Consider the following 56576-nt stretch of genomic DNA (forward strand, 5'->3'; position numbering starts at 1 on the left):
ATGCCAACCGGGCGAATTTCTCCATCACCTCGACGCCGAATGAAGGCACACTGGTGGAAATCACCTTTCCATCGCAGCGGGTTCTTGCCAACTGAGGTCATGCGGGCGTAGCAATGCGGAAGCCGGCGGCTGAAGGACCAGCCGTGCCGGCTTTTGCAGGACAGCAGGCTCGCATGACCATGATGGTGCCCATTTCCGCGACGAGACGCGTATCGCTACTGCCGATTGCGGCCATCATTGTTTCGGCCATCGCCGCCATGCCCGTTCTGGCAATCTTCTGGCTGGCGCTGACCGGGAGCACGGAGGGGTGGCAGCATCTTCTCGCCAATGTTCTACCGCGTGCCGGGTTCCGCACCTTCATGTTGCTTGGTCTGACGGCCGCCACGACGGCATTTTTTGGGATAGTCTGCGCCTGGCTGGTCACCACCTTCGAGTTTCCGCTGCGGCGGCTCCTGTCCGCGGGTCTTGTCCTGCCGCTCGCCATTCCGTCTTATCTGGCGGCCTATGCATTCGGCGAGTTCCTCGACTTTACCGGGCCGGTACAAAGTGCCCTTCGTGCTGCCTTCGGTTACCACAGCATCCGTGACTACTGGTTTCCGGATATACGTTCACTCGGCGGCGCGGTGATCGTTTTGAGTTCGGTGCTCTATCCTTATGTCTATCTCTCGGCACGTGCCGCCTTTTCCATGCAGGGGCGGTTTGCGGCCGAAGCGGCCCGCACACTCGGCGCAAAACCGATGAGTGTGTTTTTTTCCGTGCAATTGCCCATGGCGCGGCCCGCCATCGCTATCGGGCTCTCGCTGGTGTTGATGGAGACGCTGAACGATATTGGCGCGGTGGAATATCTCGGCGTCCAGACGCTGACCTTTACCATTTACGAGACCTGGCTCAACCGCGGCAATCTCGCCAATGCAACCCAGATCGCCGCCATTATCCTCATCATCGTCGGTGCGTTGATCGTCATCGAGCGCAATGCAAGGGAGAAACAGCGCTTTGGCGCCCCAAAGGCCACAAGCATGGCCCAGCGACACCCGTTGAAGACGCTGACCGGCTGGCGGCGCTGGTGTGCCGGGCTGTTCTGTTTCCTGCCGGTGGCCAGTGGATTTTTCATTCCGGTCATCGTGCTCGGCGGTTACGCGGCAAAAAGGCTCGACGCCCTTTTTGCCCCGAAGCTTGTGAAATCCCTGGGGCACAGCCTCGAAGTGTCGCTGACCGCTGCCTTCGTGACACTAATTGCCGCCTTCGTGTTCTCTTACGCCATCCGCACGGAACGCTCCAGCATCTCGAAAGTGGCGGCGCGTTTCGGCTCCATGGGTTATGGGGTGCCCGGCACCGTTCTTGCCATCGGCGTCCTCATTCCGCTGGCAGGCCTCGATAACGGCGTCGATGGATTTTTCCGTACGCATTTCGGTTTCTCCAGCGGGCTGCTGCTCTCTGGTACGGCGTTTGCCATCATCTATGCCCATGCCGTGCGTTTCATGACCATGGCGGAAGGCACGCTCGATGCGGGTTTTCAGAAGCTTTCGCCGCATATCGATATGGCCGCGCGCACGCTCGGGCGCAACCGGGCGCAGACGCTGTTCAGGGTGCTGCTGCCGAATATGCGGCCGGCGGCGTTGACTGCCTTCCTTCTGGTGCTAATCGAATCCATGAAAGAACTACCAGCCACGATTTTGCTGCGGCCTTTCGGGTTCAACACTTTGGCCACGCTTGTTTATGAGGATGCGTCCCGTTCACGAGTGCAGGATGCCGCCGTGCCGGCGATCATCATCATTATCGCCGGGCTTATTCCGGTTCTCCTCGTTTCAAAATCGATGGATCATCCGGAAAGCCGGTGACAGCAGACATGATGTCGGCAAAAAGAAAGGCGGCCTTACGACCGCCTTGTATAAGTTGTGCTTTTCAACGAGAGAAAGGGGACAATCTCGCTCTATGGAAATTATCAATCCCGGCCATCAACACATATGACGGCCCTGCGTTGGATTTACTTTCCGCCAACCCGTATTAACAGGGGGTTAAAACCAAAATAGAGCAATTACCGACGATAATTCCTATTCCGCGACCGTAGAGCCGTAAAACTACACTGTCGGCCTTTGAGTTTCTGCATGATCCATTATCAAAGCGAAGACGCAGGACGGGTCTTTGGATCAGTTGCGCGCGGCCGCATGTTCGTCGCGCATCCGCTGCAGCTCCGTGCGCTTGGAGGCGATTGACGCGACAATAACACCGATAGTCACGAGCCCGATCAGGATGGTGCAGATGGCATTGATTTCCGGCGTCACGCCCAAGCGAACCTGCGAATAAATCTTGATCGGCAGCGTGGTTGCACCCGGTCCGGTGGCGAAGCTGGCGATCACGAGATCGTCGAGCGACAGCGTGAAGGCCAGCATCCAGCCGGCGATGACGGCGGGGAAGATCAACGGCAGTGTAATGCGGAAGAAAGTCTTGACCGGCGGGCAGCCGAGATCGAGGGCGGCTTCCTCAAGGCTTCGGTCAAAGGTCAGCAGGCGCGACTGCACGACGATCGCCACATAACACATGGTGAAGGTGGTGTGAGCGATCACGACAGTCCAGAAACCACGATCCACCCCGACAGCAACGAAGAGCAGAAGGAGCGACAGGCCGGTGATGACCTCCGGCATGACGAGTGGCGCATAGATCATGCCGGAAAACAGCACCCGGCCGGGGAAACGGGCAAAGCGGGTGAGAGAAAGCGCTGCCAGCGTTCCAAGGATTGTGCCGATGGTGGCGCTGAGGATACCCACGCGCAGCGTCACCCAGGCCGCATCCATGAGGCTTTGGTTCGACCACATGGATTTGTACCACTGCAGCGAGAAGCCGCCCCAGACTGTCACCAGCTTGGAGGCATTGAAGGAATAAATGATCAGGATGATGATCGGGATATAGAGGAAGGCAAAACCCAGGGTGAGGACGGTGATGTCGAATTTTCCGCGCTTCATGGCCTCACCCCACCTTCTTCTGCTGGTTCTGGAAGATGGCGATGGGCACCACCAGCAGGATCAGCAGGAGCACAGCGACCGCGGATGCCAAGGGCCAGTCGCGATTGCCGAAAAATTCCGTCCACAACGTCTTGCCGATCATCAGCGTCTGCGCGCCACCGAGTAGATCGGGGATGACGAATTCGCCCGTGATCGGAATGAAGCAGATCATCGAGCCGGCCACGACACCCGGCAGCGACAATGGGAAGGTAATCTTCCAGAAGGCCTTCCAAGGCGGGCAGCCCAGATCGGCCGCGGCTTCCAGCAGCGTATTGTCGAGCTTTTCCAGCGCCGAATAAAGCGGCAGCACCATGAAGGGCAGATAGGAATAAACGATGCCGATGAAGATCGCCGTTTCGGTGCGGAAGATATTGACCTGCTGGTCGGGTCCGAGAAACCCGAGCCACTGGAACAGCACTGTCAGCAGGCCCTCTGGTTTCAGAATGCCGATCCAGGCGTAGACGCGGATGAGGAATGAGGTCCAGAAGGGCAGGATGACCAGCATGACAAGCGTCGGGCGCACCGAAGATGGTGCGCGCGCCATGGCCAGCGCCATGGGATACCCAATCAGCAGCAGCAGGAAAGTGGAGATGAAGGCGATGCGCAGCGACGACAGATAGGCTTCAATGTAGAGCGGATCTTCCGTGAGGAAGAGGTAATTCTCAAAATCCAGCTGCGAGAAAAATTCGCCGAGCTTCGAAAATCCTTCGAAGACAGGCGTATAGGGCGGCATGGAAATTGCCGTATCTGACAGGGAGATTTTAAGGATGATGAAGAAGGGTGCGGCGAAAAACAGCAGCAGCCAGAAATAGGGGACCGCAACAACCAGCCAGCGCCAAGGGCTTTGCCGGTTTTCGGGAGTGGTGATTTCCATCGAAGCCTCCCTCAGCGTGTCAGGACGAGCCCTGAATCCGGTTTCCAGTTCAGCCACACCATGTCACCGAAGGTAATCGGGCGATCCACGAGACGCGATACATTGGCCTGCGCGGCGCGCATGACGCGGCCATCGGCGAGCTTGACGATGAAGACCGAGAAGTCACCGAGATAACCGATATCCCAGACTTCGCCATAGGCGGAATTGATGCTGCTATCGGCGGGCTGGTCGAGCGAGATGCGGACCTTTTCTGGGCGGATGGCGAAAGCCACCTGGCTGCCGGTGGCCGCCGCGCATTCCTGCTCCACCGACACCTTCAATCCGTCGCAATCGAGCGTCACCAGACCGGGCTTGCCGATATCGGAGGCATTGGCGACGACCTTGGCGTCGAAAATGTTGATGTCGCCAATGAAGTCGGCCACGTAGCGGCTGTTCGGTGCCTCATAGATTTCAGCCGGCGTTGCCACCTGCACGACATTGCCCTTGTCCATGACGGCGATACGGTCCGACACCGTCATCGCCTCTTCCTGATCATGGGTGACGATGAGGAAGGTGAGACCGAGATTGGTCTGGATATCCATTAGCTCGAATTGGGTTTCCTCGCGCAGCTTCTTGTCGAGCGCGCCGAGCGGTTCATCCAGAAGAAGCACCTTCGGCCGTTTGGCGAGCGACCGGGCAAGCGCCACGCGCTGGCGCTGGCCGCCGGAAAGCTGGCTTGGCTTGCGCTTGGCAAATTCCGTCAGCTTGACGAGCCGCAGCATTTCCTCGACGCGGCCGGCGATCTCCGCCTTCGGCAGCCCGTCCTGCTCAAGGCCGAAGGCCACGTTCTTTTCCACCGACATATGCGGGAAAAGCGCGTAGGACTGGAACATCATGTTGGTTGGGCGCTTGTAGGGCGGTACGCCGGAAATATCCTTGCCCTGCAGCAGGATGCGGCCCTCGGTCGGCTCCTCGAAACCGGCCAGCATGCGCATCAGCGTGGTCTTGCCGCAGCCCGAGGGACCGAGTAGCGAGAAAAACTCGCGCTCGTAGATATCGAGAGTGAGATTGTTGACGGCGACAAAATCGCCAAACCGTTTGGTGAGGTTTTCAAAGCGGATGAAGGGCACCGCGTCTGGATTATCCCAGGGGCTGAATTTGCGTTTGACCGGTCCGAGTGTCTTTGCCATGCCCGCCCCATTTCACCCAATATTTCATCGACACCTGATAGGGCAGAGAGGGTGGACGGCGCCACCCTCACCCAAGTCCGGTTAGCTGCCGGTCTTGATCTGCGTCCAGACGCGGTTCAGGACACGTTGTTCCTTTGGCCCGTAGGGCGAAATCGTGAAGAGCTTCTTCATCGTTTCCGGGCTCGGATAAACAGACGGGTTCTTGGCGACAGCCGGATCCATCAGCGCCTGCGAGGCGAGGTTGCCGTTAGCGTATTGCACGTAGTCAGAGGCCTTGGCGGCGACTTCAGGCTTCATCATGTAGTTGATGAAAGCATGGGCCTCCTCGACATTCTTGGCGTCTGCCGGAATGGCGAAGCTGTCCATCCAGATATAGGTGCCTTCCTTCGGGATGACGTAATTCACCTCGACCCCGTTCTTGGCCTCTTCGGCGCGGGTTTTGGCCTGGAGAATATCGCCGGACCAGCCGATGGAAATGCAGATGTCGCCATTGGCGAGGTCATTGATATAAGGAGAGGAATTGAAGGTTTTCGCGAAAGGACGAATCTTGGAATAGACCTCGCCGCCCGCTTCCAGGTCGGCCGTCTCCTTGCTGTCGGGGTTCTTGCCGATGTAATTCATGGCAATCGCGAAAGTCTCGTCGGAGGCATCGAGAATGTTGATGCCGCAGGCCTTCAGCTTCTCGGCATTTTCGGGTTTGAACAGCACGTCCCAGCTATCGACAGGCACATCGCCGAGCGCCGCCTTCACCTTGGCGACATTGTAGCCGATGCCTGTGGTGCCCCACATGTAATTGACGGCATATTCGTTGCCGGGGTCGTATTGCGCCAGGCGTTCCGTGATTTCCGGCCACATGTTCTTGAGGTTCGGCAGCTTGGACTTGTCCAGCTTCTGATAAACGCCGGCCTTGATCTGCCTTGCAAGGAAGGGCGAGGTGGGTGCCACGACATCATAACCCGAACTGCCGGCCAGAAGCTTGGTCTCCAGCACTTCGTTGCCGTCATAGACGTCATAAACCACCTTGATACCGGTTTCCTTGGTGAAATCCTCAAGGATGGCGGGATCAATATAATCAGACCAGTTGTAGACGTGGACGACCTTTTCCTGGGCCATTGCCGAACCTGCTGCAACAAGCACGGTGGTGAGAGCCAAGGTCAGACGGAGAGAACGGTTTTTCATGATGTCTCCTGTTAACGCATCCTTACGGTGGGAGCGTGATCCCCTTTTTTAGCGAGACTAGAAAGGAAAACAAAAGGGAGCAAGCGGGAAATGTGCAGCACAGCATTTTCAACCACATGTGTTTCACACGCGAAAAATTGCGTGGAAAAGCTTACTGGAAGTCGAAAACACTGAGGCCAGTGACCATTTCATCCAACCCGAGCGGGCGCGTAAGCGGCGCTTCCGCCCGCGACAGGCAGCCCTGCCTTTCGCACAGCCGGCATGAGGGACCAATGGCAACCGGGGCGGCCCCCGAAGCAGCCGGGCCATAGACGGTGTCCCCTGCCTGAATGAAATCGCAGCCCAAGAGCAGAGCCGTGCGCCGCACTCTTTCGCCGAAACCAGCCTGCGGGCCTTCCAGCGTGCGCGACACCGTGAGGAAGGCGTCACCATCAGGCATCTCAACCCCCTCCACCAGGACCTGCCCCGGCTGGGCGAAGGCGGCGTGAATATTGAGCCGTGGACAGAGGCCACCGAATCGCGCCCTCGGGAAACCAGTGGCGCCGGAAAGGCGGAAGCGGTTTCCGGCGTTGTCGATTTCCATCAGAAAAAACGGGATTGTGGGAGCCGACGGCCGTTGCAGGGTAACCAACCGGTTGGCCGCCTGCTCGAATGACACGTTAAAGCGCGACCGTAGAACGTCGACGTCGTATTTCGCCCGCTGCGCGGCGGCGAGGAACGAACCATAGGGCATCATCAACGCATGGGCCGCATAGCGCGCCAGTTCAAACCGAGCAATACGCCGTGCCTCCTCACCTTTCAGGCCCAGCGCCTCCAGTTCCGCGCCTATCTCTTCGCGAAGCGCCAGGAGACACGTTTCCATCGCCATTTCACGGAGCTGATCTGGCTGCGACAGACGCTCTGACAAAAACAGCCGCATGGAATGGCGGTCATAACGCCGTCTCAGGTTCGGCATGGCATGAACCGGTAAGGTCCTGACGGCGATGCCATGGTTCTTTTGAAGCCATGCCCTCAATCCAGAGGCAAGATCATCTCCCATCACCAATTGCTTATGAAGGTCTTCCGCCGCCGCATCGATGGCATGGAGATAGGCCGGGCGGTTTTCAAAGACGTGGCGCACCTCGTCGATCGGCAGGCGGGTGGAAGACAGCGCCGTCTCATGCCCTTCCCGCGCCAGAAGATCGGAGAGGTCGGACAGGCGCTGCGCCTGCTCCCGGTAAGCCCGGTAAAGCTTGAGGACGCCGCTTGCCGCATTCGGCGCAGCATCGGCCACCTCGATCAATTCTTGCGGCGATGGCACCTCGCCCGCCAGCAGCGGGTCTGCGAAGACCTCTCGCAGCTGCCCGGCGGAACCGGCGCTTTCGCCTTGCAAGTCGTCCAGATCGACCTTGTAGACTGAGGCGAGCTTCAAAAGCAGCTGCACCGTCAGCGGCCGCTGGTTGCGCTCGATGAGATTGAGATAGGACGGCGAAATCGCCAGCGCCTCGGCCATGGCCGTCTGCGTCAGCCCCAGCCCATTGCGAATGCGGCGTACCCGCGGGCCTGCAAAAATCTTGTTTTCCGACACCGCCGTTCCCCCTCCGTCCTCGTCGACTCATACAAGCTTATTACAAACTCGACAGATCACGCTATTTTACAAAATTTACATTTTTACAGCGCCACTCTGTCACGCATCCTACAGGATAACCTCTTTCAAGTCACTGTTTTTATGTTTGTTCTGGCGCTCAAATCTAGGAAAATGTAAATGTAGTCACATCAAACGGCGGCGCACGCAACTCATAGTCCTCCGTTCTCGAAACTGTATTTATCTTGGGAGAGAGAAGTATGACGGATTTTTACAAGCTTGTTCCGGGTGCACCGCAGGGGCGTTTCGATGGCATCGAGCGGACCTATACCGCCGGCGATGTGGAGCGGTTGCGCGGCTCCGTCGAAATCCGCCATTCGCTGGCCGAAATGGGCGCGAACCGGCTGTGGACACTGATCAACGAGGAGAATTTCGTCAATGCGCTGGGCGCGCTCTCGGGCAACCAGGCCATGCAGATGGTTCGTGCCGGGCTGAAGGCGATCTATCTCTCGGGCTGGCAGGTTGCAGCGGACGCCAATACGGCGTCGGCCATGTATCCGGACCAGTCACTTTATCCGGCCAATGCCGCGCCGGAGCTGGCGAAGCGCATCAACCGCACCCTGCAGCGCGCCGACCAGATCGAGACGGCAGAGGGCAAGGGCCTGTCGGTCGACACCTGGTTCGCACCAATCGTTGCCGACGCAGAAGCCGGTTTCGGCGGGCCGCTCAACGCCTTCGAGATCATGAAGGCGTTCATCGAGGCGGGTGCGGCGGGTGTTCACTATGAAGACCAGCTGGCTTCGGAAAAGAAATGCGGCCATCTCGGCGGCAAGGTTCTGATCCCGACGGCGGCGCATATTCGCAACCTGACGGCGGCGCGGCTTGCGGCTGACGTCATGGGCGTGCCGACGCTGGTCATCGCCCGCACCGATGCGGAAGCCGCCAAGCTTCTGACCTCTGACATCGACGAGCGCGACCGCCCCTTCGTGGATTACGATGCCGGCCGGACTGTCGAGGGCTTCTATCAGGTCAAAAACGGGCTCGAGCCCTGCATTGCCCGCGCGGTCGCCTATGCGCCCTATTGCGACCTGATCTGGTGCGAGACGTCGAAGCCGGATCTCGAGCAGGCGCGCAGGTTTGCCGAGGGCGTGCACAAGGTCCATCCCGGCAAGAAGCTCGCTTACAATTGCTCGCCATCGTTCAACTGGAAAAAGCACCTCGATGACGCGACGATTGCAAAGTTCCAGCGCGAACTAGGCGCGATGGGCTACAAGTTCCAGTTCATCACGCTCGCCGGCTTCCACCAGCTCAACTACGGCATGTTCGAACTGGCGCGCGGTTACAAGGATCGGCAGATGGCGGCTTATTCCGAGCTTCAGCAAGCGGAATTTGCAGCGGAAGCGAATGGTTACACCGCCACCAAGCACCAGCGCGAAGTCGGCACCGGCTATTTTGACGCCGTGTCCCTGGCGATTTCGGGCGGCACGTCGTCCACGACAGCCATGAAGGAATCCACCGAGCACGACCAGTTCCGCCCGGCGGCGGAATAAATCGAAAAAACCGCCCTTCCCAGCTTTGGGAAGGGCTTGCAAACCGGATCAAAAACCCCTGACAATAATGAGAGGAGAAATGCCATGAACGCCCACAACCCGATCAAGACCCATGTCAAGGAACGCGCCGAGGAGCAGTCCTCCGCCATGACGCAGGATCAGCAGGCCGCCATCCGCATGCTGGCCAACGACCTGCACCGCCTCAACCAGGCCGTCATGAAAGCCGTCGAGGCCGGTGTTTCCGTCGAGCTGGTCCGCTCGGCCCGCCACCATGGTGGCGGCGGCAACTGGGGCGATCTGCTGATCCCCGTCATCGTCGCGCAGGGAAGCGCTGCGGCCTGATCCGCAGAACGGTTATGCCGGGCGGCTTTTGCGCCCGGCATATAGATCGGAATGCCCCTTGATGAGACGGGTCATCCGGTCCGCCACCGTCCTGATATCGCGGCGGTGGCGATCGTCGTTGTTCATGACGATCCACTGATTGTGGCGAAGCGCCCCGAGCTCTTCGCCCTCACGCGTCAGCCGCGCATCGGCATCGCCGACGAAACAGGGAAGCACCGCAATCCCCGCCCCCGAGAGGACAAGATCGAGAAGCGCCGTTGGCCGGTTCACCGTCACCACGATCTGATTGCGACGGTTTTCGTGCGGCCACCGCAGGTAGGTCGAAATCGCATTTTCCTCGGCCACCGCCAGCCAGCGATCGGCAACAGAAACGGCAGCGTTTCGCAGTCTGTAAGGGGCGTAGGCAACCTCCCCCGTCTTGATGGCAGCGAGATTACGCTCCTGCGGCTCGAAAGCGCGGATACCGATATCGTTTTCGCGATGGGCCAGAGACGCCCTCTGCTCGGCAATGAAAAGGTCGATGCGGAAATCATCGCGATCCGTGCAGATGGCGGAGAAGTTGCCGGTCAAGAGCCAGGCATTCCAGGTGCCCACGGCAATCCGCACGATGGACGAGGCGGATGACGCCTTCTGCCATCCCTCGATATCTCGCGCCGCATTCTCCATGGCCTGAAGTCTATCGAACAGCACGCGACCGTCCATCGTGAGGGCGTATCCCGTCTGACTGCGCTGGAACAGCGCCTTGCCGATCCGCTCCTCCAATTCGACCATGCGCCGACCTATGGTCGCGGGGCTTAAACCCGTCAGGCTGGCAGCGCCCGTCAAGCCGCCACTGCGTGACACATCAAGGAAAAGCTGATAGGAATCCCAGGTGACGTTTTTCATCATTGAAAAACGTAGCGCATTTTCTTGCGCAGATAAATCAAAAAACGGCGTGCATCATGGCCCTCCGCATTAGAAGGAGAGCGACATGCACGCGATTTTTGCAGCACGGGCCATCATCGACAACCAGCGGCCGCGCACACGGCGTGAGGCCATTCTGCTGGAAGAAAAGTTTTACAGGAATATGGCCGAGGCGTCTCGGCCATGGCGGCTTTTTAGCGCGCTAATCAGCTTGATAAGAGCGAAGGGCCGCCGATCAGTAAAAGAGGGCTATCAGGGCTGCCAGAGCACCGGCGGCGATGAGGCTCAGGCGAAAGGCCAGCTGACGGCTCTCGTTGTCAGTGCGGGCGATGGCAATGGCGCGAGGGCGGCGATGTGCAGATCTGTTCATGCGCGGGTTCCTGACGAAAAACTCAATCGACCCATGCCCTGTTAAGGCCTCCAGCAGGACATCATGTGCAGCGGGATCGAGATGTGATCCGGCTTTGCTGGCATTCGGTCAGGATGACTCCGGGCCCGTTAACAGGTTGTTAAAAAGGGCGAAGAGGGACAATAAACTCAGCCAGCAAGTTTGGCGTACAGGCCTCATTATACTCCGTCACTCCGGACTAGATCCGGGGTCCAGCCGACGCACGCCTGTGCGGCGAGAGTCGTCTTTTCAGCCCAAAGACTTGGGCTGACTGGATACCGGCTCAAGGCCGGTATGACGGAGGAGAAAGTTGCGAACTAACTCCACGGCCAGAGACGATCACGCGAATTCGCCCGCCGCCTGACCAGACGCCCAGGCCCACTGGAAGTTATAACCGCCGAGCCAGCCGGTCACATCGACACATTCACCGATGAAATAGAGGCCGGGCACGGCCTTTGCCGCCATGCTGCGGGAATCGAGGCCGGTCGTGTCCACCCCGCCGAGCGTCACCTCTGCGGTGCGATAACCTTCAGACCCGGCGGGCTTGATCTGCCAGTCCTGCACGTCTGCCGCCAGCTTTATCAGCACCTTGTCGGACATGTCGGCGAGATGGCCTGTCAGGCCGGATTGTTCCACCACATGCTGCGCGAGCCTTTTCGGCAGAATGTCCGACAAAGCGGTCTGGGCGGACTGGCGGCCGTTCTTCTGTTTTGCCTGTTTTAACAGTCCGGCGATATCATGATGCGGCTCGAGCTTCAGGCGGATCACATCACCCTCACGCCAGTAGGAGGAGATTTGCAGGATCGAAGGACCGCTCAAACCGCGATGGGTAAACAGCAGCGCTTCCTCGAACGCGGTTTTGCCATGGGAAACCTCGGCCGGAACCGCGACGCCGGCAAGAGGGCTGAGCTTTTCCAACGAAGCGGGATCGAGCGTCAGAGGTACGAGGCCGGGGCGGGTTCCAATGAGCTTGAGGCCGAACTGTTCGGCGATCTGGTAGGCAAAACCGGTCGCGCCCATTTTCGGGATGGACTTGCCGCCCGTCGCGACGACAAGGCTTTCCGCCTCGATGACGCCGCCTGAGGTCGTCACGCGAAAACGGTCACCGTCATGGCTGACGGCCGAGACTGATGTTTCGAGCCGCAGTTTCGCATTCACCGCCTGCATTTCGCCGAGCAGCATGCGGATGATATCCTTGGCGCTGTCGTCGCAGAAAAGCTGGCCAAGTGTCTTTTCGTGCCAGGAAATGCGGTGTTTTTCGACAAGGGCGATGAAATCGCGCGGCGTATAACGGGCGAGCGCGGATTTGGCGAAATGCGGATTGGCAGAGAGATAATTCTTCGGCCCGGCATGGATATTGGTGAAATTGCAGCGACCACCGCCGGAGATGCGGATCTTTTCGCCCGGCGCTTTCGCATGGTCGAGAATGACGACGGAACGGCCGCGCTGGCCAGCGCGGATGGCGCACATCATGCCGGCGGCACCCGCCCCCAAAATCAGCACGTCACATTTCTCTGCAATCATTCCATTCGATCCGTTTCCTTCCTCTTTTTCCAAGTCCCGGCGCTTGTCAATGGCGCTTTCCCCCTCGCCAATTGCCAAACTACGGTTATGATGGCGCCACCAGAAACACAGACCCGGTGATACATGCCCGCCAAGAAAACCATGCTCCGCCCGAAGAAACAGGCAACCATGGCAAAGAAGTCCCCTCCCCTCGACCTTTCCTCCACCCGTGGCGTTTCCTCCTGGCGCGAAGCCGCGCAATGGCTGAGGGCGCGCGGCATCGAGGACATCGAGTGCATCACGCCCGACCTTGCCGGCGTTCCCCGTGGCAAGATGATGCCGACGGCGAAATTCACCGGCGACACTTCGCTCGCCCTCCCCTCGGCACTTTATCGCCACACGATATCTGGTGAATATCCCGATGAGACGGCGAATTTCCGCTACGAACCGCGCGACAGCGACCTGAAGCTGGTGCCTGATCTTTCCACGCTTTCCGTCGTGCCTTGGGAAACCGACCCCACCGCGCAGGTGATCTGCGACGTGGTGGATGCGGAAGGCAATTTCGTGCCCTACACGCCGCGCAACGTTTTGAAGAACGTGCTGTCGCTCTACACAGAAAAGGGCTGGAAGCCTGTCGTGGCGCCGGAGATCGAATTTTATCTCGTCGCCATGAATGACGATCCCGACTATCCGTTGCATCCGCCGAAGGGCCGGTCCGGACGCTCCATCGTTGGCGGCCAGAGCTACTCCATCGCCGGTATCAACGAATTCGACGAGTTGATCGACGACATCTATCACTTCTCCGAAAAGCAAGGTCTCGAGATCGACACACTCATCCATGAGGAAGGTCCGGCGCAGCTGGAAATCAACCTGCGCCATGGCGATCCGATCGAGCTTGCCGACCAGGTGTTCCTGTTCAAGCGCACCATTCGCGAAGCGGCGCTGAAGCATGGCATCTACGCCACCTTCATGGCCAAGCCGATGCAGGGCCAGCCGGGTTCGGCCATGCATATCCACCAGTCGGTGGTGGAGATCGATAGCGGCCGCAATATCTTCTCCAATGCGGATGGCAGCCCCTCGAAAGAGTTCTTCTCCTTCGTCGGCGGCATGCAGCGTTACGTGCCGAATGCGCTGGTCATGCTGGCGCCCTATGTCAACTCCTACCGCCGCCTGACGCCCGACATGGCCTGCCCGGTCAACAATGCCTGGGGTTATGACAACCGCACGACGGCCTTCCGCGTGCCGATTTCCGGCCCGCAGGCGCGGCGCGTCGAAAACCGGCTTCCGAGTTCTGATGCCAACCCTTATCTCGCACTTGCCGCTTCGCTCGGCTGCGGCTGGCTCGGTATCGTCAACAGCATCGAACCGACAGAACCCACCGCCGATACGGCCAATGAGGGCTCGATCGACCTGCCGCGCGGTCTGCTTGAAGCCGTGGCCCTGCTCGAGGGAGAAGCGCAGTTCGACCGGGTTTTCGGCCACGAATTCGTAGGCCTTTATGCCGGCCTGAAACGCGGGGAGTTCGAGACCTTCATGCAGGTCATCAGCCCCTGGGAGCGCGAGTTCCTGCTTCTCAACGTGTGAGGAACCACGAGCATGACATGGCAGAGCCCGATTGCGCCGGGACTATCCTGGTATCAGGCAACCCTTGGCGAGCGGCCGGACTATCCCGCCCTCGACGGGCCGAAGCAGGTCGATGTCGCGATCATCGGCGGCGGTTATACCGGCCTGCAGGCGGCGTGTAACCTTGCGGAAAACGGCGTGTCGGTCGCCCTCATCGAGGCGCACCGTTTTGGCGATGGCGCTTCCGGCCGCAATGGCGGCCAGTTCGGCACCGGTCAGCGCTCATTTCCCGACGAGATGGAACAGGAAATCGGCTTCGAGCAATCGAAGCTGCTGTTCGACATCGCCGAAGATGCCAAAAACTACGTGCGTGACTTCGCCAGCAGCCGCGGCATAGACATGGAGTATCTGCCCGGGCAGCTTTATGTGGCGCACAAGGCTGGTTACGAGGACGACTATCGCCGCAGCGTCGATGCGATGAACAATCGCTACGGCTATCCGCATATTTCCTACATGGAGCGTGGCGAAGCGCGCAAACGTGTCGGCTCCACCCATTATTTCGGCGGTACGCGCGATACCGGCACCGGCCATATACACCCGCTGAAGCTGCTCGTCGGGCTTGCAAAAGCGGCAAAGGATGCGGGCGCTCAGATTTACGAGATGACGCCGGCGAAATCGATCCGGCAGGTGGGCGGAAAGTCAATCATCGAAACGCCCTTCGGCACGATTACCGCGCCGCAGGTGCTGATTGCCACCAATGCCTATATCGGTAATCTGGAGCCGGTGACGGCGGCCCATATCATGCCGATCCGTTCCTTCATCGGTGCCACCGCACCGCTCGACGCCTATCCGGACATCATCCCCGGCAAGGAAGCGGTGGCAGACTCTCGTTTCGTGGTGCGCTATTTTCGCAAGACGGCCGATAACCGGCTGCTGTTCGGCGGACGCGAGGCCTATACGGCAGATACGCCGCGCGATATCTCAACCCATATCCGCCGGCAGATCGCGGAAATTTATCCCGAACTGAAGGCTGTCGAAATCACCCATTCCTGGGGCGGCTCCGTTGGCATCACCCTGCCGCGCACGGTGTTCGTGCGCGAGGTCATGCCCGGCGTCACCTCCATCGGCGGTTATTCCGGTCACGGCGTGATGTTGTCGAATTATTGCGGCAAGCTTTATGCCGATCTGGTGCTCGGCAAAAAGGACATGCTGGCGCCCTTCGCGCGGCTGAAAGTCCCTGCCTTCCCCGGCGGCACGTCGCTCCGTGCGCCGTTGCTCTTTCTGGCGCTGTCGTGGTTCGCGTTGCGAGACAGGTTTTGATCCTTCACAATAAACAGGGGGTTCGATGGAAAAAGCGGATGACCGGCTTGTTACTATTGCCACGGGCTACGGGCTCGCTGAGACGGCAGTGACGGCGTCTTTCCTGCGGGCATATGGAGTTCAAACCGTTGCGCTGCCGAGCCAATTCGCCTCGATCTTCTGGCATTATGCTGTTGCGCTCGGCGGATTAGAGATCCGGATTGCTGCACGGCAATTCGAAGAAGCGCAGATGTTGTTGGATAGCATCGAGCAAAGCCAGGATACCGGACGTACTTGCGCCATCCACCTGTTCTGGCGGGGTATCGCCGCAGTCATGGTATTGTTCCTGTTTTCCGTGCCGCCACCGGCAAAAGGTCTGTTCCGAAACCCAATCCATTCCACATACGGCCTAAGGCCAAACCAAAATTCATAATTTCACCTAACTGAGTCTGGCATTTTTAAATCGATTAGATTATGGATGCCCCAACCCTTGAAGATCGAGAGAATCGATATGAGCAGTCAGATCATTCCTGTTGAACCTTTTGATTGTGTCGTTTTCGGCGGCACGGGCGATCTTGCCGAGCGCAAGCTTCTGCCAGCCCTTTATCACCGGCAGATCGAAGGGCAGTTCACGGAGCCGACCCGCATCATCGGCGCGTCGCGTTCGGTCATGACCCATGAGGAATATCGCAAATTCGCGCAGGACGCGCTGAAGGAGCATCTGAAGGCCGGCGAATATGACGACGCCCAGGTTGCCGTGTTCCTGAACAGGCTATTTTACGTGCCCGTTGACGCCAAGGGCAGCAATGGCTGGGACGTGCTGAAGAAGCTGCTCGACGAGGGTAAAGAGCGCGTGCGCGCCTTTTATCTGGCCGTCGCGCCAGGCATTTTTGGCGATATCGCCGACAAGATCCGCGAACACAAGCTGATTACCCGCTCGACCCGCATCGTCGTTGAAAAGCCTATCGGCCGCGATCTGGCTTCCGCGCAGGAACTGAACGACACCATCGGCCATGTCTTCAAGGAAGAGCAGATCTTCCGCATCGACCACTATCTCGGCAAGGAGACGGTGCAGAACCTGATGGCGCTGCGTTTCGCCAACGCGCTTTACGAGCCGCTGTGGAATTCCGCCCATATCGACCACGTGCAGATCACCGTTGCCGAAGCGGTCGGTCTTGAAGGCCGCGCCGGTTATTACGACAAGGCCGGTGCGCTGCGCGACATGGTGCAGAACCATATTCTCCAGCTGCTCTGCCTTGTCGCCATGGAACCGCCTGCTTCCATGAATGCCGAAGCCGTGCGTGACGAAAAGCTGAAGGTTCTGCGCTCGCTGAAGCCGATCGACACCAGCAACGTCGAAAAGCTGACGGTTCGCGGGCAGTACCGCGCCGGCGCTTCCGCCGGTGGCCCGGTCAAAGGTTATCTGGAAGAGCTGGAAGGCGGCGTTTCAAACACCGAGACCTTCGTCGCCATCAAGGCCGAAATCGCCAACTGGCGCTGGGCCGGCGTTCCTTTCTACATCCGCACCGGCAAACGCCTCGCGACCCGCGTTTCGGAAATCGTCGTCACCTTCAAGCAGATCCCGCATTCGATCTTCGACGATGCGGCCGGCAAGATCGAGGCCAACAAGCTGGTCATTCGCCTGCAGCCGGATGAGGGCGTCAAGCAGTCGCTGCTCATCAAGGACCCCGGCCCGGGCGGCATGCGCCTGCGTCAGGTGTCGCTGGACATGAGCTTTGCCGAAGCCTTCAACGTGCGCAGCCCCGACGCCTATGAACGCCTCCTGATGGACACGATCCGCTCCAACCAGACGCTGTTCATGCGGCGCGACGAAGTTGAGGCCGCCTGGGACTGGGTCGACCCGATCCTGAAGAGCTGGGAAGAGCTGGGCCAGGGCGTGCAGGGCTACACGGCGGGCACCTGGGGTCCAAGCGGTTCCATCGCGCTGATCGAGCGTGACGGCCGCACCTGGCATGATGCCGACTGAGGGCCTTCAATGAGCGAAACAATCCACGTCTTCGACACCCCTGCAGCGCTGGCGACAGCGCTCGCGGCGGAAGTTGCCAAACGCCTTGATGAAGCAACCAAGGAACGGGGGACCGCAAGCATTGCGGTCTCTGGTGGCTCGACACCGAAGCTGTTCTTTCAGGCGCTTTCCCATCACGATCTCGACTGGCCCAATATCAGCGTGACGCTGGTAGACGAGCGTTTCGTTCCACCGGAAAGCGACCGGTCGAACCATCGGCTGGTTGCCGAGAACCTGTTGCAGGACAAGGCGAAGGCGGCTTATTTCGTGCCGCTATTCCAGCCTGCCGCTTCGCCGGAAGACGCGGCAACCCTTGCGACCGTCAAGACCGAAGCGATCTGCGATCCCTTCGATGTCGTCATTCTCGGCATGGGAACGGATGGCCATACGGCATCGTTCTTCCCCGGTGGAGACAATCTCTACGAAGCGCTTGACCTCGATGAACCGCGCGGCGTCCTGACCATGGCGGCGGAAAATGCCGGTGAGGAGCGGTTGACCTTCAACTTCTCCAGCCTGCACGATGCCGGTTTTCTGGTGCTCCACATCGAAGGTGCGGCCAAGAAGGCAACGCTGGAGAAAGCGCAGTCCGGTGAGGATGAGGATGAAATGCCTATTCGTGCCGTGCTGAACCGGGCGGAGACGCCTGTGGATATATACTGGGCGCCATAACCCACCGCGGCTGCCGCCTCTGCGGCCCGCGACAAGCGCCCCGAAGACATGAAGACTGAACCACGACAACCGGCCGCTCACCTCCCGGAACGCCGGTTGCCGACCAACGAACAGGATGAACGCCCATGTCCGCCGATTCCCGCATTCAGGCCATTACCGCCCGCATCGTCGAACGTTCCAAGCCATACCGCGAGACCTATCTCGAGCGGCTGCGGCTGCAGGTTTCCAAGGGCGTTCACCGTTCCGTGCTTTCCTGCGGCAATCTTGCCCACGGGTTTGCGGTCTGTTCCCCCGCCGACAAGGACATCCTTGCCGGCGACCGGGTCCCCAATCTCGGCATCATCACCGCCTATAACGACATGCTGTCCGCGCACCAGCCCTATGAGACCTTCCCCGCGATCATCCGCGATGCGGCGAAGGAAGCGGGCGGCATCGCGCAGGTTGCGGGCGCCGTTCCCGCCATGTGCGACGGCGTGACCCAGGGGCAGCCGGGCATGGAGCTTTCGCTGTTTTCCCGCGACGCCATCGCCATGGCTGCCGGCATCGGCCTCTCGCACAACATGTTCGACGCCGCTCTCTATCTCGGCGTCTGCGACAAGATCGTGCCCGGCCTCGTGATCGCTGCCCTTGCCTTCGGTCACCTGCCCGCGGTCTTCATTCCCGCCGGCCCGATGACATCAGGCCTGCCGAATGACGAGAAGTCGCGCATTCGCCAGCTTTATGCCGAAGGCAAGGTCGGTCGTGCGGAGCTGCTCGAAGCGGAATCCAAATCCTACCACGGCCCCGGGACCTGCACCTTCTACGGCACCGCCAATTCCAACCAGATGCTGATGGAAATCATGGGCTTTCACATGCCCGGTTCCTCCTTCATCAATCCGGGCACGCCGCTGCGTGACGCGCTGACGCGCGAGGCCACAAAGCGCGCGCTCGCCATTACCGCACAGGGCAATGAATTCACGCCGGCAGGTGAGATGATCGACGAGCGATCCGTCGTCAACGGCGTCGTCGGCCTGCATGCGACGGGCGGTTCAACCAACCACACCATGCACCTGATCGCCATGGCGCGTGCGGCGGGTATCATCCTCACCTGGCAGGACATTTCCGATCTCTCAGACATCGTGCCGCTGCTCGCCCGGGTCTATCCCAACGGTCTTGCCGATGTGAACCATTTCCACGCCGCCGGCGGCATGGGTTTCCTCATCAAGCAGCTCCTGAAGCAGGGCTTCGTGCATGACGACGTCCGTACGGTCTTCGGACAGGGGCTTGCGGCCTACACAGTGGATGCAATGCTTGACGAGAAGGGGGCCGTCACCCGCCAGCCCTCCCCGGAGCAGAGCCACGATCCGAAGGTGCTTTCCAGCATCGAAACCCCGTTCCAGCCGACCGGTGGCCTGAAGATGCTGACGGGCAATCTCGGCAAATCGGTCATCAAGATTTCCGCCGTCAAGCCGGAACGCCATATCATCGAAGCGCCGGCCATCGTTTTCCACGACCAGCAGGAGCTTCAGGACGCCTTCAAGGATGGCAAGCTCAACCGCGATTTCATCGCCGTTGTCCGCTTCCAGGGGCCGAAGGCTAACGGAATGCCGGAACTGCACCGTCTGACGCCGCCGCTTGGCGTGCTGCAGGATCGTGGTTTCAAGGTGGCGCTGGTGACCGACGGGCGCATGTCCGGTGCGTCCGGTAAGGTGCCGGCCGCCATCCATGTGACGCCGGAGGCTTCCGATTGCGGTCCGATCTCGCTCATCCGCGACGGCGATATTATCCGTCTCGACGCCATTTCCGGCTCGCTCGAGGTGCTGGTGTCCGCTGCTGAACTGTCAAAGCGCGAGCCGGCGCGGGCCGATCTCTCAGGCAATGAGTGGGGCATGGGCCGCGAACTTTTCGCCCCCTTCCGCCGCAATGCCGGCCCCGCCGATCAGGGCGCCAGCGTCCTGTTCCATTGATATTCGGGGATGGATGCTCGGATAGACAAGACGGGTCAGGGCGGGCTTTAAGAGCTTCGCCCTGATAACTCAGAACGACCTGATATCCAGCTTCCGGTCACGATGTGCCGGGTGCGTGCTGAAGACGAAGATGCGGTCCAGTTCCTTTTGCGTCAGCATGCGCAGGAAGCGGACATGGATGGTGTTGTTGGCGTTGACGCGCAGCATGACGCAGCCGATCTTGCTGATGCGGGCGTCGGGAATATCGAGATAGAACTGGTGCGGCAGGTTATATTTCGTTATCAGCGCCAGCACTGCCTCGGTCTGCGAAATGCGGATGACATCGCAGCGGCGCGCCGCCATGTGCATCACAGCCTTTTCAGTATATTCGATGCGTGCGGCATTCATTGTATCTTCCATGCGGAACCGGCTTTCGCGGTCATACATGAAAGATTCTTCCTTGCTCAGGTAATGGTTCCTGATCACACCGGTACCGCTTTGCACGCCCAGACTCCATGCTCGATCAATGGAGCAAGACTAGGCCATAGTCTTTAACAATTCATATCAGCGCCGTCTTAAACAGACCGGAAGTGGGACATTCGCGGCGTTTTTCCACAGGCGAAAAACCTGAGAAAACCCCGAAACGAGAGGCGTTCCGGGGCTTCAGCCTAAAGCGTCAGACGCGGTAGGTCTTGCCTTCGGCGTTGAAGAGGTGGAGTTTTTCCTGCGGCGCGGCGAAACGCAGGGTCTGGCCCTTCGCAGCCGAAACGATGCCTGGTGCCTTGACGATGATCGGCTCCTGGCCTTTCGGTGCTTCAAGATAAAGCAGGGTAACTTCGCCAAGCGCCTCGACAATCGATACTTTCCCTTCGAAGAGATAGTCGTCGCCAGTGACGATGCTCAGATCTTCCGGCCGCACACCGAAGCTTGCGGCCTTGCCCTGTTCGCTCCCCGGCGTGGAAACGTTGACGACGAGCGTCTTGCCGCCGGCAAGCTCGATCGATGTCCGCTCTCCCGTCCCGACGATCTTGCCAGCGATGATGTTCATGGCTGGCGAGCCGATGAATTTCGCAACGAAGAGATTTGCCGGGTTCTCATAAAGTTCGAGCGGCGCGCCGACCTGCTCCACGCGCCCGGCATTCAGAACGACGATGCGGTCGGCGAGCGTCATCGCCTCCACCTGATCGTGGGTGACGTAAATCATCGTCGTATCGGCCATCTGCTCGTTGAGCTTGGCGATTTCGATGCGGGTGGCGACACGCAGCGCCGCATCGAGGTTGGACAATGGCTCGTCGAACAGGAAGACCTTCGGGTTGCGGCAGATCGCGCGGCCGATGGCAACACGCTGGCGCTGGCCGCCCGAGAGAGCCTTGGGCAGCCGCTCCAGATATTGCGTAAGCTGCAGGATTTCGGCAGCGGCGCGGACGCGGCGGTCGATTTCCTGCTTGTTTTCCTTGGCGATCTTCATGCCGAAGGCCATGTTGTCATAGACCGTCATATGCGGATAAAGCGCGTAGGACTGGAACACCATGGCAATGCCCCGGCGCGAAGGTGGGATCTCGTTGACGAGCTGTCCGTCAATATACATCTCGCCGCCGGTGATCTCCTCCAGACCCGCGATCATGCGCAGCAGCGTCGACTTTCCGCAGCCGGAGGGGCCGACGAAGACGATGAATTCGCCCTGTTCGATCGAAAGATCGATGCCGTGCAGCACCTTCACCTGTCCGTAGGATTTGCGGATATCCTTGAGAACGAGACTTGTCATGGGTGGTCCTCCCTGTTCTGTCAGGCGTAACGGGCGAAGAACGCGCCCCACGCCGGAAGTTCTACGTTTCTGCCTTCGAGCGCGGCTGTAAAGCCGTGGCCCTCCAGAACCTCCCAGTTCCCATCAGGCAGCGATGCCTTTGCCGGCGTCGCCGACAGATTGAAGAGGCAGAGAATGGTTTCGTTTCCGAGCGTCCTTGTGTAGCTCGACACCTCGCCCTGAACGGGCTGGAACTCGATGCCACCTTTCGCGAAAGCCGGGTGCTGCCTGCGGAAAGTGAGGAAGCGACGGTAATGTTCCAGCACCGATGCCTCATTGCCCTGCTGGGCGCTGACGGCACGCTGCTTGTGCTCCGCCGGAATCGGCAACCACGTTTTGTCGGCTGTCGAAAAACCCGCCTGCGCATGGCCGGCATCCCACACCATCGGCGTGCGGCAACCATCGCGGCCCTTGAATTCCGGCCAGAACTGGATGCCGTAGGGGTCCTGCAAATCCTCGAACGCGATGTCGGCTTCGGTGAGGCCGAGTTCTTCGCCCTCATAGATGCAGACGGACCCGCGCTGTGTCATCAGCAGTGCCGAAAGGACCTTGGCGAAAGCGTCCTTGTCCTCGACATGCTCGCCCCAGCGGCTGACATGACGCACGACATCATGGTTGGAGAATGCCCAGCAGGCCCAGCCTTCCGGCGCAGCTCTCGCAAAATCCGCCTGCACATCGGCGACGCGCTGCGGGGTCAGCGCGTCGGGCGCCAAGAATTCGAAGGCGTAGCACATCTGCATCTTGTCATCGCCCGACGTATACTCACCGACGATCTCCAGACCGCGTTGGCTGTCGCCCACTTCACCGACGGCGGCGATATCCGGAAACTCGTCCAGCACCGCGCGGAAGCGCTTCAGGAAGGCAATGTTTTCCGGGCGGTTCTTGTCGTAGAGATGTTCCTGGAAGTTATAGGGATTGACCGCAGGCGCGGTGGAAGCATTGCGGCGCTCCGGGGCCAGCGCCGGGTTGTCGCGCAGCTCGAGGTCATGGAAATAGAAATTGATGGTGTCGAGGCGGAAACCATCGACACCGCGCTTCAGCCAGAAGCGGGTGATGTTCAGCAGCTCTTCCTGCACTTCCGGGTTATGTAGATTGAGGTCCGGCTGCGAGGTCAGGAAGTTGTGCATGTAATATTGCATGCGGGTCGGATCCCACTGCCAGCCCGAACCGCCGAAGATCGACAGCCAGTTGTTGGGCGGCGTGCCATCCGGTTTGGCTTCCGACCACACGTACCAGTCCGCTTTCGGATTGTTGCGGCTGGCGCGGCTTTCCACGAACCAGGGATGCTGGTCCGATGTATGCGACAAAACAAGGTCGATCATGACGCGGATGCCGAGGCGATGGGCCTCCGCAATCAACCCGTCGAAATCGGCCAGCGTACCGAACATCGGATCGACATCGACATAATTCGAGACGTCGTAACCGAAATCCTTCATCGGCGAGGTGAAGAAGGGCGAAATCCAGATTGCATCGGCACCCAGATTGGCGATGTGATGGAGGCGATCGGTTATGCCCTTGAGGTCACCGATTCCGTCGCCATTGGAGTCCTGATAGGAGCGCGGATAGATCTGATAGATAACAGCGCCGCGCCACCAGTCCTTGTTGGGCGTCAAAGCGGAAGTCACCGAAGCGGTCATTGATTTGTCCTGTCTGGTATGGGCGTCCATGGTCTGTCAGCCTCCCTTGACGGAGCCGGCAAGCAAGCCACGCACGAGATAACGTTGAAGCGCGAAAAAAACGCCAAGCGGCACGACGATGGTGACGAAGGCCGAGGCGGTGAGGATTTCCCAGTTGCCGCCGCGCGAACCGAGCAGCGCGTTGAGCGCACCCGTCAGCACGAGTTCGTTCTTCTGTGTTCCGAGAAAGACCATGGCGACGAGCAGGTCATTCCAGGTCCAGAGAAACTGGAAGATGGCGAAGGAAGCGAGCGCCGGGAAAGAGAGCGGCAGGATGATCTTGACGAAAATTTCGAAATCGCTTGCACCATCGACACGGGCGCTTTCAATAATTTCCTTGGGCAGCCCGGAAATATAGTTGCGCAGCAGATAGATGGCGAGCGGCAGTCCAAAGGCGGTGTGCGCCAGCCAGATGCCGGCATAGCCTTTGGAAGAGACCCCGAAAATATTGCCGATTTCCGTGTACATGCGAAGCAGGGGAATGAGCGACATTTGCAGCGGCACGACAATCAGCCCCACCACCATCGCTATCAGCAGATTGCGGCCGGAAAAGCTCATCCACGACAGGGCATAGGCTGCAAAGGCGGCAATCAGGATCGGGATGATCGTTGCAGGCACAGCAACCGTCAGCGAATTGACGAAGGACTGGCCGATGCCCTCAGAGGTCAGGACCGTGCGGTAATTGTCGAGCGTGAAGACAGGCGGGGTGGCGACGGAAATATAGACGCGCTTGGCGCGCGAACCCTCGAAACTTGAGGCTTTGCTATATTCGTAAGCGCCGTCTTCCTTGACGAGCAACGTCTCGCCATCGCCAATGTCAGCGGCTTCGCCTGCCTTGAAGGCTGTCGGCTCCTGCACGCGCACGCCGAAGGCCGCGACCTTGCCGCCCTGCCCGTTTTCAAAGACATTGCCGGATATGACATAACGGCTGCCGTCCTGCTTCTGCACGGAAGCATCAGCGAGGCGAACCGCCGAGGTCTGTTCGGAACTGGAAAATGCCGTCCACCAGCCGGAAACGGTAATCTGGTCCTTGTCGCGCAGCGAACTCACGAGAATGCCGAGCGTGGGCAGGAGCCAGAGCAGCACGACGATCAGAACGCTGGCATGGACGACGAGGCGCGGCAGGCCGACGCGGCGGAGACGTTTGACGATATCCATCTCAGCGGCCCTCCATCTCACGATTTGCCTGGCGGATGTTCCAGATCATGATCGGTGTGACGGCTGCCATGATCACCAGCGCGATGACAGCGCTTCTGCCGCTATCGCCGCCGCCTCGGAACATCCAGTCGAACATGAGGTTCGCGAGAACCATGGTGTTCCATTGGCCGTTGGTCATGGTCAGCACGATATCGAAGACCTTGAGCACGAGAATGGTGATCGTCGTCCAGACGACGGCGATGGTGCCCCAGATCTGCGGAACCATGATCTTCCAGAAGATTTGCCAGCCATTGGCACCATCGATGACGGCCGCCTCGATGGTTTCTTCCGGTATGCCGCGCAGCGCTGCGGACAGGATGACCATGGCAAAGCCGGTCTGGATCCAGATGAGGATGATCATCAGGAAGAAATTGTTCCAGAAAGGCATGGAAATCCACACCTGCGGATTACCGCCGAAAAACTCGACGACAGCATTGAGAAGACCGATCTGCACCTGGCCCTCGGCCCGATATTCATAAATGAACTTCCAGATGACGGAGGCGCCGACGAAGGAGATCGCCATCGGCATGAAGACGATGGATTTGGCGATGTTGCCCCACCAGATGCGGTCGGTCATGACGGCGATCACAAGGCCGAAGAAGGTACAAGCAGCCGGCACGACGGCGAGCCAGAGGATATTGTTGAAGATCGACTGGCGGAATCCGGCATCGAAGAATGCCCAGCGATAGTTGGCGAGGCCGACGAACTCATTGCCGGACCGGTCGTAAAACGACAGGATCAGCGTGGCGATGACGGGATAGACAAGATAGACGAGGAGCAGGATCAGCGCCGGGCCGATAAACAGCCAGGGGCGGACGGCGGCGCGGCGGTTGAGATTCCGGGATGCATGAATGACGTCTCCCGAGCGCACCGGGAAGATCACCTGGAGCACCTTGTCCGATAACCAGTAATAGGCGGCACAGGCGAAAACGCCAGCCACCATGACGCCGATGGCAGACACGAGTTGTTGAGCCATGGTCCCTCCCTTGATCCTCTCCGCGCCGCGCTGCTTATCCAGTCGGGCCGCTCATGCGGAAGAAGCCCGGCGGCGAACCACCGGGCCTCGTCTTCTCAGGTGTTATTTCAGGCCGTCCCAGGCCTTCTGGATATCGGCCGCGACCTGATCGGCGGATTTGCCGCCGACGAAATCGATCATGCCGGTCCAGAATGCACCGGCGCCGATCTTGCCCGGCATCAGGTCGGACCCGTCGAAACCGAAGGTCGTCGCCGTGGTCAGGATTTCACCCTGGCGCTTCATCTGCTCATTGGCATAGGTTTCGACATTCACGCCCTTGTACGGGGTGAGAAAGCTGGACTGTGCCATCCAGACCTCATGGGCGATCGGTGTCTGCAGGAAGTTGACGAACGCCTTTGCGGCGGGCGATTCCTTGGTGATGGTGACAAGCGTGCCCGCGCCCAGAACCGGCTTGCCGAGCTCAGGCTTGGAGGCGTAGGTCGGCATGTAGAAGAAATCAACGTCCGTCCCCACCTTGGTACCCGCCGGGAAGAAAGAGGGAACGAAGGACGCCTGATGGTGCAGATAGCACTTCGGCGGAATGTCGAAGAGGCCCTTGGGGCTGTCACGAAAATCCGTGGAGGCAACGGCTGCAACGCCGCCGCTCACATATTTCTCGTTCTTGGCAATCTTGCCGAATTCATTGATCGCCGCCACAACCGCCGGGTCGGTGAACTTCACCTCATTCGTCGTCCATTTCTGGTAGACGTCGAGTGGCTGCGTGCGCAGCATCAGGTCTTCCACCCAGTCGGTGGCCGGCCAGCCGGTCGCGCCGCCGGAACCGAGGCCAATGCACCAGGGTGTGCCGCCATCGGCGACGATCTGGTCGGTCAGCTTGAACAGGTCTTCCATGCTTTCGGGCACTTTATAGCCCGCTTCTTCGAAATTCTCAGGCACGTACCAGACGAGCGACTTCACATCCGCCTTGAAGGGGAACGCGAAATAGGCCTTGTTGCCGTCCTTGCCCTTGTAGCTGCCGAGATCGACCCAGGATTTGCCCGCGCCATAATTCTCCTCGACCCATTTGGCCGTGTCGTCGCCGAGCGGCACGAGGAAGCCTTTGGCAGCCAGATCGGCCAGGAGACCCGGTTGCGGGAGAATGGCGATATTGGGTGGCGAACCAGCCTGCGTATCGATGACGATCTGCTGCTCGTAGTTTTCCGACGAGGAGTATCGAACGTTAACGCCGGTCGCATCGGCGAAATAGGCAAGCACGGTCTGGAAAAGGGCCTCGTCCTCACCGCGCCAGGGTCCGAAAATCGTCAATGTCTGGCCCTTCAGGTCGGCATGGGCCGTCTTGAAGTCCTCATAGCTTTTCCAGTTGAATTTGGTGTCCTGGCCCGGCGCGAATTTCAGATCGGCAGCAAAGGCCGAACCCGACAGCAGCATGATCGAAGCAGCCGTCGCCAATAGAGTCTTCCGCATGTGATTTACCTCCCATCACATAAAAGGCTCAAAGCGCAGCTCTTCCAATCAAAGCGCTTTGGCTGCCTATTCATCTCATTGTCGCCGAGACGGAGTCAAGAGGGAGTTTGCGTAGAAGCCGCGCATATCCTTATCAATAGTCATATTAATTCAGAAAGATCGACGTCATTTTCGATTGAGAAAAGCGGAAGGGACTGTTAAAAATCTAAAGCGCTTTGGGAATGTGAGGAGTGGCTTTTGGCTGATTCCCTGAGCGCGCATGGAGGAATTCGCAGACATGAACCTTAAACAGTTGTCGCAACTGCTGGGTATTTCGCAGACGACCATCAGCCGCGCGCTCAATGGCTACCCTGAGGTGAGTGCGGAGACCCGGCGCCGCGTCATGGAGGCAGCCGAAAAGACCGGCTACCGGCCGAATGCGGCAGCGCAGCGGCTGGCAACGGGCAAGGTGGGCTCCATCGGCCTTGTCATGCCGATTGGCGAATATCACCGCTCAGACGTGCATTTCGGCGAGTTTCTGAGCGGGCTGGGTGAGGAGGCATCGCGCAGCGGCTTCCATCTCGTCATCATGCCGACAGAACCCGAAAAAGAGCGGGACGCCCTTCGAGGGCTTGCCGCCAGCGGCAGTGTCGATGGCATCTATCTCGCTTACATGAAGAATAACGACCCGCGCATCGCCATGATGCAGTCGCTCTCCCTGCCCTTCCTCGTGCACGGTCGTTCGGTTGGCGTTGAGGAGACCTATCCCTATCTCGACGTTGACAACGAGGGCGCCTTTCGCGATGCGACTCAGCTTCTGCTACAGCTTGGTCACCAGCGGATCGGGCTGCTGAATGGCCCCGAGGGTTATGACTTCACCTTCAGGCGCTGTCTCGGCGTGGAAAAGGCGCTGGCAGCCAATGGTCTTTCGCTCGATCCCGCCAACACGCGTCATAGCAGCATGACGGATGAAGAAGGGTTTCTCGGCATGGAGGCATTGCTGTCACGCCCGCAAAAGCCGACCGCCATTCTCTGCGCCAGTACTGCGCTGGCGCTTGGCGCGATCCGCTCGCTCAATCAGCGGGGCCTGAAACCAGGCAAGGATATTTCGCTCATCGCTCATGACGACGTGCTGCCGCTTCTCAAGCCCGATAATTTTTCCGTTCCGCTGACCACCACGCGCTCGTCGCTGCGGGCGGCGGGGGTGCGGGTGGGTCAGCGTTTGATCAATCACATCAAGAACGACCAGAAAGACCCACATCAGGAACTCTGGAAGGCGGAACTGGTGGTACGCGCTTCGACAGGGCCGGCACCGAAAGCGTAAGGTCTGGCCTCCATCCCCCCGGCCGTCATACCGGTCTTGAGCCGGTATCCAGCCAGCCCAAGTCCTTGGGCTGAAAAGAGTCGCCTCGCCGCGCAGACGCGCGTCGGCTGGATTCCGGCTCAAGGCCGGTATGACGGAAGTGAGTGGCAGCGCACAAAAATTCCTGTGCCGTATCGTTCGATTGAACGCGACAGGCTTAAAACTTTGGCGCGGTCAGACCCAGCGCGCGATAGGCAGCGATAACCGTATTCGCCATCAACATGGCAATCGTCATCGGACCGACACCGCCGGGGACAGGCGTGATCGCGGCGGCGACGGCGCTCGCCTCGTCAAAGGCGACATCGCCCACGAGCTTGGATTTGCCTTCGCCCTTTTCCGGGGCCGGTATGCGGTTGATGCCGACATCGATGACGGTCGCGCCCGGTTTCACCCAGTCTCCCTTCACCATTGCCGCACGTCCGACAGCGGCGACCAGAATATCCGCCGTTTTGCAGATGCTGGCGAGGTCCTTGGTGCGCGAATGCGCCATGGTCACGGTGGCGTTGGCGTTCAGAAGCAGCTGGCCCATCGGCTTGCCGAACAGGTTGGAGCGGCCGATGACAACGGCGTTGAGACCGGAAAGATCGTCGCCATGAATGGCGCGCACCAGAAGCATGGCGCCAGCCGGCGTGCAGGAGATGAGGCCGGTGGCGAGATCGCCGGTCGCGAGCTTGCCGGCATTCAAGACGCTCAGACCATCGACGTCTTTCTCCGGCAGGATCGACTGGATGATCTCATCCGAATTGAAATGTTTCGGCAGCGGCAGCTGCACGAGAATGCCGTGGATGGAGGTATCGGCGTTCAGTTCGCCGACCAGCTTAAGTAGCTCACCTTGCGTCGTTTCTTCCGGCAGCGTGTGCTGGATGGAGTTGAAACCGCATTGCTTGGCCATCTTGCTCTTGGAGTTCACGTAGGCATGGCTTGCCGGATCATTCCCGACGATGACAACCGCGAGACCGGGCTTCACGCCCATTTCCGTCTCAAGCGCTTCTGCCGATTTGCGGACCGCCTCCGTTACCGAAGCCGCCTTCGCCTTCCCGTCAATCACAACTGCCATGCGTCCTGCTCCTGCTGGGTTACATAGGCTCCGTATGGTGCCCCCGTCGCAGGAATGCAAGCTAAAATGCGGCGTTTTCAGGCTGTTTTGCGGTAGCCGTCACGGCGGTCGGCGTAATCGGTAAGGCACTCCTTCAGGAACGCCAATTCCCGTCGCAATTCCATCAGCTCCTCGGCTTCGGCCTGAGCATGATCGAAGTCCCCGGAGAGGGCTTCTGCCAGAAGCGGCGGCAACCCTGGTGATGCGGGATCCGCCGTTCTGACGGTTCGGTTGCCCATCAGTACCTGACGCACGCGTTCGTCCAGCGGCATATCGTCCGCGTCGTTTGCGGCCTCGCCGTAATAATCGGCAAAACTTTCCTCGTCAGCGTTCGCATCCGCGTCTGCGGGAAGAGGCTGCAGGTCGTCGAATACGGCGGGCTCGATTGGCTCGAAGTCTGAAAATTGCGGCGCGGCAACGAAGGAAACTGGCTGCTCACCGGTTTCGGCGGTCGGAAGAACATCTTCTTCCTCGTCATGGCGTCGATAGCTGAGGAGATAAAGGCTGCCCAGCAGGCCGATCAAGGCCCCGCCCCCCGCGAGCATCGCAGCCTGCGTGAGGTCCCGGGACAATTCTCCCGGACCAGCTTTTGTCGTCAGGCGCGTTTCGATGGCGGGCGTTGCGGAAGCCGTCAGGTCCCGGCGTTCGCTTGCTTCCAGATAGGTATTGCGCGCCGCTTCCAGCTCATTCTGCAACCTGGAGAATTCACCGGGCGCGACACCCAGCGCATTCAGACGATCAAGATATGTCTTCTGCCCGGCCGTATCGGTGGCGATCTCCTGGCTGATGCGCTTCTCGTCCGCCCGCAGCCCGTCGAGCACTTGCCGCAATGCCGGAGCCGCAAGCGCCTGCACGGCATCCACCGCGTTCTGGGCGGCGATGCGGCGGGGATGTTTCGGACCATAGTCGACAGAAACGGTGGCAAGCGCCATGCTGGCGCTCGCGTGCTTTTGCCTGATATCCTCAAGTGCAGAAAAAGCCGCACCGGCGGGCAAGGGTTTGGAAAACACATCATTCGGCTTCAGAGCGGCAACTGCCGTGAGATCGGTCTTAACCAGCTGCTGCTCGCGACCGGACCGCGCCAGCCCCTCATTCTTGTCACGCAACTGCTGCTCGAGTTGCTGCACTTCCGTCAGCACCGCATCGCCATGGCGCATCTGAAAACCGTTGACGGCAGCTTCCGCCTCATCCAGTTTTTTACGTGCGTTTTCCATTGTCCGCATGGCGGGCGTCATCGTGCCGGCTTTGCCATCCGCCATCACGCGCATGGAGAGATAATCCGTCAGCCGCATGGCGGTCTCAGGCGTGGCGGCCTTGGCGGTCACGATAAGCGTGTTTTCATCCGGGGTGAGCTCCAGGCGGATGGCCTCGCCCACGGCGCCGTTCAATGCCTCTCGCGGAGACACCACCCGGCCCTGGCCGCCGGTCAAAAGGTCGAAAAGCAGGCCGAGCTCGCCCTGATTGCGAACGCCGACCATATCGGCGGGCATCAGCTTCAGATCGGCGGTGACGCGCTCAAGCCCGGAGGGCGAAAGCAGGGTGCGGCGTGCCATTGCCAGAAAACGTGAGGCGTCGGGAGCATCATAGGCGGTCTGCGTTACCTCGATGCGCGCCTGCGAGGCATAACCGCGAAAACCGGAATCGACGAGGAAAAGTGGAAGGGCAGCGCCAGCCACAGTTGCTGCTGCCACACAACCGGCCGTCAGGAGCCGGCGACAATGTCTGCGCCACTCAGGAGACGGCGCGGCGACAGCATCCTCGTCAGGGCGAATCGCCATCATGTCCGGATTGTCATCAACCATCTGAACTCGTCTGCCACCCTTGGCGCCGCCCGCAACGGGCGACTGTCAAAACCTTACGAGAGGTTAAAGGATCGTGGCAAACAAATGGTTAACGCGGGCGGCCCTTCAGCATTCAGCCTTTACCAAGTGCGATGTGCCAGGGCTCGGCGCAGAGGCTGTAAAGCCAGCTCATGTGGAGCTTGCGGAAAATCTCCGGCATGCCGGCGACCTCAGAGATCAGGACCTTGAACAGCGGGCCAACGGCGATCGTCAGCCGCGCATCCTCGTGGCTGACGGTGCGGTGTAGCCATGTTTCCTGTTCTTCCTTCAGCATTCCCGCCAGCAACACATCCACCTTAACACCCGTCGCATCCCGGTTCAGCATGACAAAATCGTGCCAGGGCGCATGGGCGCGCAACCTCGCGAGAACCTCACCGACCTGCGCCCCATCGTCGCCTGCAACACCGATGCGCTTCGGCACCGCCATGTAGGTCAACAACGCCATGGTGAAGGCGACGCCGTCGATGGGGGCGGACAGAGGCTCACCCTCGTCGCGACGCGCAGCAGCCCTTGTCGCCTTGCCTTGCGGCAGAAGCATGCAGCTTTCCAGAACCTGCCGATAGGCACTGTTTTTCAGTGAAAGCTTCGCCTTCTCGATTGTCAGAAAGGAGAGCATCGTATGGCCATTTGCGGCCGACGCCCTGCTGCTGACCAGCTCCAGAGCGCCATTCCAGTCGAGGTCACAGACCCGCAAGCCGTGAACAGTCCGCTGCGATACAGGTTGCGCGAAATCCGACGCGAAACTCATTGCTACCCCCAATTTCAGACCCATCGCCGCCGACGCGGCCGGATGGCCTTCGGGTCGGTGGCTGATGGGTTCGTTATAGAGGCTCGGCTTGAATTTAGCCTGAAAGCAATCGCTCGAATATCGTGGGCTGCCGCAAGAAACCGTTAACCGGACGAATGCCTTTTTTGCCGCATCGAAAGGCGGAAGGCCATCGCGCCGTCGCCCTCAATGGCTCGGAGCAGCTTCTTTTGCGGCTTCTACCTTTTCGCCTTCGACGAGCTTGACCGAGCGCGGCGTGCCGTTGCCGTTCTGCTCGCGGATGTCGGCTTTCGACAGATAGTCGAGCTGCTCGATCAGCACGTCTTCGACCACCTCGTCATCAAGCTTCTTGTTCAACCCCTCACGGATGCGCTGCTTGAAGGCTTCGGGGTCGAACGTCGAAATGTTGGCGATATTGACCATGGAAGAACCGGCCAGCAGCGTGAAAAGCTCGTCGGTCATCAGCTGCGTTGCCGGCAACTCGATCTTGGCCATCTTGGCCTTGTCGACGCGCAGCGAAATTCGGCTCAGGAAATAGCCGTTCACCCCGCCATCATTGATGACGGGAATGGTGATGCTTTCGCCTTTCACCAACTGCAGATTGGCCTTTTTCGCCTCCGCCTCATCCGGCGCGGGCGCCGACGCCAACTGGACGGAGAAATACACCGCGCCGAGCGTGACGGCGCAAACCCAGACGCCGGTGAGAAGAAGCTTCAACATCAGGACGCGGCACCGTACATGAACTGTTCCTGTGAGTAGGTGCCGTCCGTGTCGGCTTCCTGGATCGCGTTCTTGAGCAGATCCGCGACCGCGCGGACCGCGTTGAGATGTGCTTCGACGCGGCTCGCATTGGTCGCAAGCTTGGACTTGATGCCCTTCACCTGCTCCATGTAGCCGGCAGCGATTTCCTCGTGCGGCGTGTCACGAACCAGCATCGTCAGCTCATAGAGGCAACGGCTTTTATGAGCATTGGAGACCTTAAAATCGAACCTGGGGTCCTTACCGATATTTTCATTCTCGTTGTCGATGATCATCTCAAGGCGGCCGAGAACGGATTGGATACGGTGGTCGTTCGACATAAGGTCCATGCTTGTCTCCTCGTTTGGGGTTTTCATTCTCAAGCCTCGTCCGTTTTGTCATTTGAAACGCCGAGGACCTGCCGCTCGAACTCCGCCACCATCCGAATTGCAGCATTATGGTCTTTTTCATTCATCGATACGTCGGTGATGCCTTTGCTTTCAGCCTTCCGAAGCGCATCCTTGTATGCCTGCTCCGCAATGCCGACACCGCCATTTCTGGAAATCGTGTCGGCAAACTGTTCGGCCATCATGCTCTTCCAGATTTCGCCGGCGTTACCTTTGCCGTAAACCTCTTCGCTGTCTTTCGGCAGCATGTTGGCGACGAAGGTCTGGAGAACCGAGGCCTCATATTTGCGATATGTTTCGGGAATTTCGGTGCGCGCGGAACGAATATTGGTATTGCCGAGACCAGCCTTCGAGGAGGCGCCATCCAGCATATCGACGGCGGCACCAAAGCCCTTGCCCGAATCGGCGAGGCTGGTCGCGGCAAACGCCGCCTTGTTCGCCTTCAATTTTTCTTGGGCGACCTGTACTTCCAGAGGGTCCGCCGCGCGAACCACATCCATCACCAGATCGCTTATAACCGATATCGCCACGTCCCGAACTCCCGAGCCGATGAACGTGCCGACGCAAAACGGCGCGTTCACTCAATCAAGAAACATCGCGGGCAGTGTGTTCAAGAACGCCGCGATGCAACAACGGGGAGACTATGAATCGCCAACCTTGCTGGAGGCTGGTGTTGAACGGGCAACATTCGTAATTTCTAACAAATCGTAGATCGCATTATCGTCTGCTTCGCGGTCTTCGAGATCGCGGGCGACGTGCATTCTGTCCTCGAGCCTGTCGGCCTTGGTCTTTTCCTTCAGAACCTTGTTTTCCTGAAAATGCTGGGCGCCTTCAAGCTGCCGGTCCTGCACGACGAGACGGCCGTAGCGACCCTGATAATGCAGGGAAAACGTCTGATGCACCGGCTCCAGGGAATTCATCGCTTCCAGCGTGCTTTCCATGGATTGCGCCACTTCGGTGCGTGCCCGCGTGGTGTCGGCCAGTTCGACCTCGGCCATTTTTTCCATGTGGCGCTGGACCGTCACCAGACGTTTGAGCTTGTCCGAGCGTTTGTCAGAAGCCATGGCGTTTCCCCCGATCAGAAACCGATGAAGACGGGACCGAACCCATCCACGAATTGCCGGATGAGAGCTGCGACCGAAAGGTAGAGCATGAACATGCCGCCCGCGAGAATGAAGGGCGTCGATATGAAAAAGACGGGGATTTGCGGCGCGAGCTTGTTGATGAGGCCGACGGCAACGTTGAACATCAAACCGTAGATCACAAACGGGCTCGCAAGCCGCAGCATGATGGAAAATGAAGCCCTCAGTGTGTCGGTCAGCGTGATCAGCATTTTCTGGCCGCTGATGAGCGCGCCGACAGGGGTAACATTGTACGAATCCACCAGCGCCTTGAGGACGATGTGATGGAAGTCCATCATGAAGAGAATGAGCAAGCCGCCGAAGGTGATGAAGTTGGCGATCTGGTTTTCCTGCGCATCTTCAATGGGATCGGAACCGCCGGGTGCGCTGAGACCGATCGAGGCGCCGATGAGCGCGCCCGTGAACTGGAAACCGAGGGTGTAGAAGCGCGCGATCAGGCCGTACATCGCACCGATGAGGATTTCCGTCGCTATCAGCCCGACAACGATGCCCTGGCTCGCACCGGAGATTTTGGGGTAAATCGTGTCCCACAGCACCGGCAACAGCGCCATGGACACGGCCACGCAGAGCAGCATGCGTATCTGCGGCGAAATGCGCGAGCTTGAAAAACCCGGCATGGTCATGAAGCATGCGCCGATACGGCAGATGGCAAGGAACAATGCAATGATTGTTCCCTGCGGGTCGGTTATCATGAAATGGCGCCCAGAATCTTGATCTCCAGACCCTTGGCCAGTTCCACATGGGAGAGGACTGGCAAGGTCGCAAAGAGTCGCTCGATAATCATGCGCACATAGGACCGCGTTTCCGGCGAGGTTACAAGGACAAAGGGCAGGCCGCGATCCATGAATTCACGGATAACTTTCGACGCTTCCTCGGAAAACTCCTCGAGATGGCGGGGATCGATGTCGAACTCGACGATTTCACCCTTCTGATCGCGCTTCAGCGCCTGATGGAAGACCATGTCCCACTTGTTGCCGAGTCGCAGCACCCGCAGCACCCCGTTGTCGGCGAGGTCGCCGCAGAGCTGCTGCGACATGCGCACCCGCACATGTTCGACGATCTGCTCCGTCTTGCGCACATGCGGCGCAAGTTCGGCGACGGCTTCAAGGATGAGGTGCAGGTTGCGGATCGACACCCGCTCGGCAAGCAGCAGTTTCAGCACCGCCTGCAGGCCGGAATAGGACATGTGCGACGAGCAGATTTCGTCGGCCAGTTTCTTGTATTCGGGATCCAGCCTGTCGATGAGGATTTTGACATCCTTGTAGGACAGAAGCTGCGGCAGATTGTTGCGGATGACTTCGCTCAGATGCGTCAGCACCACGGAGACGTTGTCGATCGGATGGAAGCCTTCGCGCTTCAGATCTTCGGTGAAGGTTTCGAGGATCGAGACCGCCGGCATGCCGAAGGCGGGTTCGCGAATTTCATCGCCTGGAATGCTTGGCTTGCGCCCTGCCCCCGTCACCACGAGAACATCGCCGACACGCAGGTTGCTGGAAGCGATGGTCGTGCCGTGGACACGGATCTGGTAGGCTTTTTCCTGGATCATGATGTCGTCGGACACCTTGATCTCCGGTACGACGAAGCCATACTGGCTCGCGAATTTCTTGCGCATCTTGCCGACGCGGAATGCCAGTTCCTGATGGGCACCGAGGAGGCGCGTCGACACCTGCTTGCCGAGCGCCAGTTCGATCTCGGCGGTCTTCAGCACCTGTTTGACGGAATCTTTCTCCGCCTCGGTGTTCTGGAGAACCTTGTTCTCCTCTTCCTGCCGGCGAAGCGCACTTTCGGCTTCCGCCTGGCGCGGAATATACCAGCTGCCGAAAGCCATGATGCCGCCGAGGAAGATGAAGGGCAGGAACGGCAGGCCCGGAATGATGGCCAGCAGACCCATCAGCATGGCCGAGACCATCAGGGCGCGCGGATAACCGCTCAGCTGGTTGACGACGGCCTGGTCGGTCGATCCAGCCGTACCACCGCGGGAGACAAGCAGGCCGGCGGCCAGCGAGACAATCAGGGCCGGGATTTGCGAGACGATACCGTCACCGACCGAGAGCTTGACGAAAACGTCAGCCGCTTCGCCAATCGGCATGCCGTGACGGAAATACCCGATGATGATACCGCCGAAGACGTTAATGGCGGTGATGATAAGACCGGCGATGGCATCGCCACGAACGAATTTGGAGGCACCGTCCATCGAGCCGAAGAAGGAGCTTTCCTCTTCCAGTTCACGACGGCGGCGCTGGGCTTCCTTTTCGTCGATGATGCCGGCCGACAAATCCGCGTCGATCGACATCTGCTTGCCGGGGATGGCGTCGAGGGTGAAGCGCGCGCCAACTTCAGCGATACGCGTCGCACCCTTGGTGATGACGATGAAGTTGACGGTGATCAGGATCAGGAAGACGATCAGACCGATCACGAAATCCCCGGACATGACGAGGCTCGAGAAGCCTGCAATCACGCCACCGGCCGCCGTTGGGCCCTCATTGCCGTGGGACAGGATGACGCGCGTCGTCGCAATATTCAGCGACAGACGGATCATCGTCGCGATCAGCAACACCGTCGGAAAGGACGAGAAATCCAGCGGCCGTTGAATCCAGAGCGCGACCATCAGGATCAGAACCGATAGCGCGATGGAGAAGGCGAGGCCGATGTCCACCAGCATGACCGGAATGGGAAGGAAGAGGACGCAGAGGATCGCCACAATGCCCAGCGCGAATCCGATGTCGCGCGTGCTCGGACTGACCTTGGGCAGGGATATGACTGGTGGTTGCGCCATGAATTCGTCCTGTCTCTTCATGAGAAGGGCGACGGAAAAGCCGCCGCACGGTTCCGCGGCACCGGTTTTCGAAAAGCGAACGCCGTTCGGCCCGATGCTTCAGGCCTATCCCTAGCCGCTGAAGCTTGTGCGAAGGTGGCAGCCACGGCGGCCGGGCATCAGAAGCCGGACTGGATGCGGGAAAAGACGAGATTGGAGAACAGCGATATCTGCGCACCCACGAAGGGGGCCGCGACGCCCAGCACAAGCATGATCGTGACGATCTTGGGAACGAAGGTCAGCGTCATTTCCTGAACCTGGGTCAGGGCCTGAATAAAGGCAATGACGACGCCGACGATCATGGCGGCGAGAACCGCCGGACCGGCCGCGACGAGAACCGTCCAGACTGCCGCCTGCATGATATCAAGCGCATCGGCCTCGTTCATCGTCGCATCCTTGTTTCATGGAAGCGGCATCATGCCGCCTCGATATCAGGAACCGGCCGAATTGTTCGAATCGGTGGTTGTCCCTGTAGATTTAGTCGTGATCGGGCCGTTGGAGAAGACCACGCCAGCCTGTACCAGCACTTTATCACCGGCTTCGGTGACGGCGACGATACCATCGGAATAGACCTGCACTTCCTTGACCACGCCGGTAACATTGTCGTCAGCGCTCTTAACGGTCTTGCCAACCAGATCGGAGGCGCGGGTCAGGGCTTCCGCCTGCAGCATGCTCTTCAGGTGCGTGTTGGTCTTGATCGTCTGCTCGACCTGCGAGAAGCTTGCGAGCTGCGACATCTGCTGGCCCGCATCCATCGGGCTGGTCGGGTCCTGGTTCTTCATCTGTGCGATGAGGAGCTTCAGGAAGCTGTCATAGTTCAGCGAGGCCGCATTCTTGTCGCTGCTGCTGGCACCGGCATTCGCCCAGGGGTTTGCCGCTGCCGCATTGACTGCATCTACCGCCATGGTGCGATCTCCTTGCGAATCTGTTCGATGGTTGCCGGGGTCATTTCCTGATTGTTGAGGATTTTCTCCTCGATCGGGTAGAGACCGCGAATGGCTTTGAGCGCTTCGAAAGCCTTGCCGGATGCGACAAGCCCGTCGATCCGCTTCAGTTCCGCCAGAACCTCGTCATGCTGGAAGCAGTTCAGCAGCATGCTGACCGACTTGCGGAACATGTTGGTGGATTGGTCGCGCCCTTCCGGGTTGATGAGGATCATCTGCGCGATGAAATAAAGCTGCCGAAGCGGCGTGGTCGCCTGCTCGGGTTGAAGCACGTGGTTTTCGAGCAGAAACGTGACATCGTTCAGGAATTCAAGCGCGACCTTGCGATCGACGCGCAGAACTGCGCCGTTGATGAAGATCTTTTCGCCCGATTTCAGCGAAATCCGAAGTGTACTTTTCATTTCAGTCCATCCCTGATGATGGTTGTCACGTCAATTATGCCCTGGAAATTCGTCGACTGACGTTTCCGGATCAGTTCGCACTCTTTCAAAATCCAGATCGCGATGGAGATCAGATTGGCTCTGAGTTCGATTGCAAGCTGATTGTCCGGCTGCTTGAGATCCTCAATGAAGCGGATCCAGACCCGTCGAGTGTAAAAAAGTGCTTCGATCGTCGGTCGCTGGGAGGAGGAGTCCCTCGCCTCCACCAGAAGTTCGATCGATTTGGTCAACGCCTGCCGCTCGCGATCTTTTGCGTTGGCGACACCATCCTCCATGATTTCGGCGTAGGAAAACTGGTACATTCATGTATCCTTTATCTGCCGCCACCCCTGTTCATCAGAGGTAGTTCACCAGACTCATTTTTTGCAGACGCGACGTGAGGCTGTATGCGATTTCAATTTGCTGCTGCAGCAGATCGAGACGGGTCTTCGCCTCGTAGGTATCGATCCCCTCAATATCCAAGAGATGCGTTTCGATGATCTTCTTCTGCGCCTCCAGCGATTCATTGGCTTTCGAGACACGGCTTTCGGAAAGGCCGAGCTGGCTCTGCTGCTGGTTCAGACCGTTGATGGCCGAGCCGATATTCGTTACCGACTTCATCGCGACCATTTCGCGGATACCGCTGTCGACTTTCGGATCGAGGAAAGTCATCGACGTCATTGCGGTCAGTGCGAAATAGCGCATGCCCTGCGAATTGCTGTTGGTGGATGTTTCGACGATCTCGTTCTGGCTGATACGGCTTGTCATGTTGGTGTCGCTCGCCTTCGAGCCGAATGTCGTCCAGAAATCGTAGTTCTGGCCGGCCGTCAGGCTGGTGTGCGGCGGGTTTGTGACCGTCGTCGTGCCTTTGAAGACGCCTTCGATATGCGTCATGAAGCCTTCGACCTGCGTTTTCGACAGGCTCGCGAAATCGCCGACCGGTGGCGTCTGCGCCGCCATATAGGCATTCAGTTCCGTTTCATAGGCTGCCTTCAGCGGAGATCCAGGTGCGAAATAGTCGTCAACCGGCTTCACATCCGTATTGATGCCGGAAAACAGATATTCGCCGTTGACAGCCGTATTGGCGAAGCTGGTGAAGTTGTTGAAGGCATTCGAGATCGTCTGGGCAACCGTCGTCAGCGTCGGCGCTTCACTGCTCGTATTGGGGACGAGCACCTTCTGGATCTCCTGTGCAGCTTTTGCCATGCCATCCAGCGCGGTCTGCGAGGATTTGAGGCGCTGCGTCGCAATCGAGTTGACGCTGACCAGCGAGGAAATGCGGTCGACATCACGGTTGAGATCGAGGCTGCGGGCCGTATTTGCGCCCAGCGTCAGGCCGAGATCGGCATGCTTGCCCGTCGTCAGCTCGGTGTTGAGACCGGTCATCTCAAGCTGAGCCTTGAGGATGGTGCTGCGCATGCTGTTCTGCATTGCCAGCGATGAAATGAATGACGTTTTCATCGTTTACCTCACCATGTCCATCAGCGACTTGAGCATTTCGTCGACTGTGGTCACGAGTTTCGTGGCGGCCTTGTATGATTGCTCGATGTCCATGAGCAGCGAGAGCTCCTCATCCAGGCTGACCGCCGTATTGTTCGAGTAGGAGGTGGCGGAGCGCTCATAAAGCGCGCTTTTTGCTTCGTTTGCCGAAGTTGCGCCGGAACGCTCCTGCTCCAGCCACCCCATCGAGTTGGTGCCGTATTTCAGGATGCTGGTATTCGTATCGATACGTGTCGACGCGGCAAAATTCATGGGCGCGTCGAAAGCAGTGACATAGCTGCGGATCAGCGTGGAGAAACCGGTTCCACCCGACGTTGCTGTATTGATTACATAATCGGTACCGTTGATGCCGCCGTCACGCAACAATTCCGGATTGCCACCTTTGGAGATAATTAACGCCGGGTTGACGGTAATGCTGGCTGCGAGCCCGGGAGAGACAATTCCGTCTGCCGGAATGGTCGTCGCCAGAGGCGAGCCATAGGTGAAGAGGCCGGGCATGTTCGGCAGGCCGCTCGTCGCATCCGCAGGCTTTTCGGCGAACATGGTGATGAGACCGCGGGCGATTTCGTCAAGCTGGCTCTGCATGGTCGGCGCCAGATCGTCACGGACCTGCATCAGGCCCTGAAGCGAGCCGGCGGCCGTGGTGTTGGCACCGGTGGCGGCTTTGAGCGCAACGCCATCGACGTAAATGGCATTGCCGGTGGTCGTCGCGTCGTAGCCCGGCTGGACGTTGAACGTCACCTTGCGTGGCACGATTTCGAACAGCGTCGCCCCGTCGGTCGTGTAAAGCGCCACATCATTGTTGGGCCGGTTCACGACATTGATGCCGATGATCGAGGAAATGTCCTTGAGGAGCGTCTCGCGCTGGTCGAGAGCGTCGCTTGGGTCGCCGCCGATCGCGGTCTGTGCCTTGACCTCGTTATTGGCTTCCTCGAATTTTGCGAGCAAACCGTTCAGCTTGTCGACCTGAAGGGCCATTTCCTTATCGGCGCGCAGACGCATCGCCTGCAATTCGCTTGAGGCCTTGTTCAGGGAGCTGGCGACATCCGTCGCGGAGGTGACGGCCGTTGCGGCCAAAGCGGCATCACTCGGCTTCGCGGCATAACCGTCGAGGCTTTTGAGCAATTCCTTCATGTAGTTGGCTGGCGAACTCTCGTAATTGTTGCCGCCGAAAATGCTCTTCATCTCCTCCAGGCCGCTCAGCACGGCGCTCTGTCCGGTGGCGAGAGAGGAACTGGAAATCGTCTGCCTGAGAAGACTTTCATTCTGGGCACGACCGTTGGAGACGATACTCGCTCCAGCCATGGTCGTGCCGAGAATGGCGGTACGCTTGACGTAGTTCGCATTACCGACATTGGCAATGTTTTTCGAAGTAACGTCGGTCTGCTTACCTGTGTTATTGAAAATCGACTGCGCAGTATTCATTGCTGACGTGAGCGACATTCATCTGTCCCCGTAGGAATTACTATCTCTTCAGATTGATCAGGACGTCCATCAAATCCGATCCGGTCTGGAAGACCTTCGAATTCGCTGTGTAGATGCGCTGGGATTCAATCATGTCGGTGAGTTCGCTGGCGATATCGACGTTCGAGCCTTCGAGCGCGCCCTTCTGGATGTAGCCGAAGCTACCCGTCTGGGCAAAACCGATGGTGACGACACCCGACTCGTTGCTCGGCAGATAGACGTTGCCGTTCTGCGGGCTCAGATTGTCGACGCTCGGCACGGTTGCCAGCGCCAGCTGGTAGATGTTGCGGCGACCGCCATCCTGATAGACCGCCGTCACGACACCGTCCTTACCGATTTCGACGTCCTTGATCTGGCTCGGGCCGTTACCATTCAGAACGGCTGTGCCGGGCGTGAACTTCGCCGAAAACTGGGTCATCTGCGACAGGTCGATATTGATCGCCTGCGGCACACCGCTCACCTGATCGTTGATGACGATCGATTTCGGAGACGCGGTGGTCAGCTTATTGGTGACAGGATCGAATTCCAGATCCACCTTTGTCTGGACAAGATTAGCGGCAGGCGTTGCCGTATACGGGAAGCCGCCATTCGTCGACTGATCCTGACGATAAACCGCTACTTCCCAGGTGTTGTCGCCTGTCTTGGTATAGTAGAAATCGTAAAGCACCTTTGCGCCGCCGCTGTCGAATGCCGTCAACGACGTCTTGTTGCCGAATGCCGCAGTCGCAGTGTTGCCGCTTGGAAGCGGTGCCGTTGCGGCCTTGTCATCGCGATTAAGATTGGCCGGGAAGCTGCCCTGCGTGGAGGGCGATGCCGTCAGGCCGAAATTGTTGACGTTGATGGCTTCAAGACCCGTGAAACCGTTGACGACGGCAGCAGGGGGGTTGGAGCCGTAGGGGTAACCCATCAGCTGGAAGCCCGCAGCGTTTTCCAGGTAGCCTTCCGAGTTCTTCTGGAAGGAGCCGGCGCGCGTCAGATAAGGCGTGCCCGATCCATCCTGGACCACAAAGAAGCCGTTGCCCTGAATGGCAAGGTCCGTGCTCGACGTGGTGTAGGAGAGGTTGCCCTGCTCCGAAATGCTGTAGCGAACGTTGGACTGCACACCGCCGGAAGCGTAGCTGCCCGACGAGGAGGGCAGAACGAGCGAGGAGAACGACGTCGATGCGCGCTTGTAGCCGGTGGTGCTTGCGTTGGCGATGTTGTCGCCCACGGTGCCCAGCTTGTTCGCCTGTGCATTCATGCCGGACACGCCGGTTCGCATAGTGCCGAAAATACTCATTCAAAAACCCTCGTGGTCATCTTTCAAGGAGAAGGTAAAGCGTTTGGCTTGCGTGAAGCTGTCTGAAATACCGCGTTTGAAAAAGGACCACGCGGGTCAATGAAAATCATTGCCAATCAATGCTGTAGCCGAGGAAGCGCTTGGAATCGACCGGATCGTAGCCGAGTTTCTTGCGCAGCTTCTTGCGAAGCTTGCTGATGTGGCTTTCAACGACGTTTTCTTCGACGTCGTCATCGAAGATGCCGTAGATGGCATTGAAAATCTGCGCCTTGGAAACGCGGCGTCCGCGATTGGCGATCAAATATTCAAGGATGCGGCGCTCGCGGCGCGGCAGGGGAAAAACTTCGCCGCCGACTTCCGGGTCACGTCCATCGGAGAACACCCGGATCGGTCCGGCGTCGGTGAAATTCGAGATAACCTGCAGCCGGCGGCGGATAGCCGCCGCACGTGCGAGGATTTCACGGGGGTGGACAGGCTTGCGCACGACATCGTCGACGCCGCTGTCGAACAATGCGAGCGTCGCCTCCAGCGATGGCTGGTCGCTCACCGCAATCACCGGTGCCGTCGTGCGATCCCTGATCGCCTTCGGCAATGAGAAGCTCCGGTCGCCCTGGCCGATCAGGAAGGCTTCCACAGCCGCCAAATCGCTTTCCGCCGCCGTCGTGACCCATTCCCCGAATTCGACCGGATCAAACCCGGTCGAGGGAATGCCCTCACGCCCAAATAGAGATGTATAGCCGTCTTTAACGAGCTCGCGCTCATCAACCACTACGATCATTCGTCCGCCTCCGAATCAGTGTGGTGTTTTCCAATGAGGCATTGGTACGAATCGGCGGATTCCGTCACAACTGTAGGAAATCATCGATAGTTATTAATAATTGATTAACTATTATGTGCCGATTTGATCTACATATAGTGGTTGTTAACCATATACGGTACAAAATTTTTGTGCAAAAATTTTCGAAAATGCGAAAAAACGCTTGATCCGCCTTTTTTCGGGCTCTCTCTCGCCACATTTCCGTTTGCGAGTCCCTGACGTCAAAGACGCAATTTCAGGTTGTTATCCGTCGCAGAAATTTTTCGCGTTCGGGGTCCATTTTCCGTAACCGGTCGCCACGAGATTGGCGATGACACGGCAGACATATTTCTTCTGTGCCGGGTCGTTGTTCGGGCCCGCGTGATAGCGCGCGACGGCCATCGTCCAGGTTTCATGCCTGTTATGGAGGTTGCGCAGGAACATGGCGGCATATTCGACATTGCGGCGCGGATCGAACATTTCCCGCGCGGAAGTGAAATTTTCGCCGTGGAAATAGTGATTTATCTGCATGCAGCCGAGGTCGATGAGCTTGGCGCCGCTGCGTTTTGCCGCCTCAAAAGTCATCAAAGCTTCCTCGGTCGAGGCGGCAAATACCGGTTTTCCTTCGATATTCATCGCATTAGGGTCAAGCCGGCCCTTGCGGCCGGTCTCTGTCAGCCCCACCGAATAGAGAATTCCCTCCGGCACGCCATATTTGCGTGCCGCCGACTGGATCTCTCTTTCACACACGCCTGAGGTTGCCGAAGCCGATGCCTTCTCAGAGGTAGACGCCATTGTCAGCAGAAGAGCGGGCAGAGCCAAGAGCGCCATCCATGCCTTCATTATGCACCCCCAAATTATTGCCATTGCCCTGCCGGCCGTCGCGTGCGCCGGACTCGTCACGGTTGCGCCCGGCCGCTGCTTGCTGGCCCTGTTGCTGCGCCTGCTGATTTTGCTGATTGTTGCCCTGTGTGCCCGTTTGGTCACTCTTGTCAGAAGAAGCGATGCTGATTGTGATGGTATCAACGGTCAAACCCTGGGCCTTGAGGCCCTCGAGGATGCTCTTGCTGTCGTCCTGGAGCTTTTTATAGGCTGCGACACTCTCCACCGTCATGTGTACGGCAAGCTCGTCGCCGGCAAGGCGCAAGGACATCGTCACCGATCCAAGCTCGATCGGCGTCATATGCAGCTTCAGCGTATGAACCACCTGGCCGGTGCTGCTCTGGGCCGCGGCGTTGGAGAGCGACGAACCCGGATGCATCGCGCTCACCCATTCGGGATCATTGGCGATCAGGCCGGTCAGGGCCGAGGCATTTGTTGAGGGCGCAAGGCCAATGAAGCGCCGGGAATCGAGAACCGTTATCGTATCGGCGGCCTTGCCGCCGCTTTCCCGCGCATCGAACTCGACGCGGCCTTCACGCTGCACCGTGCCCATATCAAGCGCGCGGGGCGCGCCGGAGCGTGGTGATGAGAAACGGAATGCCGAGGAATTGCCTTCGTTTTCCGATGCCGATCCTGCATCTTTAGCGGTCGGATCAATCCGGCTCGGCATGTCCTTGACCGAATGTTCCACCTTGCTGCGCACGGGTTCGGCCTTGTCGGCCTTGACCGTATCGGCCTTTCCGGCAATCGCCTGGGCGATTTCCTCAAGCGGCGTCTTGGCTGTCGCCACATCGGCCGCATTGGCCGCGACCAGTTGCAGGGCAGCTAGCTTCGGATCGATCACATCGGCCGTTTTCTCGGCGTCCTTGTGTTCATCGTCGTGGATTTTTTTACCGGGTTTAGTGTTCTCGGGTTTCCCCAGCGTCTTCACGGCGCTTTGGAACTCGGCCAATGTCTCATTGGCACGGCCTTCGCCAACATGATCGTTGACGAGCGCATTCAGGAACGTCGAGGGCCGTTTCACTGGAACATCCATCTTCTCCGCCTCCCCTTCTGGCTGTGCCTGCGGCTCTTCAGCCGGGTTTTCATCCTGCTGGTGGCGCGAATGCAGTGCCTGTGGCTGGCGGTCGTCACGGACGTTGGAAAGAGCATCGCCAAAGCTGCCACCATTGGCGTCATCCCGGACGTTGCCCGCGCGCGGATCGGATGGTGGTGGCGCATTCACTACCGCGTTGATGGCTGCGTCGATCATGGTGCCCCCTCGCCTTTCTTCAACAGGCTGTCGATTTCATCGAGCTTGCTGCGACCGCTCGTCACGAGCTGCCGGACATCCTCGCTGTGATCGTCAACCTTCTGGATTTCGACCCGCCATATGCTTTTGGTCTCGGCAGCGGTCGCCTTGTTTTCGGGCGCATTGCGCCCTGTGTCTTTAACGGTGGCGCTGTCTCCGCCTGTCCCGGAGTGCGGCGAAGGCGGGCGTACCACCTGTTCTGCAATGGCCCTTGCGGCCTCCCGCAATGCCCTGTCCCGATCCGAAAGCTGCTCGTCCGGAATTTGTCCTATTGTCTCTATCGCGCTCACCACGTCGGGTGTTCCGATATTCGACAGGCTTTCATAGAGATTTGCCTGCACTTCCGGCTCACCCGGCTGCGTGGGGGACAGCGCCTTGGCTTTGAGGGCCGCCATCCGCGCCAGGGAATCCTTACCGCTGATTGCCGCGAGACGGGAAAGGCGCAGGTAAGCTTCCTTCTGTCTTTCGGTATCCATCATGGCGAAGGTATCCTGGATCGCCTCCTCGCCAATGGCATCGGCGCGCTTGACGACAAGCGAGACCAGAAGATCTGCAAACTGGCTGGCATAAGGCGAATGCAGGAACCGTCGGGCATAACGCTGGGCATAATTGACGCCACGCGCAGCATCGCCGTCTTCCACCGCAATGGCGAGCGAACGGCGCAATGCCGCTTCTTCAACGATCGTGCCCGGCGCTTCCAGCCGGGCGATGTCATAAAAGCCGAGTGCAGCCAGCGGATCGCGCGGGATCGTGACGTTGCCGCCGATCAGGGCCAGATAAGCACCGATCCGCTTGCCGCGATATTCAGGCACCATGGCCGCGATGCTCTGCGCGACAAGTGTTCCCTTGCCGGACAGATATTTACGCAGAATGTCGGCCACGCGGCTGTCGAAATTGCCGTCCACGTCACGCGCGACCAGCAATTCCAGCGTGGCCGGATTGCCACCGCTCATCGCATAGATCAGCGCCGCATCCACATTGCGTGGATCCTTGAAGATGGCCGAGGGGGCGCTTCTCAGCCGCTCATCGATGGTCTGCAGCAGGAACCGCTGCATTTCGGATGCAGAATGGTCACCCATCGCCACCGAGTCCTGCACGAATTGCAGGGAGCGCAGCATGGCATAGGGCATGAGGTTGTCCTGCGACTGCGAAAACGCCTTGCTCGGCTCGGAACCGAGACCGCAAAGCGTCGCTGCAAGAAGAAGCCAGCGTTTCGAGGTTTTCGTCACACTCACCCCCGATCAGCCTCAAGCAGAATTTCGATGCGGCGGTTTGCATCCGCCAGCGGGTCTGCCGGCACCTGCAATCTGCGGTCAGCGAAACCTGAGACCTGCTTCACCCGCTCTTCCGAAAGCCCGCCGCGCACCAGCATGTAATAGGCGCTGTGCGCGCGATCCATCGAAAGGCGCCAATTGTCGTTGGCCTCGCCCTTGAACTGCCGCCCATCGGTATGGCCCCGGATCACGACGCTGCCACCGCGCTCCTGCAGCAGCTTGCCGATTTTCTCCATGGCCAGAACCATTTCCCGTCGGGGAACGGCCGACCCGATATTGAACATCGGTGTTTCCGTCTGGTCGGAGATCGTCAGCAGCAATCCACCTTCGGACGGCGTCACCACCAGACCTTCGGAAAGCTTGCCGGTGATGCCCGATATCTGCTTCTCGATTTCTTCGCGCAGCTTGTCGGCCTTGTCCCATTCGGCATCGCTGGCCTTGCTCGGCTCGTCCGGAGCGGGTCTGGCAAGGGCTGCCTGCTCGGTGGCGTCCGGTCGTTGCTGGGGCACCACGGCCGCGATCTCGGCCGGGTTGCTGTCGTCCGTCTTGCCAGTCGCAGGCTTGTCGCTCTCCGCCTTGTCAACAGCGGTATCGGCCTGCGCCAGCGCGACCGTCTCAACGCTCTTTTCATCGCTCCTGGCCGCCATATCCTGCTGTTTTGCCTCTGCAGCCTGCGTGGCTTCCACAGGAACCTGCTTCTGGTCGGAGCGGGTTATCTTCACCTGCTGGGTCCAGAAATCCGGGTCGAAAGGATCACGATAGGCTTCGCCGCCGCTTGCGCCCGTCGCCGGGCCGGAATCGGCAGCGCCGCCCTCGCCCTTGGCGCTGACATTGGCCTGCTGGCCCACCTGCTGGGCGATTTCCGCCAGCACGGAATAGGGGTTCTGAAAAAAGTCCGCCTCGGAAAAATTCGACTGCTCGCCCGTCTGTGACGTCAGGTCTTCGCCAGTCGCGGCGGCAGAGCCCTTGGTGACATTCTCCGCCTTGATATTCGACTTGTCCTTTTTCTCGACGCCCGCTTCCTTATCGACAGGCTTTTCGAGCCCCTTGGACGAGGGTTTTTCGTCGGAAAGCTTGATAGGGTTGAAGTAGCTCGCGACCGAGGCCTTGGTTTCCTCGTTGGCGGCGTTAACCAGCCACATGACGAGGAAGAACGCCATCATCGCCGTCATGAAGTCGGCATAGGCGATCTTCCAGGCACCGCCATGGGCGCCGTCGTGCCCGCCTTTGTGTCGCTTGACGATGATGATCTCGTTCTTGCCGTGGTGGTGATTTTCGCCTTCACTCATTTCATCACCTTGCGAAGACTGGACGCCCAGGCGGACATGCGCGTCACGAACACGCTTTCATCCAACTCGACGGAAAGATCGATATCGGTCGTTTCGGTAAATTTCATCGTTTCTTCTTCAAAGCCCGGCTGGGTCTTCAACTGGTCGAACAGAGTTTTCGGACCCTTCACGACGAGTGTGACGGCCTTGCCATCGGGCATGGCGGCGCGCACGACATCTGCAAGCGCGGAAACCGCCTTCAGCGAGAGTTTTTCCGTCAAAAGCGGGGCGAGAATGGCGGCGGCCTGGTCGCTGAGATTGGCGGCGATCGCATCGATGCCCTCACGCAGGCCGCGAGACAGAAAAATAGCCGTCTCTTCGAGATAGACAGTGCGCAGGTCTTCCAACTCTGCCGCGTGCGCGGCAAGCAGCTCCTCGCGCTCGGCCTGCATCTTTTCGGTGAGCTCGCGCGTCGCGTCGGCGCGGCCGCGCTCATACGCTGCCTGTTTCTCGCTCTCGACGTCGACGGGGCCAAGATCGGCAAAACCGGAAGAACTATCGGCAAAGCCCGACATCAGGTCTGTGTCGGTGAACACGTCGCCGAAGGCAGGTGCCGGCAGCTGCGGTTTTGTTTCGCCGAAATCTTTCAAAAACCGTGCAATGGACGCGCTCATGCCTGCCCCCCGACAAAAAGGGAAATGCGAGCAGAGCTGGTTTCCTGGTAACGCGAATCGCTAAAGCCTCGCGGCCTTCCCGGAGGGAAAACCGCGATCTCCGTCGTCTGGAAATGCTCTAAGCCGTTTGGCGGCATTACCGTCATCCTTGCTACCCTGCCCGTCTCGTCCACGTTTCCGGCAGATCGCGCCATGCGATCCGCTCATATCGACCGACGTTAGGTGTTCAAACTTGTGCGAGGATGAAGGCGGGCTTGAACGGCAAGCCTGTGCCGATCATCCCGGCGAACCCACGCCGGCCGAAGCCGTTACTTGAAGAGCTGGAGGATATTTTCCGCGTTGGCATTGGCGATGGAGAGCGCCTGGATGCCGAGCTGCTGCTGCGTCTGCAACGCTTTCAGCCTCGTCGATTCCTCGTTCATGTCAGCATCGACAAGACGGCCGATGCCCTTGTCGATCACATCCATCAGGCTGGACACAAAATTGTCCTGCATGCTGATGCGGCTCTGCAACGAACCGAGGCTGGAGGCCGTACTCGTCATCGCCTCGAGCTGTCCATCAACAAAAGACATCATCATGTCGATCGCGTCGGCATCGGTATAGGTCGTACCGCCGCCGGCAAAACCACCCATCGCCGCGGCGACCACATCAAGCTTGCCGAGATCGAGCGTGGATACAGAAAAGGCGAGTGAGCGGCTGGCGGCCGTCGGCGCGCCCGCGAGGTCATAAAACCAGTCGGTGGCGCTGGTATCACGATAAGCGGGAGAAACGGTGGTGGCACCGGCAGACGGATTGGTCGCCGTCACCTTCACCCAGGCGTTCTCGGCGAGACGAAGATAATTGACGGCCCCGGCGCTGTAAACATTCGGGTCGGTGTTGGTATCGGCCGCCCCGGCGTTGAGCGCGCCGATCTGTGCGTCGCTGAGCTTCTCGACGACATAGCCGGCATTCGTCGCCTTTCCCGCGGTTGTCGAAGTCTGGGTAACTTCGCTCTCCGTCTTGCTGACGAAAACCGCGTTCTTGTCGAGAATGCCAAGCTTTCCGCCGCTGAGATCGAACAGCACGGTGCTGCCGTCGAGCACATAATCAACCGTGGTGACGCCGACATTGCCTGCGCCCGTGCGGGTGAAGGAGGCGACGACTTTTTTCGTGATCGATTCTTCCACCGGCGGCGTGCCGCCATTGCTGATGCTGGCCTGCAGCCAGTTTTCACCGGAGAAGGAGGCCGACTCGGACGTACTCTTCAGCTGTTCCTGCAGCTGCTTGATTTCGTCCTGGATTTTGCTGCGGTCAGCGCCCACACCGTAGGCAGCGACCAGCTTGGCCTTGATCTTCTTGACGACCTCGATCGTGCTCTCCAGCGCGTCATAGGCGGTATCGACCTTGGCGGCGCCAAGACCCAAGGCGTCCTGCACGGCGGAGAGGGCCGTATTGTCTGACCGCATCGTCGTTGAAATGGACCAGTAGGCGGCGTTATCGGCCGCGGTTTCGACGCGGTAGCCGGATGAAACGCGCGCCTGCGTTGTTTCGAGGTTCTTGTCGATCATGCGCAATGTCTGCAGCGCGGCCATCGCCGCCGCATTGGTCAAAATGCTGGTCATGGGGTCCACCCAACTGAAAATTTCAGAAAAAATCCGGCGCGGTGCCGACAACGAGCAGAAGCATCATGCGCATCGGCGATGACGAAAGGGCCATCGCGACCTGCCGTTCGTTAACAAATCGTTAACGCGATTGGTAACAAACATCGGGGTTGATTTGCAAGGCGTTCGTCGCTCCCGCAGCTAGCTTTCGCACAAACCGGCAGGCTTGGGGCAAGCTCGGGCTCATTCGCAACGGAAAAACCGCTGCGCCCCTGATTCAAAGGGCACAACGGAGATGAAGGGTGCTTGATGTGTGGGCGGTTTACGCCGCTTCGTCCTGCTGAGCAGACACGAATCGGGCGGCCGTCAGGCTTCTGCGGAGAAACTCGGTGTTTTCATCCGGGTTTTCCGAGGGGTTCTGAAACGAGACATGATTGATCTCGATCGCCGCGTGCTGATTGGCCAGCGTCAACTGCGCATAAACCGTCGCGCCCTTCGGCTTGAGCTCCAGATCGAGAACGATCTCCGGGGCGCCTTCCCATTCAAGTTTATATTCGCCGCCAGCACCGAAATTGATTGTGCCGGGATGATAATAAAGCTCGGCAGCGGAAGAAACGAGGTCGGCGATACTGCCGTAGCACTCGAATCGGAGCAGTGAGATCAGGTCGGCCGGGTCTAGCAATCGAAGTTCGGTGGCGATCGGGTTGATCGCCTCTGCGACGATCATTTCCCGCTGTTCAGAATAGGCGGATTTTTTCATTGGTTTTATTGAACCCGTATTTTCGATGACTTCATGGCGTAAACCCGGTGAACGAGCTCAGCCACAGCCTTGTAAAAGACTGGTGGAATCACACTATCTACCGAGACTTGCGCAAACATGGAGCGTGCAAGCGGAGGGTCCTCAAAAACGGGGATATTGTTCTCTTCCGCAATCTCGCGGATTTTCAATGCAATAAGGTCCTGGCCCTTGGCGACAACGACAGGGGCGTCACCTTCTTCACGAACATAACGAAGCGCCACCGCGAAGTGGGTGGGGTTGGCAATGACCAGCGTTGCGCGCGGCACATTGTTGATCATGCGGCGGCGGGCGCGGTCGCGGGCAATCGAACGCTGGCGTGATTTCACCACGGGGTCGCCCTGCGACTGCTTATATTCTTCCTTCACCTCATGCTTCGTCATTTTCAGCTGGCTAAACCAGTGATGGCGTGTCCACAGAACGTCGACGGCGGCAAGCAAGGCGGTTGAAAGCAGGATGACGACCATCATCTTCTTGACGATCTCGATCACCCTTACGAAAATAACCTGCGGATCGGAAAACATCAGATCGATGAGGCTGTAAAAATCACCCCGCAAGGCGAAGAACATGATGACCGCAACGATCATGATCTTGAAAATGGATTTCCCGAATTCGACGAAACCCTGCTTGCTGTAGATACGCGTGAAGCCTTTCGCGGGCGAGACGCGCGACCATTGCGGCCGCACCCTTTCCAGCACGGGCGACGGCAGGTTCTGGAGAAACGACGATGCCAGCCCGAAGACGATGAACATTAGCATCGCCGGCATCAGCAGATAGGCGATCGACGTGCCGAGAAAATAAAGCAGCGACAGCGCATCCGGCCTGGTGCTGAGGTTCCACTGCTCAGGCTGGCCGAAAAGGTCTTTGAGCGTGACGCCGAGACGGCCGGCGCCGTCCGGCAGGAAAAAAACAAGATAACAGTAGAAGGCAAGTGACGAGGCGAAAATCGGCACCTCGCGTGAAAAGGGCAGATTGCCCTTTTCCGCCGCATCACGAAGTTTTTTCTCCGTCGGGTCTTCTGTTTTACTGTCCTTGTCCTGATCGTCTGCCAAGGCACGTTCCCGAAATAAAAAAGGCCCGCCGCTCCCGGCAGGCCGTCATCCCGAAACTAGCGCCCTGGACCGGCCATCGCAATGGCCGGCTCCGCGGTTAAGCCCGGTTATCAACCGGCTTCCGCTCACGCTGCGGCCGACTGCTCCTCGGTCGCTGCTTCTTTCAGCTGGATCTGGCCGGAATTTGCCAGCCGGATTGCTTCCTGCGCCACCGCGCGGCGGGCGATGGCCACTTCGCGGGTGTTGAGCGAGGCCTGCGGAACCGCGAGGTCCGATTCGATCATGCGGCGTTGGCGCGGGCTGATGCTGGAGAGCACACATTCCTTGATTTCCATCGTGGCGCCACGCAGTGCCATCGTCAGAACATCGGCCGAAACATCGTTGAGCAGCAGGACGCGGCTGCGCTGCGGCATGAACATGAGATCGTCGAACAGGAAGATCTTTGGCTTGACCTTGTTGGCGGCTTCCTTGCTGAGCGTCTCGAGCGAGCTCAGCAATGTATCCACCTGCGGCTTCTCCAGTTCGTTCATCAGGTCCGCAACCTTCGTGGAACCGCCGGCATTGCGCTCGGCCTCGATTTCGGTGATGAGATTGACCACACGTTTCTCGATGATCTGGGCAGCCGTCGGGCTGACTTCCTTCATGTTGACGGTGCGGTTCATGATATCGGCGCGCTGCTCTTCCGGAATGGTCAGGAGAACCTTGGCGCCGAAGGATGAGGGCAGCATGGAAAGAATATAGGCGATGGTCTGCGGATGCTCGCGCAACAGGAACTTGCTGACGAATTCCGGCTCGGCTTCCTGCAGGCGGTCCCAGATCGATGCTTCATAGGCCTGGAAGGCCGCACGGCGACCGAGAAGGCTGTCCACCTCTTCAGGGGTCAGGCCCTCTTCGAGAATGCTCTCGATTGCCTTGGCATTGTCCATCAGGCCCGTGCCTTCGGTGAACAGGTCTTCGAACTCCGCCACGATCTGCGCAAGTTCGTCCGGCGGAATGACCCGGAGCGTCTGCGCCGAGGAAATGATCATCTGCAATTCGTGCTGCGTGAAAAATTTCAGCAGCTTGCCGGCGACACCCTTGCCCATGGCAAGCAGCACCGCGGCCGCCTTGTCGGCCTGAGACAACGGCTTGCCCGCAAGGGGATTACCGAAATCCTCGAAGTCCATCATGGTCTTTCCTCTCCGTCCCCACAGGGATCAGGCTTTTCTCGTACTTAATACTTCAATCAATTTTACGCCGAAGCGCGTATCGTCGTCTTCCAAAACCGTTATTTCACCGCGCGCAATACGGCGGCCATTCACCATGATTTCGACCGGCTCGCCAATCTTGCGGTCAAGCGCGATCGTTGCGCCCTCCTCAAGGCTCATCAGCCCCGAAACGAGCATTCTGCTGGTGCCGAGAACGATCTGGACATCAATCGGAATGTCCATGATCATTTCCATGTTTTCAGACAGGCCGCTGCCAAGCGGTGCCTTGACGCCCGCAACCTGCGGGGCGGCAGCAAAATCGTCCATCGCAAAATCGGCCGCTCCGCCACCGAAGGCGGAAAGGTCCGTGTCCGTCGAAACCTCGTCCGTGCTCCCGAAATCGCCAAAGTCGCCGAAATCGGAGAGCGAACCTTCCGCATCCGTCTTGAGGACGCCACGCAGATCGCCGATAGCCTGGTCGAGGTCGCCGCCGTCTTCGAACGACGGCAACGCCGCATCATCGGTCAGGGGTGTTTTCTTCGTAGCCATGCGCTGATTATTCCCTTTGAAACTTGCGTCAGCCTGCCCAAACCCCGAAAGGTCGGTCAGGATTTTAACCCATCAAATGTCGTAAGATCTCGTCGTCCGTGCTGACATTGTTCTTGACCCGAACCATGTAGCGGTCGCCAGACTTGCCGAATTCGCAATTATAGAGCTTGGAGCCGTTGGCGCTGACCTCAACACCGATATCGTCCTGGGTCATGGCCTGAAACGGAATGACATCGCCGGCCACCAGTTTCGAGATCGTGCGCAGCGTCAGCGTCTCGAGCTTGATGCGTGCCTCCAGCGTGACCTGCGATCGCTTGACCTGTTCAGAGATCATCTCCATCCACTCTTCCTGCTTCTTCAAGGCCTGAGCAGAAGCTTTGGGAGCGACGATGGAGGTCTTGAGCAGGGGACGCTGCGGTACGATCAGCGAGAATTCCGACGACACCTTGCCGATATCGATTTTCATGCGGATGGTCACGCCATAAACGCCGGCGATCATCTCATCGAAGGCGCTTTTGCCGTTGGAATTGAAAGGCGGATCGATGGTTGCCTCAAATCCGCCCGGGGCGTTGACACCGGACCGTAGCACACCCCCGATGCGGCCAAGGACCATGGCCGCCAGATCGAGCTCGATATGGGAAAGGCTGCGCTCATCCGGCTCGCCGATACTGTCAGGAGCCGCGCCGAGCATGCGCTCCATGAGTGCAATGACGAAGCCATTGCCAACAGTCATCATGAAATTGGGGCACCAGTTGCGCAACGAACAATCGGCAACCGCAACGTTTGCCCCGACATTGGCGATGAGATCCGTCATCAAGCCCGATTCGGACCCGATATACTCGACTTCGATCGCTATACCCGTTTCGCTGTGGAAGATATCGGGCAGGAATTCGCTGTAGAGATGGCCGATATCATGCCCGATCTTGGCGATCGTCTTGCGATCGGTGAGCCCGCCCGTGAGTTTCGCAAGCAAGGCCGTGTCGATGGCGGGAGCTTTCTGCGCTGCAGCTTTTGCCATGGTCATGCCGCCTTGTTTTCGCCGCCGGGGTTCATCATCTCCTGCTCGACGGCGTCAATTGACGGCCGTTCGTAGTTGGAGATGGTCTTGCGACCGTATTCCAACGCAACCTGCGGCACCGAGCCGTTCATGTAGGCGATCAGCGTCTGCTTGACGATGATATAGAGGCGGTGCTGCTTGGTGCGGACGATCTTCACCTGCGATGCCAGCGGGTTGCAGATCGAATAGGACAGGATGATGCCGAGCATGGTGCCGACGAGGGCCGCGCCAATCAGGCCGCCGAGAACCTCCGGCGATTCGTTGATCTTGCCCATGGCTTTGATGACGCCGAGAACCGCTGCGACGATACCGATGGCGGGGAAGGAGTCGCCCATGGTCGTAATCGCGTGGTAAGGCTTCAGCTTGTCGTGAAGGATGGTCTCGATTTCCTCATCCATCAGCGCCTCGATTTCGTGGCTGCGGGCATTGCCGATGATGATGAGGCGGACATAATCGCAGATGAACGACGTCAGCTCCTTGTTCTTCAGGACCGACGGCGCGCTCTGGAAGATGGAGGACTCATCGGGATTGTCGATATGCGCTTCGATCTCGTTGCGCGACTTTGTGCGCAGGTCGCGCATCAGCGAATACAGCACGCCGAGCACATCGAGATAGTTGCGCTCCTTCGGGACCGAGTGCTTGAACGCCTCGCCGAGCGCCTTGCCCGAGTCCTTCACGACCTTCATGGGGTTTGCCATGATGAAGCCGCCAAGGCCGGCGCCGCCGATGATCATCAATTCGAACGGCTGAACCAGCACGTTGAGATGACCGCCCATCGCCATATAGCCGCCGATGATGCAGCCGAAGGTGATTATAAGTCCAATTACAATATTCATTGATCGACCACGCTCGAACAGTGTTCCATGGCGCCCTGTCTAGAAAATGTGGCTTGCGTGAACCTGTCGGCCAGCCCCGAGCCCCTCTCCTTCTGCAGCCAGTTTCGCACAAGCAAACCGCTGCATGATGTCGACAAAGGCGGACGTGCGCCTTGAGAACGGGATCAAACCAGAGCGGCGGTTCAGTGACTTCTACCTACACCAGTTACAGACTGATCAGTCAGGATATCGGCAAATCGCTGGAGCGGGTATCGACGCAGCCCGACGTGGCGCGCGAGACCGAATATTACCGCTCAAAGATCGGCAGCGTGAAATCCATCGACGATTTCATGGCCGATACACGTCTTTACAATTATGCGCTGAAAGCCCACGGCCTTGAAGATATGGCCTACGCGAAGGCCTTTATCCGCAAGGTGCTGACCGAAGGCACGAGCGACAAGAACGCCTTCGCCAACAAGCTGTCCGACAGCCGTTACGCCGATCTTGCAAAATCACTGGACTTCGCGGGCCT

At 59.0% G+C, this 56576-nt stretch carries 54 protein-coding genes (1 of these 54 running past the window's edge); 11 read left to right on the forward strand and 43 right to left on the reverse strand.

Translation table 11 applies throughout. From position 1 onward, the window contains the following. The first annotated feature begins 179 nt into the window (after positions 1-179). Positions 180-1838, forward strand: coding sequence for an ABC transporter permease (locus tag ACUTJJ_RS06880; RefSeq protein WP_445541770.1), 1659 nt, complete (start codon positions 180-182; stop codon positions 1836-1838). A gap of 309 nt (positions 1839-2147) precedes the next feature. On the opposite strand, the gene ACUTJJ_RS06885 is transcribed toward ACUTJJ_RS06880, so the two are convergent. The 5 genes from ACUTJJ_RS06885 to ACUTJJ_RS06905 form a co-directional block, all read right to left on the reverse strand. Next, positions 2148-2960, reverse strand: a complete 813-nt coding sequence (locus ACUTJJ_RS06885) for an ABC transporter permease (RefSeq protein ID WP_063949749.1) — start codon at positions 2958-2960, stop codon at positions 2148-2150. Positions 2961-2964: 4 nt separating this feature from the next. Beyond that, positions 2965-3873 (reverse strand): ABC transporter permease subunit, encoded by a 909-nt coding sequence (locus ACUTJJ_RS06890; RefSeq protein ID WP_445541740.1) that lies wholly within the window; start codon positions 3871-3873, stop codon positions 2965-2967. Between the two features lie 11 nt (positions 3874-3884). Next, positions 3885-5042, reverse strand: a complete 1158-nt coding sequence (locus tag ACUTJJ_RS06895) for an ABC transporter ATP-binding protein (RefSeq protein WP_445541741.1) — start codon at positions 5040-5042, stop codon at positions 3885-3887. A gap of 81 nt (positions 5043-5123) precedes the next feature. Then, positions 5124-6221: a polyamine ABC transporter substrate-binding protein gene (locus tag ACUTJJ_RS06900; protein ID WP_144575813.1), complete on the reverse strand. Its 1098-nt coding sequence runs from the start codon at positions 6219-6221 to the stop codon at positions 5124-5126. A gap of 151 nt (positions 6222-6372) precedes the next feature. Beyond that, entirely contained in the window at positions 6373-7788 is a 1416-nt protein-coding gene (locus ACUTJJ_RS06905) for a helix-turn-helix domain-containing protein (RefSeq protein WP_445541742.1), read from the reverse strand. 257 nt (positions 7789-8045) lie between these two features. Here ACUTJJ_RS06905 and aceA point away from each other — a divergent pair, with 257 nt between their 5' ends. Then, positions 8046-9335, forward strand: coding sequence for an isocitrate lyase (gene aceA, locus ACUTJJ_RS06910; protein ID WP_209085300.1), 1290 nt, complete (start codon positions 8046-8048; stop codon positions 9333-9335). Between the two features lie 84 nt (positions 9336-9419). Then, entirely contained in the window at positions 9420-9677 is a 258-nt protein-coding gene (locus ACUTJJ_RS06915) for an SMc00767 family acetate metabolism repressor (protein WP_003493954.1), read from the forward strand. A gap of 12 nt (positions 9678-9689) precedes the next feature. On the opposite strand, the gene ACUTJJ_RS06920 is transcribed toward ACUTJJ_RS06915, so the two are convergent. The 3 genes from ACUTJJ_RS06920 to ACUTJJ_RS06930 all read right to left on the reverse strand — a co-directional run bounded on the left by ACUTJJ_RS06920 (position 9690) and on the right by ACUTJJ_RS06930 (position 12492). After that, positions 9690-10562 carry a LysR family transcriptional regulator gene (locus ACUTJJ_RS06920; RefSeq protein ID WP_445541743.1) on the reverse strand — a complete coding sequence of 291 codons (873 nt, stop codon included), beginning with the start codon at positions 10560-10562 and terminating at the stop codon, positions 9690-9692. Positions 10563-10815: 253 nt separating this feature from the next. Further along, entirely contained in the window at positions 10816-10950 is a 135-nt protein-coding gene (locus ACUTJJ_RS06925) for a hypothetical protein (RefSeq protein WP_256366664.1), read from the reverse strand. Between the two features lie 357 nt (positions 10951-11307). Further along, a complete protein-coding gene (locus ACUTJJ_RS06930) occupies positions 11308-12492 on the reverse strand; it encodes an NAD(P)/FAD-dependent oxidoreductase (protein ID WP_445541744.1) in 1185 nt (394 codons plus the stop codon). A 123-nt stretch (positions 12493-12615) separates the two neighbouring features. Here ACUTJJ_RS06930 and ACUTJJ_RS06935 point away from each other — a divergent pair, with 123 nt between their 5' ends. From ACUTJJ_RS06935 to edd, 6 genes are all read left to right on the forward strand, one after another. Next, positions 12616-14055, forward strand: a complete 1440-nt coding sequence (locus ACUTJJ_RS06935; RefSeq protein WP_209085312.1) for a glutamine synthetase family protein — start codon at positions 12616-12618, stop codon at positions 14053-14055. 12 nt (positions 14056-14067) lie between these two features. Further along, a complete protein-coding gene (locus tag ACUTJJ_RS06940; RefSeq protein ID WP_445541745.1) occupies positions 14068-15354 on the forward strand; it encodes an NAD(P)/FAD-dependent oxidoreductase in 1287 nt (428 codons plus the stop codon). Between the two features lie 25 nt (positions 15355-15379). Then, positions 15380-15766 carry a hypothetical protein gene (locus tag ACUTJJ_RS06945; protein ID WP_445541746.1) on the forward strand — a complete coding sequence of 129 codons (387 nt, stop codon included), beginning with the start codon at positions 15380-15382 and terminating at the stop codon, positions 15764-15766. A gap of 78 nt (positions 15767-15844) precedes the next feature. Then, complete coding sequence (zwf, locus tag ACUTJJ_RS06950) at positions 15845-17320, forward strand: glucose-6-phosphate dehydrogenase (RefSeq protein WP_063949739.1); 1476 nt, start codon at positions 15845-15847, stop codon at positions 17318-17320. Positions 17321-17329: 9 nt separating this feature from the next. Then, the gene (gene pgl, locus ACUTJJ_RS06955; RefSeq protein WP_445541747.1) at positions 17330-18028 is read left to right on the forward strand and encodes a 6-phosphogluconolactonase; all 699 of its coding nucleotides are present in this window, start codon (positions 17330-17332) and stop codon (positions 18026-18028) included. Between the two features lie 125 nt (positions 18029-18153). Next, a complete protein-coding gene (gene edd / locus ACUTJJ_RS06960) occupies positions 18154-19974 on the forward strand; it encodes a phosphogluconate dehydratase (RefSeq protein WP_209085331.1) in 1821 nt (606 codons plus the stop codon). A gap of 69 nt (positions 19975-20043) precedes the next feature. Here edd and ACUTJJ_RS06965 read toward each other — a convergent pair whose 3' ends face one another. The 6 genes from ACUTJJ_RS06965 to ACUTJJ_RS06990 all read right to left on the reverse strand — a co-directional run bounded on the left by ACUTJJ_RS06965 (position 20044) and on the right by ACUTJJ_RS06990 (position 27070). Next, positions 20044-20400, reverse strand: coding sequence for a hypothetical protein (locus tag ACUTJJ_RS06965; RefSeq protein ID WP_445541748.1), 357 nt, complete (start codon positions 20398-20400; stop codon positions 20044-20046). A 229-nt stretch (positions 20401-20629) separates the two neighbouring features. Next, complete coding sequence (locus tag ACUTJJ_RS06970) at positions 20630-21718, reverse strand: ABC transporter ATP-binding protein (protein WP_445541749.1); 1089 nt, start codon at positions 21716-21718, stop codon at positions 20630-20632. Positions 21719-21738: 20 nt separating this feature from the next. Further along, on the reverse strand, positions 21739-23394 hold the full coding sequence (gene bglA, locus ACUTJJ_RS06975) for a beta-galactosidase BglA (protein ID WP_445541750.1): 1656 nt from the start codon (positions 23392-23394) through the stop codon (positions 21739-21741). A 36-nt stretch (positions 23395-23430) separates the two neighbouring features. Continuing rightward, positions 23431-24591 (reverse strand): carbohydrate ABC transporter permease, encoded by a 1161-nt coding sequence (locus ACUTJJ_RS06980; protein ID WP_445541751.1) that lies wholly within the window; start codon positions 24589-24591, stop codon positions 23431-23433. 1 nt (position 24592) lies between these two features. After that, entirely contained in the window at positions 24593-25606 is a 1014-nt protein-coding gene (locus ACUTJJ_RS06985) for a carbohydrate ABC transporter permease (RefSeq protein WP_296065444.1), read from the reverse strand. 102 nt (positions 25607-25708) lie between these two features. Next, complete coding sequence (locus tag ACUTJJ_RS06990; protein ID WP_445541752.1) at positions 25709-27070, reverse strand: ABC transporter substrate-binding protein; 1362 nt, start codon at positions 27068-27070, stop codon at positions 25709-25711. 277 nt (positions 27071-27347) lie between these two features. Here ACUTJJ_RS06990 and ACUTJJ_RS06995 point away from each other — a divergent pair, with 277 nt between their 5' ends. Further along, entirely contained in the window at positions 27348-28373 is a 1026-nt protein-coding gene (locus tag ACUTJJ_RS06995; protein ID WP_296065449.1) for a LacI family DNA-binding transcriptional regulator, read from the forward strand. A 196-nt stretch (positions 28374-28569) separates the two neighbouring features. Here ACUTJJ_RS06995 and folD read toward each other — a convergent pair whose 3' ends face one another. The 29 genes from folD to motA form a co-directional block, all read right to left on the reverse strand. Next, complete coding sequence (gene folD, locus ACUTJJ_RS07000; RefSeq protein WP_445541753.1) at positions 28570-29469, reverse strand: bifunctional methylenetetrahydrofolate dehydrogenase/methenyltetrahydrofolate cyclohydrolase FolD; 900 nt, start codon at positions 29467-29469, stop codon at positions 28570-28572. A 77-nt stretch (positions 29470-29546) separates the two neighbouring features. Next, positions 29547-31310: a hypothetical protein gene (locus tag ACUTJJ_RS07005; RefSeq protein ID WP_445541754.1), complete on the reverse strand. Its 1764-nt coding sequence runs from the start codon at positions 31308-31310 to the stop codon at positions 29547-29549. Between the two features lie 112 nt (positions 31311-31422). Continuing rightward, complete coding sequence (locus ACUTJJ_RS07010) at positions 31423-32097, reverse strand: WecB/TagA/CpsF family glycosyltransferase (protein ID WP_445541755.1); 675 nt, start codon at positions 32095-32097, stop codon at positions 31423-31425. Between the two features lie 204 nt (positions 32098-32301). After that, positions 32302-32835 carry a flagellar basal body-associated FliL family protein gene (locus tag ACUTJJ_RS07015; RefSeq protein WP_063949728.1) on the reverse strand — a complete coding sequence of 178 codons (534 nt, stop codon included), beginning with the start codon at positions 32833-32835 and terminating at the stop codon, positions 32302-32304. Next, positions 32835-33203, reverse strand: coding sequence for a hypothetical protein (locus ACUTJJ_RS07020; protein WP_063949727.1), 369 nt, complete (start codon positions 33201-33203; stop codon positions 32835-32837). The genes ACUTJJ_RS07015 and ACUTJJ_RS07020 overlap by 1 nt, the downstream gene beginning before the upstream one ends. Positions 33204-33232: 29 nt before the next feature. Next, the gene (locus tag ACUTJJ_RS07025) at positions 33233-33790 is read right to left on the reverse strand and encodes a rod-binding protein (protein WP_063949827.1); all 558 of its coding nucleotides are present in this window, start codon (positions 33788-33790) and stop codon (positions 33233-33235) included. 111 nt (positions 33791-33901) lie between these two features. Next, entirely contained in the window at positions 33902-34324 is a 423-nt protein-coding gene (locus ACUTJJ_RS07030; protein ID WP_445541756.1) for a hypothetical protein, read from the reverse strand. Between the two features lie 14 nt (positions 34325-34338). Then, positions 34339-35094: a flagellar biosynthetic protein FliR gene (gene fliR / locus ACUTJJ_RS07035; RefSeq protein WP_445541757.1), complete on the reverse strand. Its 756-nt coding sequence runs from the start codon at positions 35092-35094 to the stop codon at positions 34339-34341. Next, positions 35091-37178, reverse strand: a complete 2088-nt coding sequence (gene flhA / locus ACUTJJ_RS07040) for a flagellar biosynthesis protein FlhA (RefSeq protein ID WP_063949724.1) — start codon at positions 37176-37178, stop codon at positions 35091-35093. The genes fliR and flhA overlap by 4 nt, the downstream gene beginning before the upstream one ends. A 158-nt stretch (positions 37179-37336) precedes the next feature. Then, complete coding sequence (gene fliQ / locus ACUTJJ_RS07045) at positions 37337-37603, reverse strand: flagellar biosynthesis protein FliQ (protein WP_003503352.1); 267 nt, start codon at positions 37601-37603, stop codon at positions 37337-37339. A gap of 45 nt (positions 37604-37648) precedes the next feature. Continuing rightward, positions 37649-38122, reverse strand: a complete 474-nt coding sequence (gene flgD, locus ACUTJJ_RS07050; protein ID WP_144575838.1) for a flagellar hook assembly protein FlgD — start codon at positions 38120-38122, stop codon at positions 37649-37651. After that, on the reverse strand, positions 38113-38562 hold the full coding sequence (gene flbT, locus ACUTJJ_RS07055) for a flagellar biosynthesis repressor FlbT (RefSeq protein ID WP_063949722.1): 450 nt from the start codon (positions 38560-38562) through the stop codon (positions 38113-38115). Before flbT ends, flgD begins: the two co-directional genes overlap by 10 nt. Beyond that, a complete protein-coding gene (flaF, locus tag ACUTJJ_RS07060) occupies positions 38559-38903 on the reverse strand; it encodes a flagellar biosynthesis regulator FlaF (RefSeq protein ID WP_063949721.1) in 345 nt (114 codons plus the stop codon). The genes flbT and flaF overlap by 4 nt, the downstream gene beginning before the upstream one ends. A gap of 34 nt (positions 38904-38937) precedes the next feature. Continuing rightward, entirely contained in the window at positions 38938-40041 is a 1104-nt protein-coding gene (locus ACUTJJ_RS07065) for a flagellar hook-associated family protein (protein WP_296065478.1), read from the reverse strand. Positions 40042-40044: 3 nt separating this feature from the next. Further along, positions 40045-41523: a flagellar hook-associated protein FlgK gene (gene flgK, locus ACUTJJ_RS07070; RefSeq protein ID WP_063949719.1), complete on the reverse strand. Its 1479-nt coding sequence runs from the start codon at positions 41521-41523 to the stop codon at positions 40045-40047. 22 nt (positions 41524-41545) lie between these two features. After that, on the reverse strand, positions 41546-42823 hold the full coding sequence (locus ACUTJJ_RS07075) for a flagellar hook protein FlgE (protein WP_063949718.1): 1278 nt from the start codon (positions 42821-42823) through the stop codon (positions 41546-41548). A 106-nt stretch (positions 42824-42929) separates the two neighbouring features. After that, the gene (locus ACUTJJ_RS07080) at positions 42930-43601 is read right to left on the reverse strand and encodes a response regulator transcription factor (protein ID WP_063949717.1); all 672 of its coding nucleotides are present in this window, start codon (positions 43599-43601) and stop codon (positions 42930-42932) included. Positions 43602-43883: 282 nt separating this feature from the next. Further along, the gene (locus ACUTJJ_RS07085) at positions 43884-44450 is read right to left on the reverse strand and encodes a lytic transglycosylase domain-containing protein (protein WP_063949716.1); all 567 of its coding nucleotides are present in this window, start codon (positions 44448-44450) and stop codon (positions 43884-43886) included. Beyond that, the gene (gene fliK / locus ACUTJJ_RS07090) at positions 44398-45753 is read right to left on the reverse strand and encodes a flagellar hook-length control protein FliK (RefSeq protein WP_445541758.1); all 1356 of its coding nucleotides are present in this window, start codon (positions 45751-45753) and stop codon (positions 44398-44400) included. Before fliK ends, ACUTJJ_RS07085 begins: the two co-directional genes overlap by 53 nt. After that, positions 45750-47027 (reverse strand): chemotaxis protein MotC, encoded by a 1278-nt coding sequence (gene motC, locus ACUTJJ_RS07095; RefSeq protein WP_445541759.1) that lies wholly within the window; start codon positions 47025-47027, stop codon positions 45750-45752. Before motC ends, fliK begins: the two co-directional genes overlap by 4 nt. Then, positions 47024-48355 carry a MotB family protein gene (locus tag ACUTJJ_RS07100; protein ID WP_445541760.1) on the reverse strand — a complete coding sequence of 444 codons (1332 nt, stop codon included), beginning with the start codon at positions 48353-48355 and terminating at the stop codon, positions 47024-47026. Before ACUTJJ_RS07100 ends, motC begins: the two co-directional genes overlap by 4 nt. After that, the gene (locus ACUTJJ_RS07105; protein ID WP_296065493.1) at positions 48352-49008 is read right to left on the reverse strand and encodes a hypothetical protein; all 657 of its coding nucleotides are present in this window, start codon (positions 49006-49008) and stop codon (positions 48352-48354) included. The genes ACUTJJ_RS07100 and ACUTJJ_RS07105 overlap by 4 nt, the downstream gene beginning before the upstream one ends. A gap of 308 nt (positions 49009-49316) precedes the next feature. Beyond that, entirely contained in the window at positions 49317-50609 is a 1293-nt protein-coding gene (locus ACUTJJ_RS07110) for a flagellin N-terminal helical domain-containing protein (RefSeq protein WP_063949711.1), read from the reverse strand. 301 nt (positions 50610-50910) lie between these two features. Beyond that, entirely contained in the window at positions 50911-51348 is a 438-nt protein-coding gene (locus ACUTJJ_RS07115) for a hypothetical protein (RefSeq protein ID WP_063949710.1), read from the reverse strand. Between the two features lie 5 nt (positions 51349-51353). Next, positions 51354-52436, reverse strand: coding sequence for a flagellar biosynthesis protein FlhB (gene flhB / locus ACUTJJ_RS07120; RefSeq protein WP_445541761.1), 1083 nt, complete (start codon positions 52434-52436; stop codon positions 51354-51356). Between the two features lie 125 nt (positions 52437-52561). Beyond that, on the reverse strand, positions 52562-53605 hold the full coding sequence (gene fliG / locus ACUTJJ_RS07125; RefSeq protein WP_063949708.1) for a flagellar motor switch protein FliG: 1044 nt from the start codon (positions 53603-53605) through the stop codon (positions 52562-52564). Between the two features lie 27 nt (positions 53606-53632). Next, a complete protein-coding gene (gene fliN / locus ACUTJJ_RS07130) occupies positions 53633-54172 on the reverse strand; it encodes a flagellar motor switch protein FliN (protein WP_296065496.1) in 540 nt (179 codons plus the stop codon). A 64-nt stretch (positions 54173-54236) separates the two neighbouring features. Then, the gene (locus tag ACUTJJ_RS07135; protein ID WP_296065498.1) at positions 54237-55196 is read right to left on the reverse strand and encodes a FliM/FliN family flagellar motor switch protein; all 960 of its coding nucleotides are present in this window, start codon (positions 55194-55196) and stop codon (positions 54237-54239) included. Beyond that, positions 55193-56065 carry a flagellar motor stator protein MotA gene (gene motA / locus ACUTJJ_RS07140; RefSeq protein WP_063949705.1) on the reverse strand — a complete coding sequence of 291 codons (873 nt, stop codon included), beginning with the start codon at positions 56063-56065 and terminating at the stop codon, positions 55193-55195. Before motA ends, ACUTJJ_RS07135 begins: the two co-directional genes overlap by 4 nt. Before the next feature lie 185 nt (positions 56066-56250). Here motA and ACUTJJ_RS07145 point away from each other — a divergent pair, with 185 nt between their 5' ends. Continuing rightward, on the forward strand, positions 56251-56576 hold the start of the coding sequence (locus ACUTJJ_RS07145; protein WP_063949704.1) for a DUF1217 domain-containing protein. It continues 454 nt past the right edge of the window; 326 of the gene's 780 nt are visible here — the first part of the coding sequence; the start codon lies at positions 56251-56253; its stop codon lies beyond the right edge, outside the window.

The organism is Agrobacterium sp. DKPNP3 (assembly GCF_052686535.1).

What these genes read in the sequence shown, in the direction of transcription:
- ACUTJJ_RS07085 (WP_063949716.1), bottom strand. Translation starts at nt 44,450, where the DNA reads ATGGCGCTCTTGGCTCTGCCCGCTCTTCTGCTGACAATGGCGTCTACC.
- ACUTJJ_RS06970 (WP_445541749.1), bottom strand. Translation starts at nt 21,718, where the DNA reads ATGACAAGTCTCGTTCTCAAGGATATCCGCAAATCCTACGGACAGGTG.
- ACUTJJ_RS06890 (WP_445541740.1), bottom strand. Translation starts at nt 3,873, where the DNA reads ATGGAAATCACCACTCCCGAAAACCGGCAAAGCCCTTGGCGCTGGCTG.
- ACUTJJ_RS07135 (WP_296065498.1), bottom strand. Translation starts at nt 55,196, where the DNA reads ATGACCATGGCAAAAGCTGCAGCGCAGAAAGCTCCCGCCATCGACACG.
- fliR (WP_445541757.1), bottom strand. Translation starts at nt 35,094, where the DNA reads ATGATAACCGACCCGCAGGGAACAATCATTGCATTGTTCCTTGCCATC.
- ACUTJJ_RS06980 (WP_445541751.1), bottom strand. Translation starts at nt 24,591, where the DNA reads ATGGATATCGTCAAACGTCTCCGCCGCGTCGGCCTGCCGCGCCTCGTC.
- ACUTJJ_RS07080 (WP_063949717.1), bottom strand. Translation starts at nt 43,601, where the DNA reads ATGATCGTAGTGGTTGATGAGCGCGAGCTCGTTAAAGACGGCTATACA.
- edd (WP_209085331.1), top strand. Translation starts at nt 18,154, where the DNA reads ATGTCCGCCGATTCCCGCATTCAGGCCATTACCGCCCGCATCGTCGAA.
- ACUTJJ_RS06990 (WP_445541752.1), bottom strand. Translation starts at nt 27,070, where the DNA reads ATGCGGAAGACTCTATTGGCGACGGCTGCTTCGATCATGCTGCTGTCG.
- flgD (WP_144575838.1), bottom strand. Translation starts at nt 38,122, where the DNA reads ATGGCGGTAGATGCAGTCAATGCGGCAGCGGCAAACCCCTGGGCGAAT.
- ACUTJJ_RS06965 (WP_445541748.1), bottom strand. Translation starts at nt 20,400, where the DNA reads ATGTATGACCGCGAAAGCCGGTTCCGCATGGAAGATACAATGAATGCC.
- ACUTJJ_RS06945 (WP_445541746.1), top strand. Translation starts at nt 15,380, where the DNA reads ATGGAAAAAGCGGATGACCGGCTTGTTACTATTGCCACGGGCTACGGG.
- ACUTJJ_RS06895 (WP_445541741.1), bottom strand. Translation starts at nt 5,042, where the DNA reads ATGGCAAAGACACTCGGACCGGTCAAACGCAAATTCAGCCCCTGGGAT.
- fliG (WP_063949708.1), bottom strand. Translation starts at nt 53,605, where the DNA reads ATGATGGACTTCGAGGATTTCGGTAATCCCCTTGCGGGCAAGCCGTTG.
- ACUTJJ_RS06935 (WP_209085312.1), top strand. Translation starts at nt 12,616, where the DNA reads ATGCCCGCCAAGAAAACCATGCTCCGCCCGAAGAAACAGGCAACCATG.
- flbT (WP_063949722.1), bottom strand. Translation starts at nt 38,562, where the DNA reads ATGAAAAGTACACTTCGGATTTCGCTGAAATCGGGCGAAAAGATCTTC.
- ACUTJJ_RS07015 (WP_063949728.1), bottom strand. Translation starts at nt 32,835, where the DNA reads ATGTTGAAGCTTCTTCTCACCGGCGTCTGGGTTTGCGCCGTCACGCTC.
- ACUTJJ_RS06885 (WP_063949749.1), bottom strand. Translation starts at nt 2,960, where the DNA reads ATGAAGCGCGGAAAATTCGACATCACCGTCCTCACCCTGGGTTTTGCC.
- ACUTJJ_RS06940 (WP_445541745.1), top strand. Translation starts at nt 14,068, where the DNA reads ATGACATGGCAGAGCCCGATTGCGCCGGGACTATCCTGGTATCAGGCA.
- ACUTJJ_RS07115 (WP_063949710.1), bottom strand. Translation starts at nt 51,348, where the DNA reads ATGAAAAAATCCGCCTATTCTGAACAGCGGGAAATGATCGTCGCAGAG.
- ACUTJJ_RS06930 (WP_445541744.1), bottom strand. Translation starts at nt 12,492, where the DNA reads ATGATTGCAGAGAAATGTGACGTGCTGATTTTGGGGGCGGGTGCCGCC.
- folD (WP_445541753.1), bottom strand. Translation starts at nt 29,469, where the DNA reads ATGGCAGTTGTGATTGACGGGAAGGCGAAGGCGGCTTCGGTAACGGAG.
- ACUTJJ_RS06915 (WP_003493954.1), top strand. Translation starts at nt 9,420, where the DNA reads ATGAACGCCCACAACCCGATCAAGACCCATGTCAAGGAACGCGCCGAG.
- fliN (WP_296065496.1), bottom strand. Translation starts at nt 54,172, where the DNA reads ATGGCTACGAAGAAAACACCCCTGACCGATGATGCGGCGTTGCCGTCG.
- ACUTJJ_RS07005 (WP_445541754.1), bottom strand. Translation starts at nt 31,310, where the DNA reads ATGGTTGATGACAATCCGGACATGATGGCGATTCGCCCTGACGAGGAT.
- ACUTJJ_RS06900 (WP_144575813.1), bottom strand. Translation starts at nt 6,221, where the DNA reads ATGAAAAACCGTTCTCTCCGTCTGACCTTGGCTCTCACCACCGTGCTT.
- motA (WP_063949705.1), bottom strand. Translation starts at nt 56,065, where the DNA reads ATGAATATTGTAATTGGACTTATAATCACCTTCGGCTGCATCATCGGC.
- fliQ (WP_003503352.1), bottom strand. Translation starts at nt 37,603, where the DNA reads ATGAACGAGGCCGATGCGCTTGATATCATGCAGGCGGCAGTCTGGACG.
- ACUTJJ_RS06995 (WP_296065449.1), top strand. Translation starts at nt 27,348, where the DNA reads ATGAACCTTAAACAGTTGTCGCAACTGCTGGGTATTTCGCAGACGACC.
- pgl (WP_445541747.1), top strand. Translation starts at nt 17,330, where the DNA reads ATGAGCGAAACAATCCACGTCTTCGACACCCCTGCAGCGCTGGCGACA.
- ACUTJJ_RS06985 (WP_296065444.1), bottom strand. Translation starts at nt 25,606, where the DNA reads ATGGCTCAACAACTCGTGTCTGCCATCGGCGTCATGGTGGCTGGCGTT.
- ACUTJJ_RS07105 (WP_296065493.1), bottom strand. Translation starts at nt 49,008, where the DNA reads ATGAGCGCGTCCATTGCACGGTTTTTGAAAGATTTCGGCGAAACAAAA.
- ACUTJJ_RS07010 (WP_445541755.1), bottom strand. Translation starts at nt 32,097, where the DNA reads ATGAGTTTCGCGTCGGATTTCGCGCAACCTGTATCGCAGCGGACTGTT.
- ACUTJJ_RS07020 (WP_063949727.1), bottom strand. Translation starts at nt 33,203, where the DNA reads ATGGACCTTATGTCGAACGACCACCGTATCCAATCCGTTCTCGGCCGC.
- ACUTJJ_RS06880 (WP_445541770.1), top strand. Translation starts at nt 180, where the DNA reads ATGATGGTGCCCATTTCCGCGACGAGACGCGTATCGCTACTGCCGATT.
- bglA (WP_445541750.1), bottom strand. Translation starts at nt 23,394, where the DNA reads ATGACCGCTTCGGTGACTTCCGCTTTGACGCCCAACAAGGACTGGTGG.
- zwf (WP_063949739.1), top strand. Translation starts at nt 15,845, where the DNA reads ATGAGCAGTCAGATCATTCCTGTTGAACCTTTTGATTGTGTCGTTTTC.
- flgK (WP_063949719.1), bottom strand. Translation starts at nt 41,523, where the DNA reads ATGTCGCTCACGTCAGCAATGAATACTGCGCAGTCGATTTTCAATAAC.
- ACUTJJ_RS07075 (WP_063949718.1), bottom strand. Translation starts at nt 42,823, where the DNA reads ATGAGTATTTTCGGCACTATGCGAACCGGCGTGTCCGGCATGAATGCA.
- flaF (WP_063949721.1), bottom strand. Translation starts at nt 38,903, where the DNA reads ATGTACCAGTTTTCCTACGCCGAAATCATGGAGGATGGTGTCGCCAAC.
- ACUTJJ_RS07030 (WP_445541756.1), bottom strand. Translation starts at nt 34,324, where the DNA reads ATGGCTTCTGACAAACGCTCGGACAAGCTCAAACGTCTGGTGACGGTC.
- ACUTJJ_RS06925 (WP_256366664.1), bottom strand. Translation starts at nt 10,950, where the DNA reads ATGAACAGATCTGCACATCGCCGCCCTCGCGCCATTGCCATCGCCCGC.
- fliK (WP_445541758.1), bottom strand. Translation starts at nt 45,753, where the DNA reads ATGATCGACGCAGCCATCAACGCGGTAGTGAATGCGCCACCACCATCC.
- ACUTJJ_RS07110 (WP_063949711.1), bottom strand. Translation starts at nt 50,609, where the DNA reads ATGACCAGCATTTTGACCAATGCGGCGGCGATGGCCGCGCTGCAGACA.
- ACUTJJ_RS07065 (WP_296065478.1), bottom strand. Translation starts at nt 40,041, where the DNA reads ATGAAAACGTCATTCATTTCATCGCTGGCAATGCAGAACAGCATGCGC.
- ACUTJJ_RS07100 (WP_445541760.1), bottom strand. Translation starts at nt 48,355, where the DNA reads ATGAGTGAAGGCGAAAATCACCACCACGGCAAGAACGAGATCATCATC.
- aceA (WP_209085300.1), top strand. Translation starts at nt 8,046, where the DNA reads ATGACGGATTTTTACAAGCTTGTTCCGGGTGCACCGCAGGGGCGTTTC.
- flhA (WP_063949724.1), bottom strand. Translation starts at nt 37,178, where the DNA reads ATGGCGCAACCACCAGTCATATCCCTGCCCAAGGTCAGTCCGAGCACG.
- ACUTJJ_RS06920 (WP_445541743.1), bottom strand. Translation starts at nt 10,562, where the DNA reads ATGAAAAACGTCACCTGGGATTCCTATCAGCTTTTCCTTGATGTGTCA.